The sequence below is a fragment of the Sphingomonas sp. genome (assembly GCF_042095875.1).
In the GTDB taxonomy this organism is placed as follows: domain Bacteria; phylum Pseudomonadota; class Alphaproteobacteria; order Sphingomonadales; family Sphingomonadaceae; genus Sphingomonas.
In genome coordinates, this window is the sequence record NZ_JBELMJ010000017.1 from 5,738 (window position 1) to 62,776 (window position 57,039).

The 57,039-nt window shown below is 70.0% G+C and carries 49 protein-coding genes and 1 pseudogene; 30 read left to right on the forward strand and 20 right to left on the reverse strand.

Annotated elements, in window-relative coordinates; translation table 11 throughout:
* The 12 genes and pseudogenes from ACFDS6_RS08005 to ACFDS6_RS08060 form a co-directional block, all read left to right on the forward strand.
* Positions 1-594: pseudogene (locus ACFDS6_RS08005) on the forward strand (amidase); the annotation flags it as partial.
* Positions 595-651: 57 nt separating this feature from the next.
* Complete coding sequence (locus ACFDS6_RS08010) at positions 652-855, forward strand: hypothetical protein (protein ID WP_375271616.1); 204 nt, start codon at positions 652-654, stop codon at positions 853-855.
* 68 nt (positions 856-923) lie between these two features.
* On the forward strand, positions 924-2,621 hold the full coding sequence (locus tag ACFDS6_RS08015) for a long-chain fatty acid--CoA ligase (protein WP_375271617.1): 1,698 nt from the start codon (positions 924-926) through the stop codon (positions 2,619-2,621).
* Between the two features lie 46 nt (positions 2,622-2,667).
* A complete protein-coding gene (locus ACFDS6_RS08020) occupies positions 2,668-2,907 on the forward strand; it encodes an exodeoxyribonuclease VII small subunit (RefSeq protein WP_375271618.1) in 240 nt (79 codons plus the stop codon).
* Positions 2,904-3,818: a polyprenyl synthetase family protein gene (locus ACFDS6_RS08025; RefSeq protein WP_375271620.1), complete on the forward strand. Its 915-nt coding sequence runs from the start codon at positions 2,904-2,906 to the stop codon at positions 3,816-3,818. Before ACFDS6_RS08020 ends, ACFDS6_RS08025 begins: the two co-directional genes overlap by 4 nt.
* 2 nt (positions 3,819-3,820) lie before the next feature.
* Positions 3,821-4,357: a pantetheine-phosphate adenylyltransferase gene (coaD, locus tag ACFDS6_RS08030; protein WP_375271621.1), complete on the forward strand. Its 537-nt coding sequence runs from the start codon at positions 3,821-3,823 to the stop codon at positions 4,355-4,357.
* Between the two features lie 105 nt (positions 4,358-4,462).
* Positions 4,463-5,167, forward strand: a complete 705-nt coding sequence (locus tag ACFDS6_RS08035; RefSeq protein ID WP_375271622.1) for a peptidylprolyl isomerase — start codon at positions 4,463-4,465, stop codon at positions 5,165-5,167.
* Positions 5,168-5,192: 25 nt separating this feature from the next.
* Entirely contained in the window at positions 5,193-6,230 is a 1,038-nt protein-coding gene (queA, locus tag ACFDS6_RS08040; RefSeq protein WP_375271623.1) for a tRNA preQ1(34) S-adenosylmethionine ribosyltransferase-isomerase QueA, read from the forward strand.
* Positions 6,227-6,757: an EF-hand domain-containing protein gene (locus ACFDS6_RS08045; RefSeq protein ID WP_375271624.1), complete on the forward strand. Its 531-nt coding sequence runs from the start codon at positions 6,227-6,229 to the stop codon at positions 6,755-6,757. Before queA ends, ACFDS6_RS08045 begins: the two co-directional genes overlap by 4 nt.
* Complete coding sequence (gene tgt, locus ACFDS6_RS08050) at positions 6,754-7,902, forward strand: tRNA guanosine(34) transglycosylase Tgt (protein ID WP_375271625.1); 1,149 nt, start codon at positions 6,754-6,756, stop codon at positions 7,900-7,902. Before ACFDS6_RS08045 ends, tgt begins: the two co-directional genes overlap by 4 nt.
* Before the next feature lie 3 nt (positions 7,903-7,905).
* Positions 7,906-8,094 carry a hypothetical protein gene (locus ACFDS6_RS08055; RefSeq protein ID WP_375271626.1) on the forward strand — a complete coding sequence of 63 codons (189 nt, stop codon included), beginning with the start codon at positions 7,906-7,908 and terminating at the stop codon, positions 8,092-8,094.
* A 121-nt stretch (positions 8,095-8,215) separates the two neighbouring features.
* On the forward strand, positions 8,216-9,319 hold the full coding sequence (locus tag ACFDS6_RS08060; RefSeq protein WP_375271627.1) for a cell wall hydrolase: 1,104 nt from the start codon (positions 8,216-8,218) through the stop codon (positions 9,317-9,319).
* A gap of 6 nt (positions 9,320-9,325) precedes the next feature.
* On the opposite strand, the gene ACFDS6_RS08065 is transcribed toward ACFDS6_RS08060, so the two are convergent.
* The 3 genes from ACFDS6_RS08065 to ACFDS6_RS08075 all read right to left on the reverse strand — a co-directional run bounded on the left by ACFDS6_RS08065 (position 9,326) and on the right by ACFDS6_RS08075 (position 12,644).
* The gene (locus ACFDS6_RS08065) at positions 9,326-9,733 is read right to left on the reverse strand and encodes a hypothetical protein (protein WP_375271628.1); all 408 of its coding nucleotides are present in this window, start codon (positions 9,731-9,733) and stop codon (positions 9,326-9,328) included.
* A gap of 97 nt (positions 9,734-9,830) precedes the next feature.
* Positions 9,831-12,113: an NADP-dependent malic enzyme gene (locus ACFDS6_RS08070; protein WP_375271630.1), complete on the reverse strand. Its 2,283-nt coding sequence runs from the start codon at positions 12,111-12,113 to the stop codon at positions 9,831-9,833.
* Positions 12,114-12,152: 39 nt separating this feature from the next.
* Positions 12,153-12,644, reverse strand: coding sequence for a methylated-DNA--[protein]-cysteine S-methyltransferase (locus ACFDS6_RS08075; protein ID WP_375271631.1), 492 nt, complete (start codon positions 12,642-12,644; stop codon positions 12,153-12,155).
* A gap of 124 nt (positions 12,645-12,768) precedes the next feature.
* Here ACFDS6_RS08075 and mutS point away from each other — a divergent pair, with 124 nt between their 5' ends.
* Both mutS and ACFDS6_RS08085 read left to right on the forward strand, forming a co-directional pair.
* Positions 12,769-15,342, forward strand: coding sequence for a DNA mismatch repair protein MutS (gene mutS, locus ACFDS6_RS08080; protein ID WP_375271663.1), 2,574 nt, complete (start codon positions 12,769-12,771; stop codon positions 15,340-15,342).
* Positions 15,343-15,399: 57 nt separating this feature from the next.
* Positions 15,400-18,147 (forward strand): [protein-PII] uridylyltransferase, encoded by a 2,748-nt coding sequence (locus tag ACFDS6_RS08085; protein WP_375271632.1) that lies wholly within the window; start codon positions 15,400-15,402, stop codon positions 18,145-18,147.
* Between the two features lie 62 nt (positions 18,148-18,209).
* Here ACFDS6_RS08085 and ACFDS6_RS08090 read toward each other — a convergent pair whose 3' ends face one another.
* The 4 genes from ACFDS6_RS08090 to thrS all read right to left on the reverse strand — a co-directional run bounded on the left by ACFDS6_RS08090 (position 18,210) and on the right by thrS (position 26,765).
* Positions 18,210-20,996 carry a TonB-dependent receptor gene (locus ACFDS6_RS08090; protein WP_375271633.1) on the reverse strand — a complete coding sequence of 929 codons (2,787 nt, stop codon included), beginning with the start codon at positions 20,994-20,996 and terminating at the stop codon, positions 18,210-18,212.
* Positions 20,997-21,231: 235 nt separating this feature from the next.
* Positions 21,232-21,765 (reverse strand): translation initiation factor IF-3, encoded by a 534-nt coding sequence (gene infC, locus ACFDS6_RS08095; RefSeq protein ID WP_174193308.1) that lies wholly within the window; start codon positions 21,763-21,765, stop codon positions 21,232-21,234.
* Positions 21,766-21,900: 135 nt separating this feature from the next.
* Complete coding sequence (locus ACFDS6_RS08100; protein ID WP_375271634.1) at positions 21,901-24,639, reverse strand: TonB-dependent receptor; 2,739 nt, start codon at positions 24,637-24,639, stop codon at positions 21,901-21,903.
* Positions 24,640-24,776: 137 nt separating this feature from the next.
* Positions 24,777-26,765, reverse strand: a complete 1,989-nt coding sequence (gene thrS, locus ACFDS6_RS08105; RefSeq protein ID WP_375271664.1) for a threonine--tRNA ligase — start codon at positions 26,763-26,765, stop codon at positions 24,777-24,779.
* Between the two features lie 256 nt (positions 26,766-27,021).
* On the opposite strand from thrS, the gene ACFDS6_RS08110 reads away from it, so the two are divergent.
* Positions 27,022-27,657: a TIGR02281 family clan AA aspartic protease gene (locus ACFDS6_RS08110; protein WP_375271636.1), complete on the forward strand. Its 636-nt coding sequence runs from the start codon at positions 27,022-27,024 to the stop codon at positions 27,655-27,657.
* A gap of 3 nt (positions 27,658-27,660) precedes the next feature.
* Here ACFDS6_RS08110 and ACFDS6_RS08115 read toward each other — a convergent pair whose 3' ends face one another.
* From ACFDS6_RS08115 to ACFDS6_RS08130, 4 genes are all read right to left on the reverse strand, one after another.
* A complete protein-coding gene (locus tag ACFDS6_RS08115) occupies positions 27,661-29,148 on the reverse strand; it encodes a PepSY-associated TM helix domain-containing protein (protein ID WP_375271637.1) in 1,488 nt (495 codons plus the stop codon).
* Positions 29,145-29,687 (reverse strand): hypothetical protein, encoded by a 543-nt coding sequence (locus tag ACFDS6_RS08120; protein WP_375271638.1) that lies wholly within the window; start codon positions 29,685-29,687, stop codon positions 29,145-29,147. The genes ACFDS6_RS08115 and ACFDS6_RS08120 overlap by 4 nt, the downstream gene beginning before the upstream one ends.
* 135 nt (positions 29,688-29,822) lie before the next feature.
* The gene (locus ACFDS6_RS08125) at positions 29,823-30,182 is read right to left on the reverse strand and encodes a hypothetical protein (RefSeq protein WP_375271639.1); all 360 of its coding nucleotides are present in this window, start codon (positions 30,180-30,182) and stop codon (positions 29,823-29,825) included.
* An 18-nt stretch (positions 30,183-30,200) separates the two neighbouring features.
* Complete coding sequence (locus ACFDS6_RS08130) at positions 30,201-30,977, reverse strand: exodeoxyribonuclease III (RefSeq protein ID WP_375271640.1); 777 nt, start codon at positions 30,975-30,977, stop codon at positions 30,201-30,203.
* Between the two features lie 125 nt (positions 30,978-31,102).
* Here ACFDS6_RS08130 and ACFDS6_RS08135 point away from each other — a divergent pair, with 125 nt between their 5' ends.
* On the forward strand, positions 31,103-31,912 hold the full coding sequence (locus ACFDS6_RS08135; protein WP_375271641.1) for a SirB1 family protein: 810 nt from the start codon (positions 31,103-31,105) through the stop codon (positions 31,910-31,912).
* A gap of 6 nt (positions 31,913-31,918) precedes the next feature.
* Here ACFDS6_RS08135 and ACFDS6_RS08140 read toward each other — a convergent pair whose 3' ends face one another.
* The 3 genes from ACFDS6_RS08140 to ACFDS6_RS08150 are packed head-to-tail and all read right to left on the reverse strand — an operon-like array spanning position 31,919 to position 35,544.
* Positions 31,919-32,359, reverse strand: coding sequence for a hypothetical protein (locus ACFDS6_RS08140; protein ID WP_375271642.1), 441 nt, complete (start codon positions 32,357-32,359; stop codon positions 31,919-31,921).
* 18 nt (positions 32,360-32,377) lie between these two features.
* Positions 32,378-34,876 (reverse strand): ABC transporter permease, encoded by a 2,499-nt coding sequence (locus ACFDS6_RS08145; RefSeq protein WP_375271643.1) that lies wholly within the window; start codon positions 34,874-34,876, stop codon positions 32,378-32,380.
* The gene (locus ACFDS6_RS08150; protein WP_375271644.1) at positions 34,873-35,544 is read right to left on the reverse strand and encodes an ABC transporter ATP-binding protein; all 672 of its coding nucleotides are present in this window, start codon (positions 35,542-35,544) and stop codon (positions 34,873-34,875) included. The genes ACFDS6_RS08145 and ACFDS6_RS08150 overlap by 4 nt, the downstream gene beginning before the upstream one ends.
* A gap of 15 nt (positions 35,545-35,559) precedes the next feature.
* Here ACFDS6_RS08150 and ACFDS6_RS08155 point away from each other — a divergent pair, with 15 nt between their 5' ends.
* Both ACFDS6_RS08155 and ACFDS6_RS08160 read left to right on the forward strand, forming a co-directional pair.
* Positions 35,560-36,282 carry an arylesterase gene (locus ACFDS6_RS08155; protein WP_375271645.1) on the forward strand — a complete coding sequence of 241 codons (723 nt, stop codon included), beginning with the start codon at positions 35,560-35,562 and terminating at the stop codon, positions 36,280-36,282.
* A gap of 60 nt (positions 36,283-36,342) precedes the next feature.
* Complete coding sequence (locus ACFDS6_RS08160; RefSeq protein WP_375271646.1) at positions 36,343-37,332, forward strand: LacI family DNA-binding transcriptional regulator; 990 nt, start codon at positions 36,343-36,345, stop codon at positions 37,330-37,332.
* On the opposite strand, the gene ACFDS6_RS08165 is transcribed toward ACFDS6_RS08160, so the two are convergent.
* Positions 37,329-38,345, reverse strand: a complete 1,017-nt coding sequence (locus ACFDS6_RS08165; RefSeq protein WP_375271665.1) for a YeiH family protein — start codon at positions 38,343-38,345, stop codon at positions 37,329-37,331. The two genes, ACFDS6_RS08160 and ACFDS6_RS08165, sit on opposite strands and share 4 nt — an antisense overlap.
* Positions 38,346-38,463: 118 nt before the next feature.
* Between ACFDS6_RS08165 and ACFDS6_RS08170 the strand changes: the two genes are divergently transcribed.
* Positions 38,464-39,732: an MFS transporter gene (locus tag ACFDS6_RS08170; protein ID WP_375271647.1), complete on the forward strand. Its 1,269-nt coding sequence runs from the start codon at positions 38,464-38,466 to the stop codon at positions 39,730-39,732.
* A 76-nt stretch (positions 39,733-39,808) separates the two neighbouring features.
* Here ACFDS6_RS08170 and ACFDS6_RS08175 read toward each other — a convergent pair whose 3' ends face one another.
* Both ACFDS6_RS08175 and ACFDS6_RS08180 read right to left on the reverse strand, forming a co-directional pair.
* Positions 39,809-42,172 carry a TonB-dependent receptor gene (locus ACFDS6_RS08175; protein WP_375271648.1) on the reverse strand — a complete coding sequence of 788 codons (2,364 nt, stop codon included), beginning with the start codon at positions 42,170-42,172 and terminating at the stop codon, positions 39,809-39,811.
* Positions 42,173-42,245: 73 nt separating this feature from the next.
* Positions 42,246-43,322 (reverse strand): Gfo/Idh/MocA family protein, encoded by a 1,077-nt coding sequence (locus ACFDS6_RS08180; protein WP_375271666.1) that lies wholly within the window; start codon positions 43,320-43,322, stop codon positions 42,246-42,248.
* 54 nt (positions 43,323-43,376) lie between these two features.
* On the opposite strand from ACFDS6_RS08180, the gene ACFDS6_RS08185 reads away from it, so the two are divergent.
* From ACFDS6_RS08185 to ACFDS6_RS08205, 5 genes are read left to right on the forward strand one after another with little or no spacing between them, the layout of a single operon-like run.
* Positions 43,377-44,285 (forward strand): aldo/keto reductase family oxidoreductase, encoded by a 909-nt coding sequence (locus ACFDS6_RS08185; protein WP_375271649.1) that lies wholly within the window; start codon positions 43,377-43,379, stop codon positions 44,283-44,285.
* Between the two features lie 35 nt (positions 44,286-44,320).
* On the forward strand, positions 44,321-45,391 hold the full coding sequence (locus tag ACFDS6_RS08190; RefSeq protein ID WP_375271650.1) for an LLM class flavin-dependent oxidoreductase: 1,071 nt from the start codon (positions 44,321-44,323) through the stop codon (positions 45,389-45,391).
* Positions 45,392-45,416: 25 nt separating this feature from the next.
* Positions 45,417-46,004: an NADPH-dependent FMN reductase gene (locus ACFDS6_RS08195; protein ID WP_375271651.1), complete on the forward strand. Its 588-nt coding sequence runs from the start codon at positions 45,417-45,419 to the stop codon at positions 46,002-46,004.
* Positions 45,985-47,202, forward strand: coding sequence for a molybdopterin-dependent oxidoreductase (locus ACFDS6_RS08200; protein ID WP_375271652.1), 1,218 nt, complete (start codon positions 45,985-45,987; stop codon positions 47,200-47,202). Before ACFDS6_RS08195 ends, ACFDS6_RS08200 begins: the two co-directional genes overlap by 20 nt.
* A complete protein-coding gene (locus tag ACFDS6_RS08205) occupies positions 47,199-47,540 on the forward strand; it encodes a cytochrome C nitrite reductase (protein ID WP_375271653.1) in 342 nt (113 codons plus the stop codon). The genes ACFDS6_RS08200 and ACFDS6_RS08205 overlap by 4 nt, the downstream gene beginning before the upstream one ends.
* A 4-nt stretch (positions 47,541-47,544) precedes the next feature.
* Here the strand turns inward: ACFDS6_RS08205 and ACFDS6_RS08210 are convergent, their stop codons facing one another.
* A complete protein-coding gene (locus tag ACFDS6_RS08210; RefSeq protein ID WP_375271654.1) occupies positions 47,545-48,897 on the reverse strand; it encodes a cation:proton antiporter in 1,353 nt (450 codons plus the stop codon).
* A 240-nt stretch (positions 48,898-49,137) separates the two neighbouring features.
* On the opposite strand from ACFDS6_RS08210, the gene ACFDS6_RS08215 reads away from it, so the two are divergent.
* From ACFDS6_RS08215 to phaR, 5 genes are all read left to right on the forward strand, one after another.
* The gene (locus tag ACFDS6_RS08215; protein ID WP_375271655.1) at positions 49,138-50,250 is read left to right on the forward strand and encodes a DUF47 family protein; all 1,113 of its coding nucleotides are present in this window, start codon (positions 49,138-49,140) and stop codon (positions 50,248-50,250) included.
* 10 nt (positions 50,251-50,260) lie between these two features.
* A complete protein-coding gene (locus ACFDS6_RS08220) occupies positions 50,261-51,274 on the forward strand; it encodes an anion permease (protein WP_375271656.1) in 1,014 nt (337 codons plus the stop codon).
* 57 nt (positions 51,275-51,331) lie between these two features.
* Positions 51,332-52,951 (forward strand): MFS transporter, encoded by a 1,620-nt coding sequence (locus tag ACFDS6_RS08225; RefSeq protein ID WP_375271657.1) that lies wholly within the window; start codon positions 51,332-51,334, stop codon positions 52,949-52,951.
* Positions 52,952-53,008: 57 nt separating this feature from the next.
* Positions 53,009-54,037 carry an alanine racemase gene (gene alr, locus ACFDS6_RS08230; protein WP_375271667.1) on the forward strand — a complete coding sequence of 343 codons (1,029 nt, stop codon included), beginning with the start codon at positions 53,009-53,011 and terminating at the stop codon, positions 54,035-54,037.
* 116 nt (positions 54,038-54,153) lie between these two features.
* On the forward strand, positions 54,154-54,708 hold the full coding sequence (gene phaR / locus ACFDS6_RS08235) for a polyhydroxyalkanoate synthesis repressor PhaR (protein ID WP_375271658.1): 555 nt from the start codon (positions 54,154-54,156) through the stop codon (positions 54,706-54,708).
* Between the two features lie 33 nt (positions 54,709-54,741).
* Here phaR and ACFDS6_RS08240 read toward each other — a convergent pair whose 3' ends face one another.
* Positions 54,742-55,533: a class I SAM-dependent methyltransferase gene (locus ACFDS6_RS08240; protein WP_375271659.1), complete on the reverse strand. Its 792-nt coding sequence runs from the start codon at positions 55,531-55,533 to the stop codon at positions 54,742-54,744.
* Positions 55,534-55,572: 39 nt separating this feature from the next.
* Here ACFDS6_RS08240 and ACFDS6_RS08245 point away from each other — a divergent pair, with 39 nt between their 5' ends.
* Positions 55,573-55,797: a hypothetical protein gene (locus ACFDS6_RS08245; RefSeq protein ID WP_375271660.1), complete on the forward strand. Its 225-nt coding sequence runs from the start codon at positions 55,573-55,575 to the stop codon at positions 55,795-55,797.
* On the opposite strand, the gene ACFDS6_RS08250 is transcribed toward ACFDS6_RS08245, so the two are convergent.
* A complete protein-coding gene (locus tag ACFDS6_RS08250) occupies positions 55,791-56,999 on the reverse strand; it encodes an aspartyl protease family protein (RefSeq protein WP_375271661.1) in 1,209 nt (402 codons plus the stop codon). The genes ACFDS6_RS08245 and ACFDS6_RS08250 overlap by 7 nt on opposite strands.
* Positions 57,000-57,039 lie beyond the last annotated feature (40 nt).

The following is a 57,039-nucleotide window of genomic DNA, read 5'->3' on the forward strand; positions in this document are numbered from 1 at the left end:
AAGCTCGACGGGCTGGGCGAGGCCGAGTTCCAGGTGCTGCTGACCGAGTTGAAGGTCGATCTCGACCGCTATCTCGCGACCACGCCGCCTACGGTCACGACCCGCACGCTCGATCAGGTGATCGCGTTCAACCGCGCGCACGCGGACGCCGAGATGCCGTTCTTTGCGCAGGAAACGTTCGAGAAGGCGGCCGCGACCAAGGGGCTGTCCGATCCCGCCTACAAGGCGGCACGCGCCAAGTCGCTGCGGCTGGCAGGGGCGGAGGGGATCGACGCGATGCTGCGCACCGCCGACGCGCAGATACTGGTCGAGCCGAGCTACGGCGCGGCGTGGCTGAGCGACACGGTCTACGGCGACCAGTACAACGGCCCGTCCGCCGCCAGCCTGCCCGCGATCGCGGGTTACCCGCACCTGACGGTGCCGATGGGGCAGGTGCGCGGCCTGCCGGTCGGGCTGTCGTTCATCGGCACGCGCGGCACCGATGGGCGCGTGCTGGGCGCGGGCTACGCCTATGAACAGGCGGCGCGCGCGCGTGTCGCGCCACGCTACGCGGCCACCGCCGACGCGGGGTCGGGGCTGGACGGTACGCGGTGACGCGCGACTTTCCGCGCGGGCGTTAATCATGTATGCGGTCGGGCAGGGGGAAGTTCGATGAAGCATCGCCGACGCGTCGCCATTGCCGCCACCGGAGCCCTGCTCGCGATGGTCGCGCTTCGTCATCCGACCGCCGACCTGCGCATCGTGACGCACGAGGCGCGCGACACCGCGCCGCATCGCGTCCAGGCGGCGATCGACCTGGGGCTGGTCGGCGTCTCGATCCTCTACACCTGGACCGCGCCGCGCATCACCGGCTGAGTTGACGGACACGTAAAGTCACGCTTCGTCAATTGAAGCGTGCCCCGGTCTTGCTTACACGCGTGTCAATGACCGACGAGCGCGCCTGGCAAACCCGATACCGCCACCCGACACCCTGGGCGGTCGACCTGCCGCCGATGTCGATGCCCGACATGTTCGAGCGCTCGGTCGCGCTCCACGCCGACAAGCCCGCGATCGACTTCCTCGGGCGGCGATATCGCTACGACGAGGTGGCGGACGGCGCGCGGCGCGTGGCGGCGGGGCTCGCCGCGCTGGGCTACGGCAAGGGCGACCGGATCGGGCTGTTCCTGCCCAACGTGCCGCATTACGTCGCGGCTTACTACGGCGCGCTCCTGCTCGGCGCGACCGTGGTCAACTTTTCCCCGCTCTACACGGTCGACGAACTCGTCCACCAGGTCGAGGATTCGGGCACGCGCGTGCTGTTCACCGTGTCGGCGAAGGCGTTGCTGCCGACCGCGCTCAAGGTGCTGGACAAGAGCCTGCTCGAACGGGTGATCGTCGGGTCGGTCGCGGGCGTGCTGCCGCCGGCCAAGTCGCTCCTCTACCGCCTGTTCAAGAGCAAGGAGGTGGCGAAGCGCCCCGACGACGCGCGCGTGACCGCATTCTCCGCGCTGATCGCCAACGACGGACAGTTCACGGCACCTCAGATCGACGCCGCCAGCGACGTCGCGCTGCTGCAATATACCGGCGGCACCACCGGCGCGCCGAAGGGCGCGATGCTGACCCACGCCAATCTGACCGCGAACGCGCGACAGGTGGTATCGCTCGACCCGCACCGCGATCAGGTCGACCGCATCGTCGGCGCGCTGCCGCTGTTCCACGTTTTCGCCAACACCTGCGTGCTCAACCGCACGGTGCTGAACGGCGGCGAGATGGTGCTGCTGCCGCGCTTCGAGGCGGGGCAGGTGCTCGACGCGATCTCGCGTACCAAGGCGACCGCGCTGCCGGGCGTGCCGACGATGTACCAGGCGCTGTTCGATCACGCCAAGTTCGCCGGAACCGATTTCTCGTCGCTGCGCGTCTGCATCTCGGGCGGGGCGCCGCTGCCCGCCGAGTTGCGCGACAAATGGGGCGCGGCGACCGGCGCGCGGCTGGTCGAGGGCTACGGCCTGTCGGAGAGTTCGGGCGTGCTGACGTGCAACCCGTACGAAGGCGAGCAGCACCCCGGCACGATCGGGCAGCCGTTGCCGGGCACGCGGCTGCGGCTGGTCAACAAGGAGGACCCGACCAAAACGGTGCCGCCGGGTGAGCCGGGCGAGATCGTAGCGCGGGGCGCGCAGATCATGGCGGGCTACTGGAACCGCCCCGAGGCGGCGGTGGACGCGTTCGTGGAACAGGACGGCGAGCGCTGGCTGCGTACCGGCGACGTCGGCGTGATCGACGAGCACGGCTTCGTCGCGGTGGTCGACCGGCTGAAGGACATGATCTCGGTCGGCGGGTTCAAGGTGTTCCCGAGCCAGATCGAGGAAATCCTCTACCACCACGGCGCGATCAAGGAGGCGTTGGTGGTCGGCGTGCCCGACGCGTACCGGGGCGAGGCGCCGCGCGCGTTCGTGACGCTCAACGACAACGCGCCGGCGACGGACAGCGCGGCGCTGATGATGTGGCTCAATCCCAAGCTCGGCAAGCACGAGCGCGTCGACGCGGTGGTGGTTCGCGACAGCCTGCCCAAGACGATGATCGGCAAGCTGAGCCGCAAGGACCTGCTCGCGGAGCTGCGCGCGAAGGCGGACGGCGCACGGTGATGCCGCTGCTTGACCAGCCGCGGCGCGCTGCCGCATAGCCGCAGGCATGGATCAATCGACCGAGAAGCTGTCGTTCGAGGACGCGATGCGCGAGCTGGAGGCCATCGTCGGCAAGCTCGAGTCGGGCGATACCCCGCTGGAGGACGCGATCCGGCTGTACGAGCGCGGCAGCTCGCTGCGCGCGCGCTGTGCCGAGCGGCTGGACGCCGCGCAGGCGCGGATCGAGGCCATCCGCGTCGGCGCCGACGGCAAGCCCGCGGGCGTGCAGCCGTTCAACGTCGGATGAGCTCCGCGCCGCTCCAGCCGACGTCGCTCGGGCTCGCCGACGCGCTCACGCAGGTGCAGGCGGAGATCGACCGGCGGTTCGACGCGCTGCTCGCGGTGCCCGACGACGCGCGCGCGCGACTCTACCAGGCGATGCGCCACGCCGCGATCGGCGGCGGCAAGAGGTTGCGCCCGCTGCTCGTCTTCGCGACCGCGCGATTGTTCGACGTCGACCGCGAGCACGCGGGGCGCGCGGGCGTCGCGCTGGAGGCGATCCACGCTTACTCGCTCGTCCACGACGACCTGCCCGCGATGGACGACGACGACCTGCGCCACGGCAAGCCGACCGTCCACAAGGCGTATGACGAGGCGACCGCGATCCTCGCGGGTGACTGCCTCCACGCGCTCGCGTTCGAGGTGCTGGCCGATCCGGCCACCCATCCCGATCCCGCTGTACGCGCCGAGCTGATCGCCGATCTCGCGCGCGCGTCCGGGCCCGCGGGCATGGCGGGCGGGCAGATGATGGACCTGGTGGCGGAGAACGAGGCGTTTGACCTCGGCACCGTGACGCGGTTGCAGCAGTTGAAGACCGGCGCGCTGATCTGCGCCGCGGTGGAGGCGGGCGCGATCCTGGGCCGCGTGCCGCCGGACGCGCGCACGTCGCTTCGCGGCTACGCGCACGATCTCGGCCTCGCCTTTCAGATCGTCGACGACCTGATGGACGTCGAGGGCGACGAGGCGCTGGCGGGCAAGAAGCTGCGCAAGGACGAGGCGGCGGGCAAGGAGACATTCGTGTCGCTGCTCGGCATCGAGCGCGCGCGGGAGCAGTCGCGGCTGCTAGTCGACCAGGCGATCGAGCACCTGCGACACTACGGCGACGAGGCCGACCTGCTGCGCGCCATCGCGCGCTTCGTCGTTGAGCGGGATCGTTGAGCATGAGCGCCGGTAACGACCGATCGCAGACGGGCACGCCGCGGATCGGCGTCTATCCCGGCACCTTCGATCCGATCACACTCGGTCACATGGACATCATCCGCCGCGGCGCGAAGCTGGTCGACCAGCTCGTCATTGGGGTCACCACAAACCCATCCAAGTCGCCGATGTTCTCGGTTGAAGAACGCATGACGATGGTCGAGCGCGAGGTCGCCAACCTGCCCGGCGACATTCGCGTCGTGCAGTTCGACTCGCTGCTGATGGACTTCGCCGAGCGCGAGCGCGCGAGCGTGATCGTGCGCGGGCTGCGCGCCGTGGCCGATTTCGAGTATGAATATCAGATGGCGGGGATGAACCAGAAGCTAAACGATCGGATCGAGACGGTCTTCCTGATGGCCGACGTCGGATTGCAGCCGATCGCGTCCAAGCTAGTCAAGGAGATCGCGATCTTCGGCGGCGATATCCGCAAGTTCGTGACGCCGACGATCTGCACCGAGGTCGTCCAACGCGTCGAGCAGGTCGGCCGCCGCGGCTCCTGACCGCGACGTGCCCGCGTAATCCGCGGCGCGGTTGCCGCCATTCACGTTGGCGCAATCGGCGATTTGCTTTAGGTGGGCGCATCCTGTCATCACCGTGAAGGTCCGATGCGCTACATTGCCGCTTTTCTATCGCTGATCCTGTCTTTCCTGGCGCTGCCCGCGCTCGCGCAGGAACCGCAGCCCGCGTCCGCCGGTGCGGCGCAGCCGCTGCCGACCACCGATCTCCAGAACGTGTGGCTGCTCGACCTCTCGACCGGCGGGCGGGTCGCCATCCTGCTGCGCCCCGATGTCGCGCCCAAGATGGTGGAGCGGATAAAGACTCTGACGCGGCAGCATTTCTACGATGGTTTGGTGTTCCACCGCGTGATCGACGGCTTCATGGCGCAGGGCGGCGACCCCAAGGGCGACGGCACCGGCGGCTCGCAGCTGCCCGACGTCGTGGCCGAGTTCAACTACCTGCCGCACGTGCGCGGCGCGGTCGCGGCGGCGCGTGCCGAGGCGGAGGACAGCGCCAACAGCCAGTTCTACATCGTCTTCCAACCGCGACTGCAGCTCGACAAGAAATACACCGTGTTCGGGCGCGTGATGACCGGCATGAACTACGTCGACGCGATCGAGCGCGGCGAGCCGCCGGCGAACCCGTCGCGGATCGTCCACGCTTATATCGCGGGCGACAATCCTCCGGCCTATCAGCCCGGTGCGGCCACGCCGGTGATCCCGGCGGCACTCGGTGACGTGACGCTGCCGGGTGCGAAGCCCTCGAAGGCCGCGCCATCCGCTCCCGCGAAGAAGCGCAGCCCGCGCCGCTGAGCCGCGCGCGCGAAGGCCGAGAAGCGTGAACGTCGACCTGTTCGATTTCGACTTGCCGGGTGAGCGGATCGCGCTGCGCCCGGCCGCGCCGCGCGATGCCGCGCGGATGCTGGTGGTGGATGCGGACGGCATGCGCGACCGCGTCGTGTCCGACCTGCCGGACGCGCTGCGCAGCGGCGACCTGCTCGTGTTCAACGACACGCGCGTCATCCCCGCGCGGCTGGAGGGGACGCGCGGGCAGGCGCGGATCGGCGCGACGCTGCACAAGCGTGAGGGACCGCGGCGCTGGCGCGCGTTCGTGCGCAACGCCAAACGGCTGCGCGAGGGCGACGTGATCGATTTCGGCGCCGGCGTGACCGCGGGCGTCGACGCGCGCGAGGAGGACGGCAGCCTCGCGCTCGACTTCCTCGGCGACGAGCCGGTCGAGCTGCTGCTGGAGCGCGCGGGGCAGATGCCGCTGCCGCCCTATATCGCGGGCAAGCGCGCGACCGACGCGCGCGACCGCGACGATTACCAGACGATGTTCGCGCGTGAGGCTGGCGCGGTCGCCGCACCCACCGCGGCGCTGCACTTCACCCCCGATCTGCTCGCGCGGCTGGAGGCGGCCGGGATCGCGCACGCGACGCTGACGCTCCACGTCGGCGCGGGCACCTTCCTGCCGGTCAAGGCCGAGGACACAGACGATCACCGCATGCACGCCGAGTGGGGCCGCATCGACGCCGCCACCGCCGATCGCCTGAACGCGATCCGCGCGCGCGGCGGCCGCGTGATCGCGGTCGGTACCACCTCGCTGCGCCTGATCGAGAGTGCGACCGGCGAGGACGATCTCGTCCGCCCATTCGAGGGCGACACGCGCATCTTCATTACGCCGGGCTACCGCTTTCGCGGCATCGACGGGCTGATGACCAACTTCCACCTGCCGCGCTCGACGCTGTTCATGCTGATCTCGGCGCTGATGGGGCTGGAGGGGATGCAGGCGGCCTACGCGCACGCGATCGAGCATGGCTACCGCTTCTACTCCTACGGTGATGCCTCGCTGCTGTTGCCCGGAGCGGCGCGGTGATCGGGTCGGTCATGCTCGCGCTCGCGTTGCAGGTGGCAGCGCAGGAGGGCGGCGATGTGGTGGTGCGCGCGCCGCTGCCGGGCACGCCGCAGACGCCCGCGACAATGGTGGTGGAGCCGGCCGCGATGCTGATTGCGACGTTCGATACGAACGGCGACGGTCTGGTCGACCGCACCGAGCTGATCGAGGGCGTGCGCCACACCTTCGAGGCGATCGACACCGCCAGGACGGGGCAGCTGCGCTACATCGCCTTCGCCGACTGGGCGGAGCGTTGGCTGGGTGACCGCAACGCCTTGCCGAGCCCGTTCGAGGTCGACCGCGACCAGGACGACCAGGTCTCACTTGACGAGTTGCAGGACCATTTCTCGCGACTGTTCGCGCGCTACGACCGGAACGGTGACCGGCAGATCAGCCGCGCCGAGCTGCTGACCTATCGTACCGCTCCGATCGACGCCAAGGGGCCGACCGCGGGGCGCCCGCCGGTCAAGCCGCCCGCGCCACCCGCGAAGAAGCGGAGGTCCAGGTGAGCCGGTTCGAGTTCACCATCGCCGCGACCGACGGGCGCGCGCGTACCGGCGCGATCCAGATGGAGCGCGGCACCATCCGCACGCCCGCGTTCATGCCGGTCGGCACCGCCGCGACGGTCAAGGCGATGAAGCCCGCCGACGTGCGCGCGGCGGGAGCGGACATCATCCTGGGCAACACCTATCACCTCATGCTGCGCCCGGGGGCGGAGCGGGTGGCGAGGCTCGGCGGACTGCACGCGTTCATGGGGTGGGATCGCCCCATCCTGACCGATTCGGGCGGCTATCAGGTGATGAGCCTGTCGGCGCTAACCAAGCGGTCGGAGGAGGGTGTCGCCTTCCGCTCGCACCTCGACGGCTCGCGCCACATGCTGTCGCCGGAGCGCTCGATCGAGATCCAGCGGCTGCTCGGCAGCAACATCACCATGGCGTTCGACGAACTGGTCCCGACCACCTCGACGCGCGAGGTGCAGGCCGCGGCGATGGAGCGGTCTATGCGCTGGGCCAAGCGCAGCCGCGACGCGTTTGACGGGCTGGACGGGCGCGGCGGCGAGCGCCACGCGTCGCACAACGCGATCTTCGGCATCCAGCAGGGTGCGCTTAACGAAGGGCTGCGCCGTGCCTCCGCCGACGCGCTGGTCGACATCGGCTTCGACGGTTACGCGATCGGTGGGCTCGCGGTGGGTGAGGGGCAGGAGGCGATGTTCGCCTGCCTCGACTACGCACCGGGTCAGCTGCCGGCCGACCGCCCGCGCTACCTGATGGGCGTCGGCAAGCCCGACGACATCGTCGGCGCGGTCGAGCGCGGCGTCGACATGTTCGACTGCGTGCTGCCGACGCGCTCGGGGCGGACCGGTCAGGCGTTCACGCGCGGCGGGCCGATCAACATCCGCAACGCGCGCTTCGGCGAGGATCAGGCGCCGCTCGATCCCGCCTGCGCCTGTTCGGTGTGCGGCACGTGGAGCCGCGCCTACCTGCATCATCTGGTGCGCGCGGGCGAGATGCTGGGCGCGATGCTGATGACCGAGCATAACATCTTCTTCTATCAGGCGCTGATGGCGGACCTGCGCGCCGCGGTCGCCGGCGGCACGCTGAACCTGTTCGCCAGCGATTTCCGATCGCGCTACGGCGCCGACAAGGGAGAGTGAATGATGAGCGACGAGCCGAACGAGATACTCGAAGCAGCCAAGGCGGCGAAGGCGCACCAGGACGCGGGCGCCGACAAGGCGAAGGCGAGCGACCGTGCCCGGCGCTGGCAGCTGGGCAAGTACGTCGGCGTCGGGATCGGTTCGGCCGCGGTCGCCGCGGCGCTGCTGTTCGCCAACGGCAAGAAGCGCTAAACCGCGTAAACGCCGCCCGCGGCCGTGCCGCGCCGGGACGGTGCGCAGATGCTAGCGGATCGACAAGGTTCGATCGGTTAAGGCGCGTGCTGACCCGCCTGACGCGGGCGCGTGACGGAGAATGACGATCGCCAGCGTGGCCGACCCGGTACAGCGACGAACCGCCCTAGTGCGCTTGCGCGAGGTGCGCGTGCTGCCGGTCGTGCTGGCCGCGCTCGCGATCCTGGCGGTGTCGGCGCTGGCGGCGCAGGTGCTGTTGCGCGTGATCGGGGTGGCGCCCGCCGTCAGTCGCCCGGTCCGCAGCGTCAGCGTGCCCGCACCTGCGCGCGCGCGCCCCCCGGCTGCCGCGCCGATCTATGCGTCGCCGGCGGCGGGCACGACGGGAACGATCGCGCTGCCGCCGGTGCCGCTCGCCTTCGATCGGATCATGCCCGGCGACGGGTCGGTCGTCGCCGCGCAACCGTTCTCGACCGCGCTGGCGAGTGCCGCCGATCGCGGCCGCGCGCTGGAGTGCCTGACCGCCGCGATCTACTATGAGGCAGCGTCCGAGCCCGACGACGGACAGCGCGCGGTGGCGCAGGTAATCCTCAACCGCGCGCGTCACCCCGCCTTTCCAGCAACCGTCTGCGGCGTGGTCTATCAGGGGTCGGAGCGCAGCGTCTGCCAGTTCAGCTTCGCGTGCGACGGCGCGTTGGCGCGGGTGCCGTCGCGCGGCGGCTGGGCGCGCGCGGCGCGCGTCGCGGCGGCGGCGCTCGGCGGCTACGTCTTCGCGCCTGTCGGACTCGCGACTCATTACCACACGTACGCGGTCACGCCGGCGTGGAACCGCACGCTGGTGATGACCGACGCGATCGGCGCGCACTTCTTTCATCGCTGGAAGGGCTATTGGGGCACCGCGGGCGCGTTCGTGCAGCGCTATCGCGGGGGCGAGCCGGTGCCGGGACCGCATCGACCGGCCGACCCGTTGCTGACGCCGGTGCTGCCGGTGCCCGTGATCGCGGACAGCCAGACGATCGTCTCGACGCCGCTGGTCGGCGCAGCCAACGCAGCCGTGCCTGTTGCCACGGCGACGCCGCGGGCGATCACACCCGACACACAGTTGCAACCGCGTCACGCGCAGAGCGGAGAAGCGCGGACGCCGGCACCATCGCCGACAGCGCCGCCGCCCGTGCCCGAGTCCCAGATACTGGATCGCTGGAAGGACTCGGGCAAACCGCTCAGATAGGCTGGCTCAGCGGCAGCGGACGTTGTTCCTGTCGACCGACTTGCCGAGTGCGGCGCCGCCCGCACCGCCCAGCAGCGCACCGAGCAGTCCCGAGCCGCCGGGCTGGAGCGCGGTGCCGAGCACGCCGCCCGCGAGGCCGCCGACGATCAGGCCGGTGGTACCGTCGTTGCGGCGGCAGTAGTAACGCCCGTCGCGGCCGGCATAGACGCGGTCGCGGCTGTTCAGGCGGCGCTCACGGTAGCGCGCGTCGTCGCGATAGTAGCGATCGGCGTAATAGCCGCCCTGACCGGGATCGGGCCGGTTGTAGTCGTAGGCGCCGTACCCGTTGTAGCTGTTGCCACCCAGGCCGCCGCCCAGCCCGTTGCATCCCGACACCAACATCGCCGCGCTCAACGCCGCCACTACCATCTTCATTATCCGCCTCCTGTTACGTGGATATGAGAGGCAATGATCGACGCGACCGATCGGTTGCGAACCGGTCCAATCTATTGTTCGGGACGGGTCGCTTTATTCAGCGCGCGATGCCGCCCGCCGCCAGCACCGCCAGCGTCACCAGCTCGCTGGCGGTCGAGGTCATCGGCGCGATCTGCACCGGCTTCTCCATGCCGATCAGCATTGGGCCGATCATGTCGTCGCCGCCCAGCTCGCGCAGCAGCTTGGCCGAGATGTTGGCCGATTGCAGCCCCGGCATGACCAGGATGTTCGCCGGGCCCGACAGGCGCGCGAACGGGTAGTTCGCCTGCTGCTTGGGGTTGAGCGCGACGTCGGGCGACATCTCGCCCTCATATTCGAAGCTCACCTGCCGCCCGTCGAGCACGGTGACCGCCTGGCGGATGTTGTCGAGGAACGAACCCTCGGGCGTGCCGAAGGTCGAGTAGCTGAGGAACGCGACGCGCGGCTCGTGGCCCATGCGGCGCGCCACGGCGGCGGTCTGCTCGGCGATGTCGGCCAGTTCCTCCGCGCTCGGGCGCTCGTTGACGGTCGTGTCGGCGATGAAGATCGTGTGGCTCTGCCCGACGAGCACGTGGATGCCGAACGGCGTGCGCTCGGGCTTGGGATCGATCACACGGCGCACTTCGCGGTAGCTCTGCGCGAAGGTGCGCGTGATGCCGGTGATCATCGCGTCGGCCTCGCCGAGCTGGAGCAGCACCGCGCCGAAGGTGTTGCGGTCCTGGTTGATCATCCGCTCGCAATCGCGGCGCAGGTAGCCGCGGCGCTGCAGCCGGCCGTAGAGGAAGTCGACCATCCGCGGCACCAGCGGCGACTTGCGGCTGTTGTGGACCTCGTACTCCTCGGGGTTGGCAATACCGAGTGCGCCCAATCGGTCGTGCACGTCGTCGCGCCCGACCAGCACCGGCGTGCCGTAGCCACCTTCCTTGAACGCGATCGCCGCGCGCAGCACGACCTCCTCCTCGCCTTCCGCGAAGATGATGCGCTTGGGATGCGCGCGCGCGCCCTCGTAGGCGAGGCTCAGGACCGAGGTGGTCGGGTTGAGCCGCGCGCGCAGCGTCTGGCGGTACGCGTCGATGTCGAGGATCGGCTTGGTCGCGACGCCCGAGTCCATCGCCGCCTTCGCGACCGCGACCGACACCAGCTCCATCAGCCGCGGATCGAACGGCGCGGGGATGATATACTCGGGGCCGAAGCTGTGCTGCACGCCGTAGGCGGCGGCGACTTCCTCCGGCACGCGCTGCCGCGCCAGTTCGGCGATCGCGTTGGCGGCGGCGATCTTCATCTCGTCGTTGATCGCCGACGCGCGCACGTCCAGCGCGCCGCGGAAGATGAACGGGAAGCCGAGCACGTTGTTGACCTGGTTCGGATAATCCGAGCGCCCGGTCGCGATGATCGCGTCGGGGCGCGCGGTCTTGGCGGCCTCGGGCCGGATCTCGGGCTCGGGGTTCGCCATTGCGAAGATGATCGGCGCCTTCGCCATGTCCTTGACCATCTCGGGCTTGAGCGCGCCCGCCGCCGACAGCCCTAGGAACACGTCGGCACCCGCCAGCGCCTCCGTGAGGGTGCGACGATCGGTCGCGACCGCGTGCGCCGACTGCCACTGGTTCACGTCGTCGCGGCCCTGGTAGATCACGCCGGTACGGTCGCAGATGATGACGTTCTGCTGGCGCACGCCCATCGCCTTGATCAGGTCGGTGCAAGCGAGCGCGGCCGCCCCCGCGCCGTTCACCACGACCTTCACGTCGGCGAGGCGACGCCCGGTCAGCAGGCAGGCGTTGATCAGCCCGGCGGCGCAGATGATCGCGGTGCCGTGCTGATCGTCGTGGAAGACCGGAATGTTCATCCGCTCGCGCAGGGACTGCTCGATGATGAAGCACTCGGGCGCCTTGATGTCCTCCAGGTTGATGCCGCCAAAGCTGGGTTCGAGCAGCGCCACCGCGTTGACGAAGGCGTCGACGTCCTCCGTCGCCAGTTCGAGATCGATCGAGTCGACGTCGGCGAAGCGCTTGAACAGCACCGCCTTGCCCTCCATCACCGGCTTAGAGGCGAGCGCGCCCAGGTTGCCGAGCCCCAGGATTGCGGTTCCGTTGGAGATTACCGCGACGAGATTGCCCTTGGCGGTGTAGTCGTAGGCGAGCGCGGGATCGTCGGCGATCGCGCGCACCGGCACCGCGACGCCCGGCGAGTAGGCGAGCGCCAGGTCGCGCTGCGTCGCCATCGGCTTGGAGGCGATGATTTCGATCTTGCCCGGCCGTCCCTCCGAGTGGAACAGCAGCGCCTCCCGCTCCGAGAACTGGACGTTGGTCACTTCTTCGGCGGCGCCGTTGCGGGAGTCGGTCATGCGCGTGCCCTTACGTAAAGCGGCGGGGGATGTGAACCGCTACCATGCGCCGGAGATGCGACGTTCGTGATCCAGCAGGAAGCGTTTCGCCGCCAGCCCGCCCGCGAAGCCGGTCAGCGCGCCGTTCGCACCGACGACGCGGTGGCACGGCGCCACGATCGATAGCGGATTGCGCCCGTTCGCCGCGCCGACTGCGCGCGTGGCCGCGGGGCGTCCGATCGCGCGCGCGATCTCGGCGTAGCTGCGCGTTTCGCCGAACGGAATGTCGGCGAGCGCGAGCCACACGTCGCGCTGGAACGGCGTGCCCTGCGGTGCGAGCGGCAACGCGAAGCGCGTGCGCGTGCCGGCGAAATACGCGCTCAACTGCTCGGCCGCGGCAGCGAGCACGGGATGGTCGTCGCGCTCGGCGGCATCCGCCAGCCGCACCCGGCCGGGCGCGTCGTCGGGCCACAGGATGGCGACCAGCCCGTCATCGCACGCGACCAGCGTCAGCGATCCGATCGGGGAGGGCAGGAGTGTGCGGTAGAGCATGGCGGGCGTCTCGTGGCGGCGTGCGCTCTGCCTAGCGTACCTACGAGCACCCGGACACGTCTTTCGCGCGCGCGCCCGCTTCTGTATCGCGCCCGCGATGGCGAGCGTTTCCACCCCGACCCCGATGATGGCGCAATATCTGGCGCTGAAGGCGGAGGCGGCGGACTGCCTGTTGTTCTACCGCATGGGCGATTTCTTCGAACTTTTCTTCGACGACGCGCGCGTCGCGGCGCAGGTGCTCGACATCGCACTGACCGCGCGCGGCGAGCACGAGGGCGAGAAGATCCCGATGTGCGGCGTGCCGATCCACGCCGCGACCGGCTATCTGCAACGCCTGATCAAGGCCGGGCACCGCGTCGCCATCGCCGAGCAGACCGAGACACCCGAGGCGGCGCGCAAGGCGCGGGGATCGAAGGCGCTGGTCGGGCGGGCGATCGTCCGCTTCGTCACCGCGGGCACGCTGACCGAGGAAGCGCTGCTCGACGCGCGCGCGGCGAACTGGTGCGCGGCGATCGGCGAGGTGAACGGCGCTGTCGCGATCGCGGCGGCGGACGTGTCGACCGGACGCTTCGTGGTGATCGAGACAGACTCCGGCGACATGGGCGCCGAACTCGCGCGGCTGGGTGCGGCCGAAGTGGTCGCGTGCGAGGGCGCGGATCACCCCGCCAGCGTGTGGCGCCCGCGCGCCGATTTCGACAGCGCGGGCGGCGAGGCGCGGTTGAAGCGGCTGTACGGCGTCGCCACGCTCGACGGCTTCGGCCAGTTCTCGCGCGCCGCGCTGTCGGCGGCGGGCGCGCTCGTCGCCTATCTGGAGCATAACGCCAAAGGCGCGCTGCCTTTCCTGCGGCCGCCGACGCTGGCGGCCGCCGCCGAGACGATGGCGATCGACGCCGCGACGCGCGAGAGCCTGGAGCTGACCTGCACCGTGTCGGGGCAGCGCAAGGGAAGCCTGCTCGACGCGGTCGACCGCACGGTGACGGGCGCGGGCGCGCGCCTGCTGGCCGAGGACATTGCCGCGCCGCTGATGGATCTGCCCGCGATCGAGGCGCGGCAGGCGCTGGTCGCGCTATTCCACGACGACGATGTCTTGCGCGAGCGGTTGCGCGCGAGCTTGCGCGCCTTGCCCGATATCGGCCGCGCGCTGGGGCGATTGGCGGCGGGGCGGGGCGGACCGCGCGATCTCGGGCAGTTGCGCGACGGGCTCGACGGCGCGTGGCACCTCGCCGAACTGCTCGGCCGGATCGCGCCCGCACCCGCGCTGCTCGCCGAGACGCTGCCGCGGCTGCGCGGACACGGCGCGCTGATCGACCTGCTCAAGCGCGCTTTGGTGCCCGCTCCGCCAATCGAGGCGAGCGACGGCGGCTATATCGCCGCGGGCTATGACGCAGCACTCGACGACCTGCGTGACGCAGGGATGGGCGGGCGGCGCGCGATCGCGGCGCTTGAGGCGAGATACCGCGCCGACACGGGCGTCAGTGCGCTCAAGATCAAGCACAACGGCGTCCTCGGCTACCATATCGAGGTGCCCGCGCGCGCCGCCGACCCGCTGATGCGCGCCGACTCCGGCTTCACGCACCGGCAGACGATGGCGGGCGCGATCCGCTTCAACGCGCCCGAGCTGCACGAGGTGGCGAGCCGCGTCACGCAGGCAGGCGCGCACGCGCTGACCGCGGAGGCCGCGCACCTGGAGGAATTGACGCAGACCGCGCTCGCCGCGCGCGAGGGGGTGGCCGCGACCGCCGACGCGCTCGCCCGCCTCGACGTCGCGGCCGGGCTCGCCGAGCGCGCGGCGGAGGGGCACTGGACGAGGCCGCGGCTGGTCGAGCAGGCGTGTTTCGAGGTGACCGGCGGACGCCATCCGGTGGTGGAGAGCGCGCTGGCGAAATCGGGCGACCGCTTCGTCGCAAACGACTGCCGCCTGTCGGAGGCCAACCGGCTGTGGCTCGTCACCGGCCCCAACATGGGTGGCAAGTCGACCTTCCTGCGGCAGAACGCGCTGATCGCGGTGCTGGCGCAGGCGGGCAGCTACGTGCCCGCGATGACCGCGACGATCGGGCTGGTCGACCGGCTGTTCAGCCGCGTCGGCGCGTCGGACAATCTCGCGCGCGGGCGCTCGACCTTCATGGTCGAGATGGTGGAGACCGCCGCGATCCTGGCGCAGGCTTCCCCGCGCAGTTTCGTGATCCTCGACGAGGTCGGGCGCGGCACCTCGACCTACGACGGACTCGCGATCGCCTGGGCGGTGGTGGAGGCGATCCACGAGGAGAACCGCTGCCGCTGCCTGTTCGCGACCCATTATCACGAGCTGACGCGGCTCGCGGAGCGCTGCGACGCGCTGTCGCTCCACCACGTCCGCGCGCGCGAGTGGAAGGGTGATCTGGTGCTGCTGCACGAGGTGGCGGAAGGCCCGGCGGACCGCAGCTACGGGCTGGCGGTCGCGCGGCTCGCCGGCATGTCGCCCGGCACGGTGTCGCGCGCCAAGTCGGTGCTCGCCAAGCTGGAGGCGGGGCGCGCCAGGACCGGCGGGCTCGCCGCCGGGCTCGACGACCTGCCGCTGTTCGCCGCCGCCGCGCAGGCCGAGGAGGAGAAGTGCGACGCGATCCGCGCCGAGGTCGAGGCGATCGATGTCGACGCGCTCACCCCGCGCGAGGCGCTCGACACGCTCTACCGATTGAAGGCGCTCGCGCGCGAAGGATGATTGTCGGGACCGACGCGGGGCTCCCCATCGGCGCGGCGCGCGCTTATGTCGGGAGCCATGCGCCGATCCTTCGAGCAACTGCCCAACCGCCGCGCTATCGTCGACCGCCGCGCGCTCGTCGACGCGCTCGCAGCACTGCCGGGGAAAGGCGACGCGCAGCTCCGCCGCGGCGCCACCGCGATCCTCAAGCGCGCGCTCGATGCTGGGCGCGCCGAGATCGCGCGGCGGCTGGCCGAGCATCCCTCGCGCGGGCTGGAGGCGGCGAACGCGCAGGCGTATCTGGTCGACCAGGTCATCGTCGCGCTCGCCGACTTCACGACGTCGCGGCTCTACCCATTGAGCAACCCGACCGCGTCGGAGCGGCTGCTGCTGATCGCGGTCGGCGGCTACGGGCGCGGCGAGATGGCGCCGTTCAGCGACGTCGACATCGGCTTCGTGACCCCGTGGAAGCAGACGCCCTGGGCCGAGCAGGCGATCGAATCGATGCTCTACGCTCTGTGGGACCTGGGGCTGAAGGTCGGTCATTCGAGCCGCTCGCTCGACGACATGGTGCGCCAGGCCAAGGCCGACGTGACGGTGCGTACCGCGCTGCTCGAAGCGCGCTACCTGTGGGGCGACGAGGGGCTGTACGAGGAAGCCGCGGAGCGGTTCGACAAGGAGGTGCGGAGCGGCACCGAGCGGCAGTTCGTCGCCGACAAGCTCGCCGAGCGCAACGCGCGCCACGTGCGAATGGGCGACACTCGCTACGTGGTGGAGCCCAACATCAAGGAAGGGAAGGGCGGCCTGCGCGACCTGCACGCGCTCTTCTGGATCGGCAAATACGCCTACAAGGTGCAGCGCGCGGCGGAACTGGTCGGCAACGGCTTGTTCACGCGCGCCGAATACCGGCTGTTCCACCGCGCCGACAACTTCCTCTGGGCGGTACGCTGCCACCTCCACCTGATCGCGGGGCGCGCGGAGGACCGGCTGACTTTCGATTACCAGCGCGAGATCGCGGCGCGGATGAACTACGCCGACCGCCCCGGGAAATCGGCGGTGGAACGCTTCATGCAATTCTACTTCCTGCAGGCGAAGACGGTCGGTTCGCTGACCGGCCTGTTCCTCGCCCACCTGGAGGAGCGCTACAACCGCCGCCACAGCGGCGAGCGGATCAAGCGACTGCTGCGCTCCCCGCGCAAGCTGAACGGCTTCACCATGGACCGCGGACGGCTGGCGATCCCCGGCGACGATTTCTTCGCCGCCGACCCGGTCCGGTTGGTCGAGGTGTTCGCGCTCGCCGCGCAGACGCAGATGGAGATTCACCCGCTCGCGCTGCGTTGCGCGACCCGCGACGCGAAGCTCGCCGCCTCGGTCAGGCGTGAACCGCGCGCGAACGCCTTGTTCCTCGACGTGCTGACCAGCCGCAACGATCCCGAACTGGTGCTGCGCTGGATGAACGAGACGGGCGTGCTGGGGCGCTTCCTGCCCGATTTCGCGCGCGTCGTGGCGCAGATGCAGTTCGACATGTACCACCATTACACGGTCGACGAGCACACGATCCGCGCGGTCGGGCTGCTCGCGCGGATCGAAAAGGGCGAGCTGAAGGACGATCATCCGCTCGCCAGCGCGGTGATGGAGCAGGTCGTGTCCCGCCGCGTGCTCTACGTCGCGGTGCTGCTCCACGACATCGCCAAGGGGCGCGGCGGCGACCATTCGGTGCTGGGCGCAGAGGTCGCGCTGCGCGTCTGCCCGCGGCTCGGCCTGACGCGCGCGGAGACGGAGACGGTGTCGTGGCTGGTGCGCCACCACCTGCTGATGTCGGCGACCGCGTTCAAGCGCGACCTGTCGGACTTCAAGACGATCCTCGATTTCACCGCCACCGTGCAGAGCGTTGAGCGGCTGCGCCTGCTGCTGGTGCTGACCACGGTCGACATACGCGCGGTGGGACCCGGCACGTGGAACGGGTGGAAGGGGCAACTGCTCGCCGATTTGTACGACGGCGCGGAGGAGGTTCTGAGGCTCGGCCACAAGCAGAAGGGTCGGGCCGAGCGGATCGCCGCCAAGCAGGACGGCTTGCGCGCGGCGATGGGGTGGGACGCGGACGCACTCGCCGCCTACGTCCGCCGGCTGCCCGAGCCGTACTGGATCGCCGAGCCCGCCGACGTGCTCGCTGCCAACGCCGCGGTTGTGCGCGACGCGGGCGACGCGCCGCTGTCGATCGCGGCGCAGGTCTATCCGGAGCGCGGCGCGACGCTCATCACCGTCTACGCGACCGATCACCCGGGATTGTTCTTCCGCATCGCAGGCGCGATCAACGTCGCGGGTGGCAACATCATCGACGCGCGCATCCACACGACGCGCGACGGCATGGCGCTCGACAATTTTCTCGTCCAGGACCCGCTCGGCCGCCCGTTCGACGAGGCCGAGCAGTTGCAGCGCATCCGCGTGACGATCGAGGACGCGCTCGCCGGACGCGTTCGCCTGACCGACCGGCTGAAGGCCAAGCCGCTGCCGCGGCTGCGCGCCGACGCGTTCGCGATTGCGCCGGACGTGCTGGTCGACAACAAGGCGTCGAACCGCTTCACCGTGGTGGAAGTCGCCGCGCGCGATCGCCCGGCGCTGCTCAACCAGCTCGCGCACGCGCTGTTCCAGTCGAAGGTGACGATCCACTCCGCGCACGTCTCGACCTACGGCGAGCGGGCGGTGGATACCTTCTACCTGACCGACCTGACCGGCGACAAGATCGCGCTCCCCTCCAGGGTCAGGAGCATCGAGCGGCGGTTGCTGGCGGCCGCGGCGGGCAAGGCGCTGGAGGAGGCCGCCTAGGGCCGATAGAAAAGGCCGGCTCGCGGATGCGAACCGGCCTTTCCCTATAACTGCTCAGCCGATCAGAAGCGCGTGCGCAGCGTCACGCCGTAGGTCCGCGGCTCGGCGAGGTAGGAGGTGAACACCTGGTTCGCGGTGGCGAAGCCGCCGGTCGCGCCGAATGCCTGTACCTGCGCCTGGCTGCCCGCACCCTGGAACGGCGCGTTGAAGGCGACCTGCTGGTAGTTCTTGTTGAGTAGGTTCTGCGCGAACACCTCGATCGCCCACAGGTCGTCGCGCCCGTGCAGGCCGACGCGCGCGTTCACGACCGTGAAGCCGTCCTGCACCTTCTCCGGAAAGTTGTCCGATCCGGTGTTGTAATCCGACGAGGTGCGCTGATCGATGTAGAACAGCGCCGACAGCCCGTTCGAGCCGATGTCGGGCGTCCATGACGCCGAGGTCGTGATGACGTTGCGCGGTGCCAGCGGCATCTGCGCGCCCGGCAGCAGGAACAGCGCCGGGTCGAGCGGCTCGCCCGAGGCGGAGCCGACGATGTTGCGGCGCACCTTGGTGTCGGCGAAGGTGTAGCCCATCGTGATCGCGACCTGGCGCGCGGGGTAGAAGCCGGCCTCGACCTCGACGCCCTGGCTGCGCACGCCGGTGCCGACGTCGCTCGTGCAGCGTCCGGTCGCGGCATTGTTGTCGACGTCGCCGCCGTTCAGGCTGTCGTCGCAGCTGCCCAGATTCTGCACGATGAAGTTCGTGCCGTTGAACGTGTTGAGCTGGAAGTTGGTGAAGTCGGAGCGGAAGCCCGCCAGGTTGAAGGTGAACCGGCGCGACGAGTATTTCAGGCCGACTTCGTACGCGTTGACCGTCTCGGGGTCGAAGCGCAGCGCGGCCGCGTTCGGCGCCAGCGTCGTCTGCGGCAGATAGGCGAGGCCCAGGTCAGAGCGGTCGAGGTTGTAGCCGCCCGCCTTGAACCCGCGCGAGTAGCTCGCGTAGGTCATCAGCCGGTCGACCGGCTTCCACGACAGCACCGCGGTGCCGGTGAACTCGTCGTTGTCGAAGCTGTCGCTGATCGACTTGCCGCTGATCGTCGAGCTGGAATTGCCGGTGCAGCTGAGCGTCAGGATGCCGGCGACGGTCGAGGCGAGCTGCGGATTGGCGAGCAGCGGCGCCAGGCTGCCGAGCTGCTGCGCGCAGACGGTGTTGTCGTTGGTGAAGCTGGCGTTCAGGTCCTTCATCTCCTTCGTCCAGCGCAGGCCGCCGGTCAGCGACAGCCGATCGGTGATCTTCAGGACGTTGTGGGTGAAGAAGGCGTAGCTCTCGCTCTTCTGGTCGTAGATGTCGCGCAGCGCGCCGCGGTCGCTGATCGTCGACAGGCGGTCGATGCCGGCGAGGATGGTGCCGGTGGCGGCGCCGAACGCCGGCTGCGTGCCGGGTACGACACCCGACAGCACCGCGCGACCGGCCGCGCTCAAGCAGCCCGGCTGGCGCGGCGCGCGCAGTGCGGCGGCCGGATTGGCGCTGGCGATCACGCGACAGGCGGCGAACGCGCCGTAATCGGTGCCGAAGCGCAGGTTGTCCGACACGCGCAGCTTTTCGTTGCTGTAGAAGCCGCCGATCAGCCAGTTGAGCCGGTCACCGAACGCCTCGCCGTTCAGGCGCAATTCCTGCGTAAAGGTACGGAAGCGGCGGAACGCGTTGCCGTCGTCGGCGCGGTAGACGAGGTCGAGGTTGCCGTAGTCGAAATCGCCCGCGCCGAACGACTTGTACTCGCGGTACGCGGTGATCGAGGTCAGCGCGGCACCGCCGAAGTTCCAGTCGATCTGCGCCGAGCCGCCGTAATCCTTGGTGATGTTCGAGTAAGCGCGGCCGCGCGTCTGCGCGATGCGACGGTTGTATGGATCGCCCGCGCTCGGGAACACCGCGCCGAGCGAGGTCATCACGTCGACGATGCGGTTGGCCGGCGCGATCGCGAAGTCGCCCGCGACGCCCGGCGTCGGATCGGTCTTCTCGCGCAGGTCGACGTAGACCGCGCCGCAGCACTTCTCGTCGCGGCGGGTATAGTCGCCGATCAGGCGGACGGAGAAGTCGCTCGACGGCTCCAGCAGCAACTGGCCGCGCACGAAGAAGCGGTCGCGGTCGTTGTAATCGGTGTCGTTGATGACATCGCGGTAGAAGCCGTCACGCTTGGCGTAGACGCCGTCGACACGGAAGGCGAGCAGGTCCTTGACGATCGGCCCGGTCAGCGCGCCGGCGACGCGGACGGCGTCGTAATTGCCGTAGGTCGCCTCGCCGTAGCCGCCGAAGTCGAACGACGGCGCCTTGGTGTAGATGTTGATCGCGCCCGCCGACGAGTTGCGGCCCGACAGCGTGCCCTGCGGCCCGCGCAGCACCTCGACGCGCTCGATCTCGCCGATGTCGTTCAGGCCGGAGCCGGTGCGGCTGCGATACACGCCGTCGATGAAGGTGACGACCGAGCTTTCCAGGCCGGGGTTGTCGCCGACGGTGCCGATGCCGCGGATGCGCGCCGACGCGTTCGCTTCCGATCCGGTCGACGACACGCTGAGCGACGGCGCGAGCTGCGCCACGCCGCGGATATCGGTCGCGCCCGAATTCTGCAGGCTCTCCTGGCTCACCGCGTTGATCGAGATCGGCACGTCGGCCAGCCGCTCGGCGCGGCGGGTGGCGGTCACGACGATGTCGCCCGCGCCCAGCTCGCCCGTCGGGCTCGTCTGCGCGGCGGCGGTGTTGGACTGGCCGTCAACGGCGGCGTTGGTGGTGACGGGGCTGGTCTGCTCCTGCGCCAGCGCGGGGCAGGCCGCCAGACAGGCGACGGTGGACAGCAGGGTCGCGGTAATGCGCATGGAAACGGCCTCTCCCAGATTTTGAATATTGGGTTTGGCGGCGTTCTATGCGGCTGCGTTTACGCGTCTAGTAAAACTTACGTGTCACGTAACGGAAAGCCGAGGGGGTGTAGCGCCGGCGCAACACCTGCGTGGAAAACGTCGGCGTCGCGCGTGCGGGGTGCCGCTACGGAAACCAGCACATCCGGCCGCGGGTACGGCGCGCCGGCGGCCGACCCGCCGACGCGCAAGCTAATTATTTGGGCGACAGCACCATCAGCATCTGTCGACCTTCCATCCGCGGATAGGCCTCCACCTTGGCGATCTCGTTCGTCGCCTCGGCCACGCGCTGGAGCACCGCCATGCCGAGCGAGCCGTGGCTCAGCTCGCGGCCACGGAAGCGCATGGTGACCTTCACCTTGTCGCCTTCCTCGATGAACTCGACCACCTTCTTCATCTTGGTGTCGTAATCGTGGTCGTCGATGTTCGGACGCATCTTGATCTCCTTGATCTCCTGCGTCTTCTGGCTCTTGCGCGCGGCGTTGGCCTTCTTCTGCGCCTCGTACTTGAACTTGCCGACGTCGAGGAACTTGGCCACGGGCGGGTCCGCGTTGGGCGACACCTCGACTAGGTCGAGCCCGACTTCCTTGGCCTGCGCCATCGCTTCGCGCGTGTACATCACGCCGAGATTCTCGCCCTCGTGATCGATCACGCGGACCTTCTGGCTCTGGATCCACTCGTTGAAGCGAGGGCCGTTCATCGGCGGCGCCTGCATGGGGCGGCGCATCATGGGCGGACGGATAGATACTTCTCCTGTTGATTCACTAGGCCCGATATAAGCTTTCGGTTGACGAATCGGAAGACGCCCGACGCATCGCGCTTCACGAAGAACGGGTGCGCCGGTGCTTTGTTCGCGAACTGTGTCTCAAAACCGACCGCGCAGCGTCACGCCGTAGGTGCGCGGCTCGCCCGGAAAGGCGATGAACAGCTGGTTGGCGGTACCGGAGAAGCCGCTCGACGCCGCTGCCTGCACGGCGCGGAACGTGCCCGATCCTTGAGCCGGTATGTCGGAGGCGAGCTGGAAATAACGCTGATCGAGCAGGTTCTGCGCCCACAGCTCGACGCCCCAGCTCTTGTCCGCGCCGTAGAGGCCCAGCCGCCCGTTCACCACCGCGAACGCGTCCTGCACCTTTTCCAGGTCGAGGTCGGAGCCCGTGTTGGTGTCGCTCTGCGCCCTGACGTCGAAGTAGACGAGCCCGCTCAAGCCCCGAGTGCCGATCGCGGGCGTCCAGCCGATCCCGGCGGTGGTGACCAGCTCGGGCGCGTTGGACAAATTCTGGTCGGGCAATTGGAACAATACCGGCGACAGCGGTCGCCCGCCGGTGCCGACCAGATCGCGGCGATAGCGCGTGTGCGCGTAGGTCAGCCCGAGATTGACCGCGACGTCGCGCGCCGGGCGGATCATGCTCTCCAGCTCCACGCCGGTCGACAGCACGCCGGGGCGCAGGCGGTCGGGCGCGCACGCCCCCGTCGTCGCCGACGCGTCGGTATCGGCGCGGTTCAGCGAGTCGCGGCACGACTGGATATTCGCGACCTCGAAGCTGGTGCCGTTGTAGGTATTGAGCTGATACCCGCTGAACACCTGGTGGAAGGCGGCGACGTTGACGTCGATGCCGCGACCGTTCCACTTCGCGCCCAGCTCGTACGCCGTCACCTTCTCGCTCGCGTAAGCGAGATCGGCGACCTCGGCGCGGCCGTTGCCCGGCGTGTTCGCGGGCCGTGCGAGCAAGGTGGCGCACGCCGCCGCTTGCGCCGGCGTTCCCGCGCCCGCGAAGCACGGCCGGTCAAGCCCGGAGAAGTCGAGGTTGAACCCGCCCGCCTTGTACCCGCGCGACGCGGAGGCGTAGAGGAGCACGCGCTCGACCGGCTTGAACCCGAGCACCGCGGTGCCGGTCCACTGCCCGTCGTCGAAGGTCGAGCCGGGCGTGCCCTGCGGAATGTCGATGCCCGCGCCGTTGACCACGCAGGCGAGTCCGGCGAGCGACTGGAGCGAGGAGTTGAGCAGCGCCGGGCAGAGCGTGTTGGTGGCACGGTAATCGGCGCGCACCCGCTTGTGCTCGTCGGTGTAGCGCACGCCGACCGTCGCGAAGACGCGGTCGGGGACGATCGCCAGCGTGTTGTGCGTGAACAGCGCCCAGTTGCGGCTCACCTGCGTGAAATTGCCGTCGTTCGCGCCGGTACCCACCAGCGGCGCCGCGCCCAGCTGCCGTGCGACCGCGTCGTAGCCCGCGAACACGCTCGCCGGCGCGGTCGAGCAGGTCGGGGAGGCGAGGCTCACCTGACCCGCGCCTGACGCGGCGAACGAGGTCGCGATGATGCAATTGGCTAAGCGGGTGTAGTCCTGGCCGTAGCGCTGGTCGTCGTCGACCCTCAGCTTCTCGTTGCCGTAATAGCCGCCGACCAGCCAGTCGAGCCGATCGTCGAACGCGCGCCCCGCAAGCCGCACTTCCTGCGAGAAATTACGGAAGCGCCGGTCGAGGTCCTGCCGGTCGAGCAGGTCGAGCCGGTTGAAGTCATTGTCCTGCCCCATCCGGTTCTTGTAATCGCGCCACGCGGTGATCGAGGTCAGCGTCGCAGCGCGGAACCGCCAGTTCACCTCGCCCGACACCCCCCAGTCGCGCACGTCCGACCGGTACGGCACGCCCGCGCTGGTCGAGGTGGTGAACCCGAAGCGCTCGCCCTCGGGCGGTAGCTGGTAGTTCGCGCCGAGCGCCTGGAGCAGCGGCAGCAAGGTGTTGGGGCCGACCGCGACCGACCCGCCAGCCGGGTCGGTGCGCGTCAGGTTGCGCACCGGGCCGAGCAACGTACCGTTGCAGCAATTCTCGTGACGCTCGGCATAGTCGCCGATGATGCGCAGCGACAGCGCGTCGCTCGGCGCCCAGGCGAGCTGTGAGCGCGTCAGCCAGCGGTCGCGGTCCTGGATATCGGGCTCGCCGGGGGTGAGTTGGCGGATGAAGCCGTCGCGCTGCTGCCACACGCCGTCAACGCGCAGCGCGGCGGTCTGGCCGACCGGCAGGTTCACCGCGCCGTCAACGCGCATGTAATCGTAATTGCCGTAGGAGACTGAGCCGTGCGCGTCTGCGCGGCCGAGCTCGGGCGCGCGCGTGACGATACTGATCGTGCCCGCGGTCGAGTTGCGCCCGAACAATGTCCCTTGCGGCCCGCGCAGCACCTCGACGCGGTCGACCTCGCCCAGTTCGGTCAGCCCGACGCCGCTGCGCGCACGGTAGACGCCGTCGACGAACAGCCCGACCGAGCTCTCCAGCCCCGGGTTCTCGCCGACCGTGCCGATGCCGCGGATGCGCGCGGTGAAGTTCGCCTCGCTGGTCGCGCCCGAGACGAGCAGCGAGGGCGCGACCTGGCCTATTCCGCGCAGGTCGACCGCGCCCGTCGCCGCGAGCGTCTCGCCCGAGATCGCGGTGATCGCGATCGGCACGTCCGCCAACCGCTCCGTGCGCCGGGTCGCGGTGACGACGACGTCGCCCGGCTCGATCGCCGCGGGCTGATCGCCGTTCTGTCCGACCGGCGATTGCTGCGCCGTGGCGGGGAGGGCGAGCAGCAGCGCGGAGGAGAGCAGGCTGGCCGCGAAGGCGGGTCGGTACATGGATGCGTTCCCTGGTCGCGGCATCTGTGCGCCGCTGGAGGGCGCGGCGGTTAGCGGTCGCGCAGGGAAAGTCACGCGCTTTGTTGCTTCAACGCGACGAGCGGATCGGCGGCGGTGCCGCCGTCCCGCTCGATCGATCAGCGCGTCAGGTCGGGCGCGCGCGCCTCCTCGGTCAAGTGCCGGGTAATGTCGCCAAGCGCGACGACCTCCTGCCCCTGGCTGCCGAGGCGACGTACCGCGACGGTCCCTTCGTCGGCCTCGCGCTTGCCGACGACCAGCAGCACCGGCACCTTCGCGACCGAGTGCTCGCGCACCTTGTAGTTGATCTTCTCGTTGCGCAGGTCGGTCTCGACGCGCAGCCCGGCGGCGCGCAGTTCGGCCGCGACGCGGTGCGCGTAATCGTCGGCGTCGCTGACGATCGTCGCCACCACCACCTGCACCGGCGCGAGCCACAGCGGGAAGCGCCCTGCGTGATGCTCGATCAGGATGCCGATGAAGCGCTCGAACGTGCCGAGGATCGCGCGGTGGAGCATGACGGGGCGGTGGCGGTTGCCGTCCTCGCCGATGTACGCCGCATCCAGCCGCTCGGGCAGCACGCGGTCGGACTGGATCGTGCCGACCTGCCACGTCCGCCCGATCGCGTCGGTCAGGTGGAATTCGAGCTTCGGCGCGTAGAAGGCGCCTTCGCCCGGCAGCTCCTCGAACTTCGCCTTGATCGCGTCGGACAGGCTGGAGGCCTGCACCGCCTCGCGCAGCTCGGCCTCGGCCTTGTCCCACATCTCGTCCGAGCCGAAGCGCTTCTCGGGGCGCAGCGCGAGCTTCACCGCGTAATCCTCGAACCCCAGGTCGCGGTAGACGCTGTCGAGCAGCTCGCAGAACTTGCGCACCTCCTCGACCAACTGGTCCTCGCGCACGAAGATATGCGCGTCGTCCTGCGTGAACTGGCGCACGCGCATGATGCCGTGCAGCGCGCCGTGCGGCTCGTTGCGGTGGCAGCAGCCGAACTCGGCCATGCGGATCGGCAGGTCGCGGTAGCTTTTGATCCCCTGCTTGAAGATCAGCACGTGCGCCGGGCAGTTCATCGGCTTCAACGCCATTAAATCGGCATCGCCCGACAGCACCGCACCCTCGTCCTCGGTGTTGGGGATCTCATCGGGCACCACGAACATGTTCTCGCGGTACTTGCCCCAGTGGCCCGACTGCTCCCACTGCCGCGCGTCCATCAGCTGCGGCGTCTTCACCTCGGCATAGTCGGCCGCGTCCAGGCGGCGGCGCATGTACGCCTCCATCTGCCGCCACAGCACGAAACCCTTAGGGTGCCAGAACACCGAGCCCTGCGCCTCCGACTGGAGGTGGAACAGGTCCATCTCCTGCCCGATCTTGCGATGATCGCGCTTGGCGGCCTCCTCCAGCATGAACAGGTGCTGGTCGAGCTGCTTCTTGTTGAGCCACCCGGTGCCGTAGATGCGGCTCAGCATCGCGTTCTTCTGGTCGCCGCGCCAGTACGCGCCCGACACGCGCGTCAGCTTGAACGCTTGCGGGTCGAGCTTGCCGGTCGAGGCCATATGCGGCCCGCGGCACATGTCGAGCCACGCGCCCTGACGGTAGATCGTCAGTTCCTCGTTGTCGGGCAGCTCGGCCGCCCACTCGGCCTTGAACGTCTCGCCTTGACGGTTCCAGGTCTCGATCAACTGCTCGCGCGTCCAGACTTCGCGCGTGAACGCCTCGTTCTTCGCGATGATGCGGCGCATTTCGGCCTCGATCGCGGGCAGGTCGTCGTCGGTGAAGGGCCGGTCCTTCGGCGCGAAATCGTAGTAGAAGCCGTCGTCGGTTGCCGGGCCGAAGGTGATCTGCGTGGCCGGAAACAGATGCTGCACCGCCTCCGCCATCACGTGCGCGAGGTCGTGGCGCGCGAGTTCCAGCGCGTCGGCCTCGTCCTTCTGCGTGACGAGCGCGAGTTGCGCGTCCTGCGTCAGCGGGCGGGTGATATCGCGCAACTCGCCGTCGACGCGCGCGGCGATCGCCGCCTTGGCGAGGCCGGGGCCGATCGCCGCGGCGATGTCGGCGGGCGTGGTGCCGGGTGCGACCTCGCGAACCGAACCGTCGGGCAGCGTGATCGAGAGCATGTTCATGGGGCAGTCCTGAGGATTGGTCGTTTACCGCTTATGGCGACGGCGCGCCGGCGGGAAGGGGCGGCGCGTCGTGGAGCGACCCGGCGCCGGTCAGGCGCGCGCGTCGCCGGACCCCGGGTTCGCCGGGGCGGTGCTAGTTCGCATGATAGGATGCGGCGTCATCGCGTGCCGACATAGCGTGGGCAACCGCACTCCGCCAGCCTGCCGGACCATTGGGTGAGGTGGTGCGGCTTCCTATATCCCGGTCACGATGACGACCGACTTCGCGGGCAACACCCACTTCTACATTCTGATCGGCGTACTGCTGGTCGCCTCGGTGATCGCGCGGCGTGTGCCAGTGCTGCGCACATTGGTGTCCCTCGCGGTCTGGGCGGGGCTGGCGACGCTGCTCTACATGGTGGTCGCGCAGCGCGAGCGGTTCGATCCGTGGATGGGGCGCGTCGCGGCGGCGCTCAACATCGAGAGCCAGCAGGTCGCGGGCGAGGAAACGCGCATCCGCATGTCGCCCGACGGTCACTTCTACGTGCGGGCGCGGATCGGCGGCGTGGAGAAAAGGCTGCTCGTCGACAGCGGCGCGACGATCACCGCGCTCTCCCCAAATACGGCCGCCGCCGCCGGGGTCGAGGTGAAGCCCGCGCTGTTCCCGGTCGTACTGCAGACCGCCAACGGCGCGATCCGCGCCGACACGGGGGAAGTGAAGGAACTGCGCTTCGGCAACGTCGTCGCCCGTGACCTCGCCGTGGTCGTGTCGCCCGCGTTCGGCAACATCGACGTGCTCGGCATGAACTTCCTGTCGCGGCTGAAAAGCTGGCGGGTCGAGGGCCGCACGCTGATCCTGACGCCGCACCATCCCCAGGATCAGCGCGAGAACGCGGCCGAGGCGTAAGGATCAGGCGGGCGTCGGGTCGGCGTTGAGGCCGGCGCGTTCCCGACCGCCACGCGCGCGCACGCTCCACAGCAGCAGCGGCACCGACAGCCCGATCGCGATCAGGTCGATCACGACTGGCTCGGCGATCGCCGGCCGCACGAGCGCGAGGTGTCCGATCGCGGTCAACAGGATCGAGCCCGCGCAGACCCGCCGCAGCGCCGTCGCATCCGCCACGCGCGGGTAGAGGACGGCAACCAGAACCGCGGCGGCGAAGGCACTCAAGAAACCGAGCGCGAGCGGCGCCTCCGTGCCCAGCAGCGCGCGCGCCCAGATCGCCCAGACCATCAGCGTCGCCGTTCCCCAAACCGTCATGTTCCAGCCTGCGCGCAGCCGCTCGCCACCCAAGCCGCGTCGACGACGCTTTTCGAGCCACAGGCTGTTGCCGGTGGCGGTGATCGCGCAGAGCGCCAGCCCCATCAGCATGTAGGCGATCTCGACCGGCAGGCCGGCGAAATTGCCGAAGTGCAGATTGTACGACGAGGCCGCGACCTGCTGGCCGATCGCGCCGTCCGATAGACCGGCCTTGGAATGGAACGCTCCAGTACGGTCGAAGAAGTAGCTCTCGCCGTAGATCAGCCGGCGCGGATGCGCGACCAGGATCTGGACGTGCTGCCCCGCAGTCAGCGGCTCGTGGACGATGACGTAGGTGGGCGCGGCACCCGGCACGCGCGCCTCAAGCGTTCGCATCGCTGCGGCCGCGTCGGCGATTGGCGCGCGGGCGGGGTTGGACGGCGGCTCGTGGCCGAAGATGTTGGCGTATACCTTGAGCAGGTCGCCGCCGGTGTACGCCTTTGCGAGCATCGTCGTGCCGACGCTGCCCAGCCCGATGAACGCGCCGGTCAGCGCGACCGCGAGCACGAACGGCAGCGTCCACACGCCCAGCCGGTTGTGCCAGTCGGCGCGCGCGAGCTGCGGGTCGTGGCGGGTGCGCAGCGAGAAGGCGTCGCGCACGATGCGCGGGTGCGCCAGCACGCCCGTTGTCACCAGTGCGCACAGCATCACGCCGAGCGCGCCGACCAGGATCATGCCCCAGGTCATCGGCAGGTGCAGATACTCGTGCATCGCCACCATGAAGTCGGTCCAGCCATGCGCCTCGCGCGCCGCGATCCGCCCGCTCGCGTCGACGTACCAGCCGCCCGAGTCGGTGGTGACGGTGGCGCGCGGCATCTCGGCGCTCGGCAACCGGACGTAGAGGTGCGTGGTTGCAGGCTTCCCCGCCTCGCGCGCCAGCGCCGCGGAGATCGCGGTCTGCACCGCGGCGGGCGACAGCGCGGTCATTTCCGGCACGTCGGGCTGTTCCCAGCGCTGCCAGCGGTCGTGGATCACGATCAGCGTGCCGCTCAGGCAGATGATGTAGATCAGCGCGCTGGCGAGCAGCCCGATCGCGGCGTGGCCGCCCAGCGCGCGCTTGACCAATGTATCGCGCGCCGAGACGGGCGGTGCGCTCACGCCGCGCCCCACAGCATCGTGCCCGCGACCGCGGCGATCAGCGGCGCCGCCATCATCTGCGACGGCTGCGCGCGGGTGAGCTGCACCGTCAGCAGCGCGGTCCAGATCACCGGTTGCAGGAACAAGGTCAGTACCACCGCGTCTCCGTCGAGCGCTGCGCCGCCGCGCACCGCCGCCTGCACGCCGAAGGCGAGCCACTGCGCGGCGGCGAAGGCGACCGGCACCGACAGCGCGAACACCGCGAGGCGGCGCATCAGGTCGCGGCGGTGATGCGGGATCGAGATCGCGGGCGCCTCGCGCGGCGCGCGTGCGCGGCGGACCGGCGAGGTCCAGCCGGCGTGCAGCACGAAGCCGAGCGCCACCGCCATCCCGGCCACGATCCCGACCGACAATCCCCAGGCGCCGTCCCGAACGACGAGCGCGATCAGCGCAGCCGTGCCCAGCGCCCAGCCGAGCGGGGCGACGCCGCGCGGTCCCTGCCAGCCGATCCGGACCAGCAGCATCGCCGCGGCGACGGCGAGGAGCGCGAGGGCGGTCACCGCGCTGTTCCGGCGATCGGCATGGGTGTCCGCGTCATCTGTTCGCTCCGTCACGCGCCCTCGGCGCACCGTTCCCGGCCGCCATAGCGGGCGCGCTATTGCAAATCAATCGCAATGTTGCGGCGTGATGCGCGGCTAATGCCCGCCCTCGACCCAGCCGATCCCGGCGGCGCGGAACGCCGCGGCGAGCGCTTCCTCCAGCTCGATCGACTCCCATCGCTCCATCGGGTTCAGGTGCGCCGTCACGTCGGGCAACAGCTGCACGCCGAAACGCTTCACCGCGCCGCTCGCCTTGTACCCCGCCTTGTGCTGGTCGAAGCGCCAGTCGGGATCGCGCGCGGTCTGTCCGACGTAGAGGCCCCACTGCAGGCGCCGCGCCGGATTGTGCAGCAGGATGACGTACACCGAGTAGCCCGCGCGCGCGCTGCCCCGCGACCCCGCGCGGAACGCGGCGGCGGTGCGGGTGGCGAGGGCGACGACTTCGCGGTCGGACATCGGCACGGGCATCAGAAATCAGGCGTCCGCCAGGTCGATCCACACCGGCGCGTGGTCGCTCGCTCTGTCCCACCCGCGCACCTCGCGGTCGACGCCCGTGTCGCTCAGCCGCGCCGCCAAGGCAGGGCTGAGCAGCAGGTGGTCGATCCGCAACCCGGCATCGCGCGTCCAGGCGTGGCGCAGGTAGTCCCAGAAGGTGTACGGCGCATTCTCCGGGTACAGGTGCCGGAGCGCGTCGGTCCACCCCTGCGCCAACAGCCGCGCGAAGGCGGCGCGGACCTCGGGCGCGAACAGCGCGTCATTCGTCCATCGCCGCGCGTCGTACACGTCGTGCTCGGTCGGGATCACGTTGAAGTCACCCGCGAGCACGACAGGTGCGCCACTCTCCATCAGCATCGCCGCGCGCGCGATCAACGCCTCGAACCACGCGAGCTTGTAGTCGAACCTGGCGCCGGGGCGCGGATTGCCGTTCGGCAGGTACAGGCCCGCGACGATCACGCCGCCGACCGCCGCCTCGATGTAGCGGCTCTGCGTCGGGTCGGGATCGTCGGGTAGCCCCCGCTGCGTCTCGTGGATCTCGCCGACCCGGCTGAGGATGGCGACGCCGTTCCAGCGCGGCTGGCCGAGCCACGCCGCCTGGTACCCGGCCTCGCGCAGCGCTGTCGCCGGGAACTTGCCGGGCGGCGCCTTCAACTCCTGCAGGCACACCACGTCGGGCGCGGCCTCAGCCAGCCAGCGCAGCAGCACCGGTAATCGGCCGTTGACGCCGTTGACGTTGAAGGTGGTGATCTTCACGCTGGTGCTTCCATGGGACACGCACGCTTGCAGCTTGCCCGCCGCCTCAGACGCGCGGAGTTGCCATTCTGTTCCGGCGAGGACCACGGGCGGGAACCATCGCGCGCCGTGGCCGTCGTTCGCGGATGGACGCTGCCATCGTACAAATGGGATTGGTCGAGGACGATACGATCCAGCTCGACGCTGCCGCGCTGGAGCTCGCCGCGCTCGACCATCCGGCGGTTGATCTCGAGCCTTACGTCGCGCTGTTGACCACGATCACCGAGCACGTCGCCGCGCTCGCCGACGAGGCCCCGACCGCGAGCGCGCAGGCGGCGGTGCTCTCGGCCGTGCTCACGCGGGAGTTCGGCTTCTCCGGCGACCGCGACCATTACGACGATCCCGACAACGCCGACCTGATCCGCGTCATCGACCGACGGCGTGGGATGCCGATCAGCCTGGCGATCCTCTACGTCGCGGCCGCGCGGCGCGTCGGGTGGAGCGCGGAGGTGCTCAACACGCCTGGCCACGTGCTGGCGCAGATCGGGGCGCCGACCAGCCCGGTGCTGATCGATCCGTTCAACGACGGGCAGGAGATGAGCCAGGCGGGGCTGTCGGCGCTGCTCGCGGGCATGCTGGGCGCGGGCACGGTGCCGCGCGCCGATCACGTCGCCGCGATGGCGAACCGCGACGTGCTGGTCCGCCTGCTGATCAACCAGGCGACCCGCGCCGAGCGCGCCGGAAATGCCGCCCGCGCGCTGGTGCTGTTCGCGCGCATGACCACGATCGCGCCGTCCAACCCGCACGTCTGGTGGGAACACGCGCGGCTGTCGCTGATGAACGGCGACGTGGCCGCCGCGCGCGCCAGCCTGGGCGCGATGCTGGAGACGACGCGCGACACCGCGACGCGCGTGCGGATCGCCGCTGCGCTCGATTCGCTCGCCGGTACGAGCTGACGCGGCTCAATCCGCCAGCGCGGCGGCGACCTCGTCCTCGCTGATCTTGAACGCGTGCGCGAGCGCGGCCGGCGACGCGCCGCGGCGATGGAGCAGGCGCAGGCGATCGAGGTCGAGCTCGGTCGCGTAATGGCGCGTGTCGCGCTCCTCGGTCGCGTGGCCGGTGCGCGCGAGCGAGCCGGTGCTGCTCCGCCGCTTGGGCCGGGCGTCGCGCGCGTCGGCGGCGGCAGCGCGGCGCTGTTCCTCCTCAGCGCGCCTGGAAGCACGCATTCGCTCGCGCTCGTGCGACTGCGCGTCGCGCGCGGCGGCGCGCGCCTCGGTCCGCGCCTCCGCGGCGGCGATCCGCTCGGCGGCGCGGCGCTCGCGCGCCTCGGTGCGCTGCTGCTCGCGCTCGTCGCGCGTGCCGCTCGGCGTCGCGCGCGCGCCGGCACCCCAGGAACTATCCATCGCTCACCACTCGCCCAATCAGATCGCGCGCAGTGCCTGCGCCGGCCGCACGTGCATGATCGGCCACGCCCCCGCGATGCCGATCACGATCGTGCTGCCGAGCCCCGCGACCAGCGTCAGCGCGACCGCGAGCGGGTCGGGTGCCCAGGGGAAGTCGAACATCTGCGTCACCACGTACCACGCGCCTGACAGTCCCAGCAGCAGCGCCAGTCCCGCGACCACCACGCCCAGCAGCGTGTATTCGATCAACTGCGCCGCGATCAACTGCGCCCGCGTCGCGCCCAGCGTCCGCAGGATCACCGCGTCGTAGGTGCGCGCCTCGCGCGCGGCGGCGATCGCGCCGACCAGAACCGCTATGCCCGCCGCCACCGCGACGCCTGCCGCCGCCGCGATCGCGAGCGCGACCTGACCGACCAGGTCGCGCACCTGCGACAGGACGCCGCGCACTTCGACCGCCGAGGCGGACGGGAAGGGCGCGAGCAACGCCGCGGTGATCGCGCCCTCGCGCCCTGCCGGTGCCTCGATCGTCGCCGCGAGATTGTGCGGCGCGTCGCTCAGCGTGCCGGGTGAGAACACCAGCACGAAATTGAACCCCAGCGTGTCCCACTGAATGCGCCGGAACGAGGCAACGCGTGCGGTGCGCTCGACCCCCAGCAGGCTGACCGTCAGCGGATCGCCGATCTTGAGGTCGAGCGCCTTCGCCAGCCGCTCGTCGACCGACACCAGCGGCGGTCCGGCATAATCGCGCGGCCACCACCGCCCCGCGACCAGCGTGCTCCCCTCCGGCAGCGTGTCGGCGTAGGTCAGCCCGCGCTCGCCGCGCAGCGCCCAGGCGCCTTCGGGCAACTGCTTCAGGTCGGCGACGCGGGTGCTGCCGTAGGCGGTGATCGTGCCGCGCAGCAGCGGCACGGTGCGGACCTGCGCGGTGGGCGCGACCGATGCGACGACGCGGCGGAACTCGGCCGCGCGGTCGCGCGGCACGTCGAGCACGAACAGGGCCGGCGCGCGCGCGGGGATCGTCGTCGTGATCGCGGCGTCGATGCTGGTGCGGATCGCGGTCAGCAGCACGAACAAGGTGAGCCCGAGCCCGAGCGCCACCACCAGCGCCTCGGTCCGCGCACCCGGCCGGTGCAGCGCGGTGAGCGCCAGGCGCGGCAGGGGACGGCGCGGCGCGGGCAGGCGGCGCGCGGCGACGCGCACCAGCCGCCCGAGACCTGCGAGCAGCAGCAGCGCGGCCGCGAGCGAACCCAGGAACGCCGCCGCCAGCCCCGGCTGCGCCGAACTCAGGATCGCGAGCGCCACCGCCGCGCCACCCGCCGCCAACGCAATGGCGCGCGCGCGCCACGATGCCGCGCGCAGCGGGGCCAGCGCGCCGCGCAGTAGCCCCGCCGCGGGCGTCGCGCTGGCCGCCGCGATCGGTGGCGCGGCGAAGGCGACCGCAATGAGCGCGCCGTACGCCGCGGCGCGCCCGAACGGCCACGGCGACACCGCCAGCCCGACCGCGATCGGCAGCACGCGCCCGAGCAGTTCCGCGAGCAGCGGGATCGCGACCGCGCCCACCGCCAACCCCGCGCCGATGCCGATCGCGGTGGCGACGCCGATCTCGACCGCGTAGATCCGCGCGATATCGCCGCCGGTCGCGCCCAGCGCCTTCAGCGTCGCGATGCTGCCGCGCCGCGCGGCCAGGAACGACGACACGCCGTTGCCGACGCCGATGCCCGCGATCGCCAGCGCCGCGAGCCCCACCAGCGTCAGGAACTCGCCCATGCGATCGACGAAGCGCGACGCGCCGGGCGAGGCACGGTCGCGCGTCTTCGCCTCCCACCCGCCGGCGGGAAAGGCGCGCTGGAACCGCTCGGTCACGCGCGCCGGGCTCGTACCGGCGGGCAGGCGCACGCGGTAGCGCGTGTCGTACAGGCTGCCGGGCTGGACCAGCCCCGTCCGCGCCAGCGTGTCGCCCGACACGAGCACGACGGGGCCGAGCGTGAAGCCTTCGCCCAGCCGGTCGGGCTCGTCGGCGATGATGCCGTCGACGCGCACGCGGGCGTCGCCCAGCCGCAGCGCCGCCCCGCGCGCGAGGCCGAGCCGCGCGGCGAGCGCCGGCGCGATCCACGCCGCGCCCGCGGGCGGGTGCGTCGCGCGGCGGCCATTGGACAGGCGCACGACACCGTACAGCGGGTAGGCGTCGTCCACCGCCTTCAACTGGATCGGCGCGCCGCGGCGCGCGGTCACCGCATTTGCCTGCATCCGGATCGTCTCCGACACGCGGCCCGCGGCGTCCAACATCGCGCGCTCGGCCGCGGTCGCGCGGCGCTGCGACACCGACAGCTCGACGTCCCCGCCCAGGATCGTCGCCCCGCGCGCCGCCAGCTCGTCGCCGACCGCGCTCGCCAGCCCACCGATCGCGGCCAGCGCCGCGACGCCCAGGAACAGGCAGGCGACCAGGATGCGCAGCCCACGGAATCGCCAGTCGAGCTCGCGCAGCGCGACCGCCCAGGCGAAGCGCGAGCCGGTCATCGCACCTGCCCGTCGGCGAGCGTCACCGTCCGGTCGCAGCGCGCGGCGAGCGCGTGGTCGTGCGTGATGACGATCAGGGTGGTGCCCAGCGCCCCTTGCCGCGCGAACAACAGGTCCATCACGCGCTCGCCGGTCGCGGTGTCGAGATTGCCGGTCGGCTCGTCGGCGAAGACGATCGGAGGACGCGAGGCCAGCGCGCGCGCGATCGCCACGCGCTGCTGCTCGCCGCCCGACATCTGCGACGGATAATGATCCATCCGGTGCGCGAGGCCGACCGCGGCGAGTTCCTCGCCCGCGCGCGACCAGGCGTCCGTCACGCCGGCGAGTTCGAGCGGCACCGCGACATTCTCGCGCGCGGTCATCGTTGGCAGCAGGTGGAACGCCTGCAGCACGATGCCGATCCGCCCGCGCCGCGCCCGCGCCAGCGCGTCCTCGCCCAACGTCGTGAAATCGAGTCCGTCGACGATCACGCGCCCGCCGCTCGCGCGCTCCAGCCCGGTCAGCACCGCCATCAGCGACGACTTGCCCGATCCCGAACTGCCCAGCAGCGCGACGCTCTCGCCGCGCGCGACGCTCAAGGAGATGCCGCGCAGCACGGGCGTGTCGCCCAGCGTCAAGGTGACATCGCGCGCGTCGATCACCATTTGGGGCAGGCCAGTGTCGGTCATGATGAGGAAACGCCTTTGCTTACCCGAATAGGACTGACGCGCAGCATCGCGGGCGTGCTGCTGCCCGCCATGCTGGTCGTCGGCTGCAGCCGTCAAGACGCCGCGCCGGTGCCCGCGACCGACAATATGGCGACGCCCGCGCCGATTGCCGAGGTCGCGCGTCCGCGCGGACCCGAGCGCGTGGTGCTCGCGTTCGGCGACAGCCTGTACGCGGGCTACGGGCTCGACCGCGGGCAGAGCCTGCCCGACGCGGTCCAGGCGCGGCTGCGCCGGGCGGGCGTCAACGCGACGCTCGTCAACGCGGGCGTATCGGGCGACACCACCGCGGCGGGGCGGCAGCGGCTCGCCTTCGTGCTCGACCAGATGAAGCGCCAGCCCGACCTCGTGATGCTGGGGCTCGGCGGCAACGACGTGCTGCGGCAGATTTCCCCCGCGGAGACGCGCGCCAACCTGACCGCGATGGTGGAGGAGCTGCGCAGCCGCGATCTGCCCGTGCTGCTGACCGGCATGCGCGCGCCGGCCAATCTCGGGCGCGACTACGTGAACGCCTTCGACGCGATCTGGCCCGACCTGGCGAAGCGCTACGACGAGACGCTCTACCCCTTCATCCTCGACGGCGTGATCGGCAATCCCGCGCTGATGCAAGGGGACCGCGTCCACCCCAACGCGCGCGGGGTGGATCGGATCGCCGATTGCCTCGCGCCGCAGGTCGAGCAGGCGCTGCCGCCCACGGAGTAACGCGGCGGTTGTCGCGCCGCCGCCACTTGTGCACTAGGGCAAGTGCGGGGAGGGACACAGTTGCGCTCGACGATCAAGGATGTGTCGGAACGCGCGGGCGTGTCGATCAAGACGGTCAGCCGCGTGCTCAACAACGAACGCTACGTCGGGGCCGCCACGCGCGAGAAGGTCGAGGAGGCGGTACGCGCGCTCAACTTTCGGCCCAGCCTCGCCGCGCGCTCGCTCGCGGGGCGGCGCAGTTTCCAGATCGGGCTGATCTGCGACAATCCCAGTCCCGCCTACGTCTACGCGATGCAGACCGGTATCCGCGACCGCTGCGAGGCCGATGGCGTGCGCATGATCGCGCAACCCTACGACCGCAACTCGGGTAGGCTGCTCGAGGAGGTCGAGGCGCTCGTCGCGACCAGCCACCTCGACGGCCTGATCCTGACCCCGCCGGTCAGCGACCACGACGACGTGCTCGATTATCTGAAACAGCGCGGCGTGCGCGTCGTCCGCGTCTCGCCCGGACGCCGGCCGGAGGCGAGCGCGGCGGTGTTCATCGACAACCGCGCCGCCGCGGCCGAGGTGACGCGCCACCTGCTCGCACGCGGGCACCGCCGTATTGGCCACATCGTCGGTCAGCGCGACTTCGCGACCAGCGCGCACCGGCGCGAGGGCTATCTGAGTGCGCTGGCGGAAGCCGGGATCGCGCCAGAGCCCGAACTGATCGAGCAGGGCGACTACGACTTCGCCAGCGGCGCGCACGCGGCGGAGGCGATGCTGTCGCTTGCCCATCCACCGAGCGCGATCTTCGCGGCGTCGGACGACATGGCCGCGGGGGCGCTCGCGGCGGCGCATCGGCGCGGGGTCAGGGTGCCGGCTGAGGTCGCGATCGCGGGATTCGGCGACGATCCGCTGGCGAGCTACGTCTGGCCGCCGCTCACCACTATGCGCCAGCCGGTGCGCGACCTCGCCTGGAACGCCGCCGACCTGCTGCTCGCACCCGAGGAGACGTTCGAGCAGCGTGAACTGCCGCACGCGCTGATGGTGCGCGATTCTACCGGTTAGCCGATCAGGAACACCGCTGCGGCGAGTGCGAGCAGGAACGCGCACAGGGTCGAGGCGGCGATCACCAGCATCGGCCGCGGGCCTGCCTCCAGCAATTGCGACAAGGGCGAGCGGATCGCGGTTGCGGTCACCGCGGCGGCGAGCAGTGCGGCGGCGACGCGCTCGGCGGTGCCGGTGACGATCGCGGGGATGAACCCGGTCGAATTGACGCCGGCGAGCACGAAGAAGCCGACGACGAACCACGGCAGACCCTGCCGCTTGCCCGATGTTTCACCGCGCGGCAGGAACATCGCGACGATCGCGAGCACGGGGGCTAGCAGCGCGACGCGCGTCAGCTTCACGATCGCGGCGATCTGCCCGGCGGCATCCGAGTAGGAATAGCCCGCGCCCAGCGCCTGCGCGACGTCGTGGATCGACGCGCCGAGCAGGAAGCCGGCCTTCAGGTCGCTCATGTGCAGCCAGTGCGCGACGAACGGGTAGGTGACCATCGCCAGCGCGCTGAGCGCCGAGATGCCGACCAGCACCAATGTCAGCTGCGCCTGGCTCGCGCGCCGCTCGCCCAATGTCGTCGCCAGCGCCATCGCCGCGCTCGCGCCGCAGATCGCCACCGCGCCGCCCGCCAGCGTCCCGAACGCTGCGTCGAAGCCGAGCCGCCGCCCGACCAGCACGCCGCAACCGATCGTCAGCGCGACGATCGCCAATACGGCGAGCAGCGCGACCGGACCCAGCGCCACGATCTGCCCGAAGGTGACGCGAAGCCCGACCAGCACGATGCCCCAGCGCAGCAGCGAGCGCGACGCGAACCCCAGGCCCGGGGTCAACCGCCCGTCGGCGGACAGGAAGTTGAGCGCCAGCCCGATCAGCAGCGACATCAGCGTCAGCGGTGCGCCGTAATGGTCGGAAATGAACCCCGCCGCCAGCGTTCCCGCCGCGACGATGACGAGGCCGGGCACGTGATCGCGCCACGTCGCCTTGGGACTGGGTTCGAGATCGCCGTACAGGTCTGCCGCCATCGGCAGGGTAGCAGAACGTGCAGCGGCCATCGTCGATCCCAGTGTTAGAATGCACACGGGACTAGCCTAAGCGGGCGCACTCTGACAACGTTGTCGTCAAGCAAATCGGGAGAGGGACATGGCGGTGGACGGCGGTGCCGGCGGAACGGCAGGTGGGGAGGGCAATCGCGCGCGGTGGATCATCGTGGCGATGGTGTTCGTCGCCATCATGCTCAACTACGTCGACCGGCAGATCCTGGCATTGCTCAAGCCGACGCTGGAGGCGGAGTTCCGCTGGTCGGATCAGGATTACGCCAACATGGGCACCGCGTTCCAGGTCGCGACCGCGTTCGCATTCCTCGGCACCGGTTGGTTCATCGACCGCGTGGGGTTGAGGCGCGGGTTCGGGATCGGCGTCGGCGTGTGGAGCCTCGCTGGTATGGCGCACGCCGTCGCGACCACGGTGACGGGCTTTCTCGGCGCGCGCGTCGTGCTGGGCGTTGCCGAATCGATCGGCACGCCCGCCGCGGTCAAGTCGGCCGCGACCTATTTCAACCACCGCGACCGGCAGATCGCGCTCGGCATCGGCAACACCGCCCCCAACGTCGGCGCGGTGCTGACCCCAGCGCTGATCCCCCCACTCGCGGTCGCCTACGGCTGGCAGGCGGCCTTCCTGCTCGCGGGCGGGCTGGGGCTCGTCTGGGTCGCGGTCTGGTTCGCGCTGCGCGTCAAGCCGGTCGCGCTCGACGCGGTGGCGGCGGCGCCGATCCGCTGGGGCGACATATTGCGCAGCCGCCGCACGCTCGCGATCGCGATCGCCAAGGTGCTGTCGGATCAGGTGTGGTTCTTCATGCTGCTGTGGCTGCCCGACCTGTTCCACCGGCTGTTCGGGTTGCAGCAGGGTACGCTCGGATGGCCGATCGCGCTCACCTACGGCCTCGCCGCGATGGGCGCGATCAGCGGCGGCGTGCTGCCCGCGCGGTTGATGGCGCGCGGGTGGAGCGTGAATGCCGCGCGCAAGTCGGCGCTGCTGCTCTACGCGCTGCTAGTCACGCCGGTGCCGCTCGTCATGTCGGTCGACAGCCCGTGGTCGGCGGCGCTGCTGCTCGGGCTCGGCTTGTTCGCGCACCAGGGGTTTTCGACCAACATCTTCGGCCTCGCGACCGACGTGACGCCCGCGCGCGCGGTCGGCTCGACGATCGGCATCGCGGCGTTCTGCGGCAACCTCGGCTCGATCGGGATGATCCAGTTCCAGGCCTGGGCGCTGGCGAACGGGCTCGGCTACACGCCCGCGCTGGTGATCTGCGCGACCTCGTACCTGCTGGCGCTCGGCTTCGTCCAGCTGCTGATCCCGCGCATCGAGGCGGTAGAGCAGGACGGCGACGCGCCCGCGATCGTCGCGCACTGAAGGTCCGACAAAGTTACGGGGACACGAAAAAGCCGGCGAGGGGATGACCTCGCCGGCTTCTCCTTGGGCGCGACGCTTAGAAGTTCACACGGGCATTGACGCCGTAGTAGCGATCCGCCTCGCGCGGAATGATGTAGCGGTAGCTGCCGCCCGGCCCGCCCGAGGTGATCGCCGCGGCGAAGCTCTGGTCGAACAGGTTCTTGACCTGGAAGTTCACGCGGAAGCGGTCGTTCGCCTCGACGATCCCTGCCTGCACGTCGACCAGCCCGTAACCCTTGATCGTGGTCCGATCGCGCACGGTTTCACTAGCGTCGAGCTGCGAGAGCTGCTTCGACTGATACGACCCCTGCGCCCCGAGCGCGAAATCGACCGCGCCGCCGGTGCGCAGGCGATAGTCGGCGCCGAGCGAACCCTTCCACTTGGGCGCGTAGCCGAGCGTCGTGCCATTGGGGATGACCGCCGGAATGACTCCGGGCGGGGCCGGGGGCACGCGGAACTGGTCGATATGCGCGTCGGTGTAGGCGAGGCCGCCCGAGAACGACAGGTCGCGCACCGGCTGAAACAACAGGTCGAGCTCGCCGCCGCGCGTCGAGATCGTGCCGGCGTTGGTGAAGCGCGTGACCAGCACGCCCGCGACGACGTCGGGGTTGTTCGCCTGAAAATTGTCGTACTTGGCGTAATAGGCCGCGAGGTTGACGACCAGCTTGCCGCCGAACAGCGTGTTCTTCAGCCCTACTTCGTAGCTGTCGGCCGTCTCGGGCTCGATCGCGTTGGTGCCGGTGCCGGTCAGGTTGAAGAAGACGTTGAACGCCGGTCCCTTGTACCCGCGCGAGTAGGTCGCGTAGGCGGTCGACTGCCGCACGATGTCGAACTGCAGCCCGGCCTTGCCCGACCAATTGTCGTTGGTGGTCTTGCCGTTGAACGGACCGAAGCTGCCGTTGATGCCGGGTCCGGCGAGCGTGGTGACGCGGCTGTGGAACACGTCGAGCTGGTCGGTGGTGTAGCGCAGGCCCGCGATGCCGCGGAGCCGATCGGTGAAGTTGAGCGTGCTCTGCCCGAAGAAGGCTAGGTTCTTGAACACCGATCCGAACACCGCGGTGCCGGTCGGGCGGGTGACGGTCAGGCCAGGGGTCGAGCACGGCACCGGCACGGCCGGGGCAGGGGTGCAGACCACGTCGTTGCGCGTGAACGTCCGCGTCGTCTCCGCGCGCGAGTAGAACGCGCCCAGCACGTAGGAGAAGAACTGGTCCGACGGGCTCGTCAGCCGCAACTCCTGCGTGATCGTGTTCGACGTCTGCGGGCCGAAATCGTGCAACTGGTTGAACGTCGTATAGGCGCGCGGCAACCAGTCGCCGTCGCGGATCTCGGTGTTGTCGTACTCGCGGTACGAACCGATGTACGTGATCGTCTGGTTGCCCAGCGTCCAGTCGGCCTGGCCCGACACGCCCCAGCTCTTCTCGTCGGTGTGCGTGATCAGGTCCTGGTTCGCCCGGCGAGTCTTGTCGCCGCGCGGCGTCGGCAGCACGCCCGCGTTGATGAAGCCGTTGACCTGCGCGACGGTGGTCGCGTTGGTCGAGGTCGGACCGGTGCCGATCACCTCTGCGCAGCAATCGTCGTCCGACTCGCGGTAATCGCCGATGATCGTGATCGTCAGGTTCGGCGTCGGGTCGGCGACGATCATGCCGCGCACGCCCCAGTGATCGTAGCCGTTCACCCGCTTGCCATTGTACGCGTCGTTGCGGATGTTGCCGTCGTAATTGCCGTAGAAGCCGGTCACGCGCGCGGCGATGCCGTCGCTCAGCGGCAGGTCGAGCGCGCCGCGCACGCGGTACTCGTTGCCGTTGCCGAAATAATAGCCGCCGTCGATGAAGCCGCCGAAGTCCTTGCCCGGGCGCTTGGTGACGATGTTGATGACGCCCGCCGAGGTGTTCTTGCCGAACAGCGTCCCCTGCGGCCCGCGCAGCACCTCCAGCCGGTCGATGTCGATCAGGTCGCTGAACGCCTCGCCCGCGCGGCTGTAGACGACGCCGTCGACGACCGTGGAGATCGACGGCTCGCCCGCGATCGAGAAGGTCGAGGTGCCGACGCCGCGCAGGAACAGCGACTGGTTGATCGCGGTGCCCGACTTGCGGAAGTTGAGTGTGGGGACGAGGTACTGCGCGCCTTCCAGGTTGACAGCGCCCTTCGCCGCGATCGCGTCGCCCGACAGCACCGAGACGGCGATCGGCACGTCCTGCAACCGCTCCGAACGCTTCTGCGCGGTGACGATGATGTCGCCGGGCTCGGTGGCGGCGGTACCCGCGGCGGTGTCGCTGCCGATATCGGCGGCGGTGGTGGCGCTGCCGGTGCCGGTCGTCGTCTCCGGCGGCGTCGTCTGCGCCGCGGCCGGCACGGCCATCAGCGCGAGCCAGGCGGTGCTCACGGTCAACATCGTCTTCATGTTCGTCCCTCCCTTTGCACCCATTCTCTCGCTGGAGAATTAGGTCGTTGTCATCGAAGATCGCTTTGCGTGTTCAGAACCCGAGCTCGCTCATCGCGACGACGCGGTGCTCGCGCGCGCTGATCTCGGCCGCGGTGCCGATCGCGACCGCCATCAACCCGTCGCGCGCGGTGACCTCGACCGCGCCTTCGCCCCGCATCGCCGCGTTGAAGCGCTGATGCTCGTAGAAGGTCGAGCCGTGGTGGCTGCCCGCGTTCAGCGCGGTCTCGTCGACGTGCACCGTCGTGCGTTCGACCTGCTTGGGGTTCATGAACCCGACGCGCGGCGAGTAGACGATCTCGCCGTCGGGGATCAGCACGTCTAGCCGCGCCTCGTCACCGACCGCCGTGATCTCCTCCTGGTTGGTCGCGCCGTCGGCGAACATCGACAGGTCCAGCATCGCGCGCACGCCGTTGGCGAAATCGACCGTGGTATAGCTGTTGTCGATGATATCGGGCGTGCGCCCATCGTACGATTCGTCGAGGTGGTTCACGTCCATCGCGCCCGAGCAGTAGACGCGCACCGCCTCCGACTGCGTGATGAGGCGCATGAGGTCGAAGAAGTGGCAGCATTTCTCCACCATCGTGCCGCCCGTGTTGGCGCTGAACCGATTCCAGTCGGCGACCTTCTCGAGGAACGGAAAGCGGTGCTCGCGGATCGACAGCATCTTGAGCGCGCCGACACGCCCGCCGTGTACCTGCCGGATGAACTCGGCCGCGGGCGGCATGTAGCGATATTCCATCGCGGTCCAGAATGGCCGCGCGCTCGCCTCCGCCTGCTCGACCACCCAGCGTGCGTCCTCGATCGTCGTCGCCAGCGGCTTCTCGCACAGGATCGCCAGACCCTCGCCGAACAGCGGGGTCAGCACGTCGCGGTGGGTGTAGTTCGGGCTGGCGACGATCACCGCGTCGACCAGCCCGCTCTTGGCGAGCTCGGCGGAGGAGGCGAACGCCTGCACGCCCTCGACCCGGGTCCCCAGCGCCTTCTTCGCCCATTCGAGCGAACGCTCGGTCGGGTCGGCGATCGCGGTCACCACCGCGCCCGGCGTGATCGCCAGATTGTTGAGATGCTCGACCCCCATCATGCCGGTGCCGACCAGGCCGTAACGCACTTCCCCTGCCAAAGCCCTTGCTCCTCTCCACTCGTCGCCGTACTTATGACAACGATGTCTGAAATCACTCTATCGCCCGAACCACGTCCCCTCGGCAAGAGCGGATTGTCTGTCAGCCCGATCGCCTGGGGGATGTGGCGCTTCGCCGGCGTCTCCGCGGCAGAAGGGCGCGCGCTGATCGAGGCGGCGTTCGACGCCGGCGTCACGCTGTTCGACACCGCCGACATCTACGGCTTCGACGGTAGCAGCGGCTTCGGCGACGCCGAGTCGCTGCTGGGTGAGGTGTTCGCCGAGTCGCCGGGCTTACGCGACCGCATGGTGCTCGCCACCAAGGGCGGGATCACCCCGCCGGTGCCCTACGACTCGAGCACCGCCTATCTGATCAAGGCGCTCGATGATTCGCTGCGCCGCATGAAGGTCGACTCGGTCGATCTCTACCAGGTCCACCGCCCCGACATCCTCGCGCACCCGCAGGAGGTCGCCCGCGCGCTCGACGACATGGTGTCCTCGGGCAAGGTCCGCGCGGTCGGCGTGTCGAACTACACGCCTGACCAGACGCGCGCGCTCGCCTCGTTCCTGTCGGTGCCGCTCGCCTCGCAGCAGCCCGAATTCTCGCCGCTGTTCCTCGATCCGCTGACCAACGGGCTGATCGACCAGGCGATGGAGATGGAACTGGCGGTGCTCGCCTGGTCGCCGCTCGGCGGCGGGCGGATCGGCACGCCGAGCAACCCGCGCGAGCAGGCGGTGGCCGACGTGCTCGATACGGTTGCGACGCGCTTCGGCGTCAGCCGCGCGGCCGCGACCTACAGCTGGATCATGGCGCACCCGGCGCGGATCATCCCGATCGTCGGCACGCAGAACATCGGGCGCATCGCCGAGCTGGCCGACGCCTTCAAGGTCAGCTGGACGCGCCAGGACTGGTACGACGTGCTGGTCGCCGCACGCGGCGAGCGGCTGCCGTAACCGACACACGACAACGAACGAGAGGGGAGAGGATTGTGAGCGATTCCACGCGTGGACCGTGCGAGATTTCGTGGTTCTCGGCTTTGTGCGACGATGACTACGAGTTCCTGGGCGTGCCCGACCCGAAGCTGAAATCGTCGTGGGAGCATTGCCGCGACATCGTGCAGCAGGCGGAGACCGGCGGGTTCGACAACATCCTGCTTCCCTCGGGCTACGCGCTCGGCATCGACACCACCGCCTTCGCCGCCGCGGTCGCGACGCTCACCCGCAACATCCACCTGCTGATGGCGGTGCGCGTCGGGGAGAGCTGGCCGCCGCAGCTCGCGCGGCAGATCGCGACGATCGACCAGATCGCGCGTGGCCGGCTCAAGATCAACATCATCTCCTCCGACCTGCCAGGCGAGAAGCTCGCCTCCGCGCCGCGCTACCAGCGCACCGTCGAGGCGATGCAGATCCTCAAGACGCTGCTGACCGGCGAGCACCTGAGCCATCAGGGCGAGTTCTGGAACCTCGACCTCGATCCTGCGGGCGTGAAGACCTTTTCAGGGAAAGCGCCGCCGCTCTACTTCGGCGGCCTGTCGCCCGACGCGCGCGACGCCGCCGCGCGCGCCTGTGACGTCTACCTGATGTGGCCCGACACCAAGGACAAGGTGGCGGAGATCATCGCCGACATGACCGACCGCGCCGCCAAGTACGGCCGCACGCTCCGGTTCGGTTACCGCGCGCACGTGATCGTCCGCGAAACGGAGAGCGAGGCGCGCGCCTACGCCGACCGCCTGCTCTCGAAACTCGACGCGGCGGAGGGCGCGCAGATCCGCGCCAAGTCGCTCGACGCGACCTCGATGGGCGTCGCCGCGCAGGCGGCGCTGCGCGAAGGCGCGTCGGACGACGGTTACGCCGAGGAGAATCTGTGGACCGGCGTCGGCCGCGCGCGCTCGGGCTGCGGTGCCGCGATCGTCGGCGATCCCGACCAGGTGCTCGCCAAGCTGCAGACGTACCGCGACATGGGCATCGACGCTTTCATCCTGTCGGGCTATCCGCACGCGGCGGAGGCGGACCTGTTCGCACGGCACGTGCTGCCGCGGATCGACCACGCGCCGCTGTGAGGCGGCGCTGAGGAGGGACGGCAGCATGGACAAGCCACTGGTGGTCGGGATCGGCGGCACGATCGGCGGGCTGTCCTCGACCGAGCGCGCCTTGCGCATCGCGCTGGAGGCGGCGGGCGCGCAGGGGTTCTGCACCCAGCTGTTCGGCGGCGACGCGCTCGCGCGGCTGCCGCTCTACGATCCCAAGGCGACCAGCCGGACGCCCGAGGAACAGGCGTTCGTCGCCGCGGTGCGTCAGGCGTCCGCCATCATCATCGCGAGCCCTGGCTATCACGGCAGCATCTCGGGCGTGGTGAAGAACGCGCTCGACCTGCTGGAGGAGACCGCGCGCGACGCCGAGCGGCCGTATCTCGCCGACGTGCCCGTCGGGCTGATCGCCACGGCCTACGGCTGGCAGGCGACCGGCTCGACGATCGCGGCGCTGCGCTCGATCGTCCACGCACTGCGTGGCTGGCCGACGCCGTTCGCCGCCGCGATCAACAGCCAGGTTACCAAGTTCGACGACGAGGGCGGCGCGAGCGACGCCGCGGTGGTCGAGCAGCTCCGCCTGGTGGGGCGGCAGGTCGCGCGCTTCGCCCCGTTAGTAGTGCACGATGCCGCCGCGCTTGCCTGATCCCAAGCTCGGGCGGCGCGAGGCGCTCGCGCTGCTGGGGCTAGGCGGGGCGGGATTGGCGTCCGGCGCAGTGGCGCAGCAGGTCGACCTCGGCTTCGCGGGCGGCACGCGTCAGCTCTCGGGCGACTGGCCGCAGAAGGGCAGCATGATCGTGCTGCGCGAGCGCGCGCCGCTGCTCGAGACGCCGCTCTCCGCGATGGACGGCGCGGTCTTCACCCCCAACGACCGCTTCTTCGTCCGCTGGCATTATCAGGACATCCCGACCGCGGTTGATCCCGCCACCTTCCGCCTGCGCGTCGGCGGCGCGGTCCGCCGTTCGGTCGCGCTATCGCTCGCCGACCTCCTGAAGCTGCCGCGCGTCGAGATCGCGGCGGTGAACCAATGCTCGGGCAATTCGCGCGCCTTGTTCAGCCCCCGCGTGCCCGGCGCGCAATGGGGCGACGGCGCGATCGGCAATGCGTTGTGGAGCGGCGTGCGCCTGCGCGACGTGCTCGACCTCGCCGGCGTCGCACCCGGCGCCGCCAACGTCCGCGTCTCCGGGCTCGATCGCCCGCCGCCCGGCGCACCGTGGTTCGCCAAGTCGCTTAAGCTCGACCACGCCCGCGACGGCGAGGTGATGATCGCGCTGGCGATGAACGGCGCGCCATTGCCGATGCTCAACGGTTATCCGATCCGGCTGATCGTGCCCGGCTGGTACTCGACCTACTGGATCAAGGCGCTCGATCGGATCGAGGTGCTGACCGGCGCGGACGACAATTACTGGATGGCGAAGGCGTACAAGATCCCGGCGACGCCGAACGCGGGCGTACAGCCGGGCGTGAAGGACTTCCCGACCGTGCCCATCAACAGCATGACCCCGCGCGCCTTCTTCACCAACGTCGACCGCGCGATCAAGTTGGTGGCGGATGACCCCTTCTACGTCCGCGGGCTCGCGATGGGCGGCGCGAGCGCGGTCGCGCGTGTCGATCTGTCGATGGATGCGGGTAAGAGCTGGCACGCCGCGCGACTCGGCCCCGATCAGGGGAAATACGGCTTCCGCCTGTGGGAAGCGACGATCGGCGGGCTTCGCCCCGGCGGCTACCGCCTCTGGGCGCGCTGCACCAACACGGCCGGACAGGCGCAATCGATGGACGCGATCTGGAACCCCGGCGGCTACATGCGCAGCCAGATCGCCTCGGTCGCGGTGACGGCGGCGTGAGGACCGTGCTGATCGCGACCCTGGCGCTGCTCGCCGCCTGCTCGTCGGAGCCCGACCCCGCGCCCAAGCCGAGCGGCGCGCTCCAGCCGGTCAGCATCACGCTGCCGGCGGAAACCGCGGCGCTGCCCGACACGCCGGCGGGCACCGTGCTGTCGCAGCATTGCACCGCCTGCCACTCGCCCGATTTCCTCACCCGCCAGCCGGTGATGACTGCCGAGAAATGGCAGGCCACCGTCACCAAGATGCGCGAAGCCTATCACGCGCCGATCACTCCGGCCGACGAGCCCGCAATCGTCGCCGCGCTCGTCACCTTGCAGGGCGCGCCGCCCGCGCGCTGACGCATTACCGCGCGGGCAAGCCGCTCAGCGCACCACTCGCGCGCCCGTGCCGGCCGTAGACCCACTCGAACAACGGACTCGCCATCATCGTGGTGACGATCGCCATCAGCACCAGCATAGCGAACAGCGTCGGCCCGATGATCCCCTTCTGCAGCCCGATGTTGATGATGATCAGTTCCATCAGCCCGCGCGCGTTCATCAGCGCCCCGATGCCGAGCGCGGTACGGTTGTCCTCGCCCGCCAGTCGCGCCGCGAGGTAGCACGCACCGCCCTTCGCCAGCACCGACGCCGTCAGGATCACTGCTGCTACCAGCAGCAGCGCGGGCGAGCTGACCGCGTCCAACCGCGTGTTGAGCCCCGAGTAGGTGAAGAACATCGGCAGCAGCAGCACGACCGTCAGCGGCTCGATCTTGCGGCGGATTTCCTCGGTCAGCGTGCCCCGCGGCATCACCACGCCCATGATGAACCCGCCGAAGATCGCGTGAATGCCGACCGCGTCCATTAAGAAGGCGGACGCGCAGAACGCGATCAGCACCACCGCCAACAGCGGCGGCGTCAACTCTCCGCTGCGCTCCACTGCGCGCGCCAGCGGTGCAAGCAACCGCGGCCCGGCGAGCAGCACCAGCGCCGCCCACGCGATTCCGCCACCGATCGCCAGGATCGCGACGCCCGCGCCGCCTCCGAACGTCGCCAGCACGATCGCCAGCACGCACCACGAACACGCATCGTCGAACGCACCAGCCGTTAGCGACAAGGTGCCGAGCGCCGAGTCCGCCAGCCCGCGCTCGTTGATGATCCGCGCCAGCATTGGAAATGCGGTCAGCGCGATGCACGCACCCAGGAACAGCGTCGCGTTGAACGGGCTGATCCCGGCCGCGAACAGTCCCGGCACGCTTAGCAGCCACGGCGTCAGCAGAATCGCGACCCCGAACGGCGCGGCGATCCCGGCGAGCGATACTACCGACGCGCTGCGTGCCTTGGATCGGAAATGATCGAGCCTCAGCGTGGTCCCGACCAGGAACATGTAGAGTCCGACACCCAGCTGCGCGCCGGCGTAGAGAACGTTCTTCGTTTCCTTGGGGAAGATCGCCCCCTGCAACTCGGGCGCGAGCAAACCCAGCAGCGAAGGGCCGAGGACGACGCCCGCGATCATCTCGCCCACCACCTGCGGCTGGCCGAGCGCGACGCGCCCGATCCAGCCCACGACGCGGCAGGCGAGCAGGATCACCGCGAGCTGGAGAAAGAAGTGGATCGAGAAATCGCCCGGCGCGTAGCTCGCCGCGCCGTTCACCACCGCCCCGTGCGCGCCCAGCATCCCGCCCGCCGTGTGCCGGAAACTGTTCCACCAATCTTGCATCGTCGCCCGCCCCTCGTCCGCGTGAGACGACAAAGGCGCGCGCGTGGCAAGGGGTCAGGTCGTTGCCACGCGCCGGCAACATCAGCGAGGCGGGCAAACGCTAGCCGCGGGCGCCCGCCGGGCCGGGGTATACGGCCGCGGGGCAGCACGGTAAGTGGGGCTGCTCGTCGGCGACCATGTTCCGGTCGCCCCGGCGATGCGCCAGAACCGGGGAGCGTTCCTATCAAGCAGATCGCCGCCTTGCCGTACCGCATCGATGCCGCCGCGGGCGGGGAGGGCGTGTGCGTGCTGCTCGTCACCTCGCGCGGGACCGGGCGCTGGGTGATTCCCAAGGGAAACATCGGCCCCGGCAGCAGCTTGCCCGCCGCCGCTGCGCAGGAGGCGGAGGAGGAAGCGGGGGTGAGCGGCGCGCTCTGCCCGGTGCCGCTCGGCGCCTATCGCTACCGCAAGCGGCGCGGCAGCGGCGCGTCGCTGATGGTCGACGTCGACGTGTTCCCGCTCGCGGTGACGCAGGAACTGCCCTCGTGGAAGGAGCAGGGCGAGCGCGAGCGGCGCTGGTTCTCGCTCGCGGAAGCGGCCGAGCGCGTCGACGAACCCGACCTGCGCGAACTGATCCGCTCCTTCGCTCCGTCGCAGTTCCGCGTTGCAGTGCAACAATCCGATGCTAGGGCGACCGCGAATCGGGCTTCAAACCAAAAGTGGGGTACAATGTTCGCGTGGTTTCAACGGCTGCTGCCGAAGACCGGTAATTTCTTCGAGATGTTCGAGGCGCATGCCGCGACCGTGCTCGCCGGGGCGGAAGCGACCGCGCGCCTGCTGGAGGGTGGCCCCGCCGCCAAGGAGCATATCCGCGAGATCATCGAGCGCGAGCACGACGCCGACGCGATCACGCGCGACGTGCTGAAGACGGTGCGCGCGACCTTCCTGACGCCGTTCGACCGCGGTGCGATCTCCGCGCTGATCGGCGCGCTCGACGATACGATCGACGAGATGCAGGCCTTCGCCGCCGCGGTCGACCTGTACGACGTCGACATGTTCGAGCCGGAGATGCGCGACATGGCCGCGATCATCGTCGACGCCGCGCGCGTCACCGCGGAGGCGATCCCGCTGCTGCGCGACGTCGCACGCAACGGCGACCGCCTGCACGAGCTGACCGAGCGCGTGATCCGGATCGAGGGCCATGCCGACGAGATCCATGCCGCCGGCCTCAAGCGATCGTTGCAGAAATTCGGCGCGCAGGACACGCTCCGCTTCGTCGTCGAGCGCGAACTCTACAAGCATCTGGAGCGCATCGTCGACGCGTTCGAGGATGTCGCCGACGAGGTCGACGGCATCGTGATCGATCACGCCTGAGGGCGGGACCATGCACGAACTCGCTTTTCCGCTGCTCGTCGGCCTGATCGCCGTCGCGCTCGCCTTCGATTACCTCAACGGGCTGCACGACGCCGCCAATTCGATCGCCACCGTAGTCGCGACCCGGCTGCTGTCGCCGGTCAAGGCCGTGCTGTTCGCGGCGGTGTTCAACTTCGCCGCCTATTTCCTGACCATCGCCTTTCCCAGCTTGCACGCCGTCGCTGAAACGATCGGCAAGGGGTTGATCGACAAGGATGTTGTGACGCCCGCCGTCATCTTCGGCGCGCTGGGTGGGGCGATGTTCTGGAACGTCGTCACTTGGCTGCGCGGCATTCCTTCGTCGAGCAGCCACGCGCTGGTCGGCGGGCTGATCGGCGCGGGCGTCGCGCACGCGGGGATCGGCGGCATCCAATGGGGAGGGCTCAACAAGACCGTGCTCGCGATCGTGCTGTCGCCCCTGCTCGGCATGATGCTCGCCATGCTCGTCATGCTGATCTCCAGCTGGGCGTTCCGACGCTCGACCTCGGTCCAGGCGGAGCGGAGCTTTCGCGCGCTCCACCTGCTCTCCTCGGCTGCCTACTCGCTCAGCCATGGGTTGAACGACGCGCAGAAGACGATGGGGATCATCACCGTGCTGCTCTACTCGACCGGGCGCCTGTCGGGACCGTTCGAGGTGCCTCACTGGGTCGCGATCAGCTGCTACGTCGCGATCGCGCTCGGCACGATGACGGGAGGGTGGAAGATCATCGAGACGATGGGCTCGCGCATCACCAAGCTGTCGCAGCACCAGGGTTTCTCCTCCTCGCTCGCGGGCTCGATGGTGCTGTTCACCGCTTCCGCGCTCGGCATCCCGGTGTCGACCACGCACACGATCACCGGCGCGATCATCGGCGCGGGTACCGCGCGGCGCGCGTCGGCGGTCCGCTGGGGTGTCGCGCAGAGCGTGGTGATCGCGTGGATCATCACCATTCCGGCGTCGGCCGCGGTCGGCGCGTTGTTCTACGGGCTGACGCGGCTGTTCTGATCCGCTTGCCCTGCTCGCCGTCACGCGACATGACGGCGGGCAGGGGAGGATGCGCGGATGGCGGCAGCGGCAACGATCGACGACCAAGAGGCACCGTCGCACGGCGACGTCCGGCTCGTCATCTCGGCCTCCGCGCTCGGTACCGTGTTCGAGTGGTACGATTTCTTCATCTACGGCACGCTCGCCGCATCGGGCATCATCGGCCGCGCCTTCTTCCCGGCCGGCAACGAGACGGTGCAGACGCTGCTCGCCTGGGCGGGGTTCGCGGTCGGCTTCGGCTTCCGCCCGCTCGGCGCCGCGCTGTTCGGCTATCTGGGTGACCGGCTCGGGCGCAAATACACCTTTCTCGTCACCATCACGCTGATGGGCGTCGCGACCGCCGGGGTGGGCCTGACGCCGTCCGCCGCGTCGATCGGCTACGCCGCGCCCGCGATCGTGCTGCTGCTCCGCATCGCGCAGGGGCTGGCGCTCGGCGGCGAGTACGGTGGTGCCGCGATCTACGTCGCCGAACACTCGCCGCCCGGTCGCTCGGGCTTCTACACCAGCTTCATCCAGGCGGGCGTCGCCGGTGGCTTCATCCTCAGCCTCGCCGTCATCCTGTTGTTCAAGGCGCTGGTGCCCGGGCCCGCGTGGGAGGCGTGGGGCTGGCGGCTGCCGTTCCTGTTCTCGCTGCTGCTGCTCGCGGTTTCGCTGTGGATGCGGCTCAAGCTGTCGGAGAGCCCGGTGTTCCAGCGCATGCGCGCCGCTGGCGAGCGCGCGATCAATCCGCTGAAGGAGAGCTTCACCTATCCCGGCAACGTTCGCCGCATGGTCGTCGCGCTGTTCGGCATCGCCGCCGGGCTGACCGTGATCTGGTACACCGCGATGTTCACCGTGCTGTCGTTCCTGCAGACGACGATGCGCGTCGAGGAGACCACCGCGCAGCTCATCACCGGCGTCGGCGTGCTGATGGGCACCGGCTGGTTCCTGCTGTTCGGCCACGTCAGCGACAAGGTCGGGCGCAAGAAGCCGATCGTCGTCGGCTATTTGCTGACGCTCGTGCTGCTGTTCCCGATCTTCTGGACGATCGGCGCCGCGGCCAACCCCGGCCTCGCTCGCGCGGCCGCGGCGAACCCGGTCGTCGTCGCGGGTGCCGACTGCCGCTACAGCCCGTTCGACAAGGAGCAGGCGACCGCCTGCGGCAAGCTGCTCGACGCGCTGTCGAAGAAGGGCGTGCCTTATACAACGCAGGTCGCCGCACAGACCCGCGTCACGATCGGCGAGGCGGTGGTCACGGATACCTCGCCTGCCGGACTGGACGCGGCACTCGCGCGCGGCGGCTATGATCTCGCGAAGGTGACGCCGTCCGCCGCCAACATCGCGCTGATCCTCGTCGCGATCCTCGCCATGTCGATGCTGTCGGGGATCACCTACGGCCCGGTCGCCGCGCTGCTGGCTGAGATGTTCCCGCCCGCGATCCGCTACTCCTCGCTGTCGATCCCCTATCACCTCGGCACCGGCTATTTCGGCGGCTTCCTGCCGTTCATCAGCCAGTATATCGTCGCGAAGACGGGCGATCCGTATTCCGGGCTGTGGTACACCTGGGGCGTCACCCTGCTGGCGCTGGTGGTCACGGTCATCGGGCTCAAGGATACTCGACCCTCTGCTCATCCGGGCGCGCCCGACGCGGTGGCGTGATCGCACGGGAGCGGGTAGGGGCGCGCGGATGATCCTTCCGTGCCGCCCCGTCCGTCCATGAACGCGCCGCACCGCCTCAAGCTCGACGGCGCCGCGCTGGCGGCGAACTGGCGGGCGCTCGCGCGCATGAGCGGCACCGCCGCGTGCGGCGCGGCGGTCAAGGCCGACGGCTACGGCCTCGGCGCGCGCGCGGTGGTCGCGCGCCTGCTCGCGGCCGGGTGCCGCGATTTCTTCGTGTCGTCGTGGAACGAGGCGGCGGCGCTGGCGGACAGCGGCGCGCGCGTATCGGTGCTCCACGGCGTGCGCGACGAGGACGTAGCGGTCGCGCGCGCGCTCGATGCTCGCCCGGTGCTCAACACCCGCGCGCAGGTGCGCCGCTGGCGCGACGCGGGCGGGGGGCCATGCGACGTGATGGTCGACACCGGCATGAACCGGCTCGGCATCGCGCCCGACGACGTCGCGGACGGTCTGCTCGACGGCCTCGTCATCGACACGCTGATGAGCCATCTTGCCCGTGCCGAAGAGGATAGCGCGATGAACGAGCACCAGCGCGCGCGCTTCGCCAGCCTCGCCGGACGAACCGGTGCGACGCGGATGAGCCTCGCCAACTCGGCCGGGATCGCGCTGGGTGCCGACTACCACTTCGACCTGACCCGCCCCGGCCTCGCGCTCTACGGCGGCCTGCCGGTGAAGACCCTGGGCGAAGCGATCCGCCCGGTCGTGCAGATCGAGGCTGAGGTGCTGCAACGCCGCACCGTCGCCGCGGGCGAGAGCGTCGGCTACAACGCCACCTGGGTCGCCCCGACCGAGACGGATGCGGCGATCGTCAATCTCGGCTACGCCGACGGTTACTGGCGCGGCTTCTCTGACACCGGCGTCGCCTTCGCCGGGCGCGCGGTGTTGCCGGTGATCGGGCGCGTGTCGATGGACCTGCTCGCGCTCGACGTCACCGACGCAGACGTGGCGGAGGGCGACTGGATCGCGTTCGACCCCGACCTGCCGCGCGCCGCCTGCGCCTCGGGGATGAGCCAGTACGAGCTCGTCACTGGGCTCGGCCAGCGCTTCGATCGCGTCTGGTTCGACTGATCCGCGCGTCCATGCTGCGCAGCATCAACTGTCCCGCGCTGCAACGCCGCGGGCGTGTTGCAGCGCGGCAGCGGGTGCTATAGCCTCGCGGGAGAAGCTGAAAAGGCGAGGCGAGGATGAAGAAGCAGCGTACCGACGGCACCGTTATCATCAAGAAATACGCCAATCGCCGGCTCTACAATACCGAGGGTTCGTCCTACATCACGCTCGATCACCTCGCCGCGATGACGCGCGCGGGCCGCGATTTCAAGGTGCTCGACGCCAAGACCGACGAGGACATCACCCACAATGTCCTGACCCAGATCATCATGGAAGAAGAGAGCCGCGGCCAGACGATGCTGCCGGTCAGCTTCCTGCGTCAGCTCATCTCGCTCTACGGCGATTCGGTGCAGAAACTGGTACCCGGCTATCTCGAAGCGTCGATGGACAGCTTTCACCGCAACCAGGCCGAGTTCAAGACCGCGGTCGAGGGCGCCTTCGCCGGCTCGCCGTTCGCCGAGATCGCGAAGCGCAACATGGAAATGTTCGAGGCCGCGGCGAACGCCTTCACGCCGCAGGCATCCGCCGGCCACGCGACCGCGGCCTCGGGTGCCAGCAAGGACAATGAGATCGCGGCGTTGAAGGCCGAACTCGCCGCGCTGCAGGACAAGGTCGACAAACTGGTGCGGTGAGCGGCGCGCGATCCGCCGCTCACCCCCGGCGGATCAGCGCGGCTTGACGAAACGCAGCGTCATCCGGTCGCTCTCGCCGATCGCGGCGTATTTGGCGCGATCGGTGTCGCCCAGCGCGAAGGTCGGGGCCAGCGTCCACACGCCCTTGGGATGATCGGCCGTGTCCTTCGGATTGGCGTTGACCTCCGACGTCGCCACCAGCTTGAACCCCGCATCCTCGGCGAGCCGGCGCACGGTCGCGACCTTGAGGTACCCGCTCTCGCGCTCGCGCGCGGCGTCCGCGCGCTCGGGCAGGCGATGCTCGACGATGCCCAGCGTACCGCCCGGCTTGAGCATGGCGAACCACGCCTTGAACACCGTCGCCGCCGAGGTGCCGCCCGCCATGGTCAGATTGTGCACGTTGCGGAACGTGAGCACCACGTCCTGGCTGTTCGCGGGTACGCTCGACGCGCCGGTCGCCGGGTCGATCGTCGCGACCGTGCCGGTCAGGCCCTTGGCCGCCAGCATCGCGCGCGCGCCGTCCGCGCCCTTGGCCGAGGTAACCAGCGCGGTGTAGCTGCCGCCGCCGGCGGGCACGCGCGCGAGGATCTGGCTGTACCAGCCGCCGCCCGGATTATACTCGGCGACCTTCTTCGCCGGGGTCACGCCGAAGAAGGCGAGCGTCTCGGCCGGGTGGCGGTAGCGGTCGCGCGCCCGATCGGCCTCGCTGCGCGCCGGATTCGCAATCGCGCGCGCGACCGCGGGATCGGCCTTGGGCGCGGCGGCGTGAACGCCCACGGCGAGCGCGAGCGTGAGGGGCAGGGCGGCTAGGGTGAGGTGACGCATGAGAACTCCTTGGATCGTGGTGCGCAGGCTGGACGAGCAATGAACGCCGCACAAGTGCTCAGCGACCCGAGCGGGACGCGATTGTTCGGCGCGGCCTTGTCGGCGGCGTGCCTGATGCTGGCGCTATTCGCGGCGTGGCGCGAGCGGCGACGCGCGCGGCGGCACGATCCCGACGCGGTCGGCTGGGTCGACTGGCGCGGGGTGCAGATGCTGACGCTGATCGCGCTGGCGGTCGGCGTGCTGCTGGTCTGGAAGGGTCAGTAGAAGCTGGCGAGCGTCAGCGGTCGCTCGCGGCCGTCGCACGTCGTCAGCGCGACGACGCGCCCGGGCGTACCCGCACTCCACCCGGCGAGTGCGCTGTTCGCGTAACCGGCGGTGATCGCCTGTCCGTCGACGCGGCAGATCAGCTCGCCCGCCTGCCAGCCGGCCTGCTCCGCCGGGCTGCCGCGCATGACGTGGAGCACCTTCAGCCGATCCTCGGCGATTCCGAGCAGCAGCCCGCTGGTCGATCGCAGCGGCGGCTTGTCCGCGCCCGCGTTCGCGCTGAGCAGCATCTGCCCGGCGGTGGGATCGAGCAGGACGCGGTAGTTCTGCAGGAAACCCGACCCGATCCGTCCCGCGACGCCGATCGCGTCGGAGAAGCCGCCGCTCGCCTCCACCCGCACCTCGACGTTGCGCGCGACCGTGCGCCCGACGACCAGCTGCGGCACGATCGCGACCTCGCTGACGACGGCGCCGGCGAGCCCGAACGACACGGTGGTGGTGGTCGCGCGGCTCGGCATCTGCGCGGCCGTCCAGCCTGCGGTGCCGAGCGTGATCGCCGAGCCGTCGCCCGTGTCGACCACCATCGGCTTGAGCGCCGCGCCGCCCAGCACCACCGAGCTGACGTACACCAGCCGATCGGGCGCGATCGTCAGCGGCGACGACGTGCCCGCGAACGGCATTCGCCCCGAGCGCAGAAAGCGGAAGCGTCGCGCGGCATAGTCGATATCGAGCGCGTAGCCCGCGGTCAGGTCGCGCCCGACGAGCAGGTCAACCGCGGTCGCGCTTCCGGTCGCGGCGGCGGGCAGGTCGGCGACGGCGAGCCCGCCGCCCTCGCGCCGCAGTCCGCCGATCGCGAGCATCCGCGTCGCGACCCAGCCGACCGCCACCGATCCGCCGATCACGTCCGCCTTCGCCTGCCCGCGCACGCGCAGCCGGTTCGCCTCGGCGTAGCGCCGCGCGAGCACCGAGTAGCTGACCCCGGTATCGAGGATCGCGCTGACCGGTCGCCCTTCCAGCGACATGACGAAGCTGATCTGGTTGCCCGGCGTGAAGGTGAACGGGATCCAGCGCTCCTCGTGATCCGCCGACAACACCTGCGTGCCAGTGGGCGGGGCCGGGGCAGGCGCCGCGGCGACGGCGAGGAGCAGGGCGAGGATCAGCGGCACGCCGACGCTGTAGCGCGACGAAGTGTGGAGCGACACGGCTGTTTCGCTCGTCACGTACGCGATCGCCTCCGATCGG

What these genes read in the sequence shown, in the direction of transcription:
- ACFDS6_RS08170 (WP_375271647.1), top strand. Translation starts at nt 38,464, where the DNA reads ATGGCGGTGGACGGCGGTGCCGGCGGAACGGCAGGTGGGGAGGGCAAT.
- ACFDS6_RS08035 (WP_375271622.1), top strand. Translation starts at nt 4,463, where the DNA reads ATGCGCTACATTGCCGCTTTTCTATCGCTGATCCTGTCTTTCCTGGCG.
- alr (WP_375271667.1), top strand. Translation starts at nt 53,009, where the DNA reads ATGAACGCGCCGCACCGCCTCAAGCTCGACGGCGCCGCGCTGGCGGCG.
- ACFDS6_RS08070 (WP_375271630.1), bottom strand. Translation starts at nt 12,113, where the DNA reads ATGACCGACTCCCGCAACGGCGCCGCCGAAGAAGTGACCAACGTCCAG.
- mutS (WP_375271663.1), top strand. Translation starts at nt 12,769, where the DNA reads ATGATGGCGCAATATCTGGCGCTGAAGGCGGAGGCGGCGGACTGCCTG.
- ACFDS6_RS08200 (WP_375271652.1), top strand. Translation starts at nt 45,985, where the DNA reads ATGCCGCCGCGCTTGCCTGATCCCAAGCTCGGGCGGCGCGAGGCGCTC.
- ACFDS6_RS08240 (WP_375271659.1), bottom strand. Translation starts at nt 55,533, where the DNA reads ATGCGTCACCTCACCCTAGCCGCCCTGCCCCTCACGCTCGCGCTCGCC.
- ACFDS6_RS08015 (WP_375271617.1), top strand. Translation starts at nt 924, where the DNA reads ATGACCGACGAGCGCGCCTGGCAAACCCGATACCGCCACCCGACACCC.
- ACFDS6_RS08225 (WP_375271657.1), top strand. Translation starts at nt 51,332, where the DNA reads ATGGCGGCAGCGGCAACGATCGACGACCAAGAGGCACCGTCGCACGGC.
- ACFDS6_RS08125 (WP_375271639.1), bottom strand. Translation starts at nt 30,182, where the DNA reads ATGTCCGACCGCGAAGTCGTCGCCCTCGCCACCCGCACCGCCGCCGCG.
- ACFDS6_RS08220 (WP_375271656.1), top strand. Translation starts at nt 50,261, where the DNA reads ATGCACGAACTCGCTTTTCCGCTGCTCGTCGGCCTGATCGCCGTCGCG.
- ACFDS6_RS08145 (WP_375271643.1), bottom strand. Translation starts at nt 34,876, where the DNA reads ATGACCGGCTCGCGCTTCGCCTGGGCGGTCGCGCTGCGCGAGCTCGAC.
- ACFDS6_RS08185 (WP_375271649.1), top strand. Translation starts at nt 43,377, where the DNA reads ATGTCTGAAATCACTCTATCGCCCGAACCACGTCCCCTCGGCAAGAGC.
- ACFDS6_RS08055 (WP_375271626.1), top strand. Translation starts at nt 7,906, where the DNA reads ATGAGCGACGAGCCGAACGAGATACTCGAAGCAGCCAAGGCGGCGAAG.
- thrS (WP_375271664.1), bottom strand. Translation starts at nt 26,765, where the DNA reads ATGCTCTCGATCACGCTGCCCGACGGTTCGGTTCGCGAGGTCGCACCC.
- ACFDS6_RS08065 (WP_375271628.1), bottom strand. Translation starts at nt 9,733, where the DNA reads ATGAAGATGGTAGTGGCGGCGTTGAGCGCGGCGATGTTGGTGTCGGGA.
- ACFDS6_RS08020 (WP_375271618.1), top strand. Translation starts at nt 2,668, where the DNA reads ATGGATCAATCGACCGAGAAGCTGTCGTTCGAGGACGCGATGCGCGAG.
- ACFDS6_RS08150 (WP_375271644.1), bottom strand. Translation starts at nt 35,544, where the DNA reads ATGACCGACACTGGCCTGCCCCAAATGGTGATCGACGCGCGCGATGTC.
- ACFDS6_RS08140 (WP_375271642.1), bottom strand. Translation starts at nt 32,359, where the DNA reads ATGGATAGTTCCTGGGGTGCCGGCGCGCGCGCGACGCCGAGCGGCACG.
- coaD (WP_375271621.1), top strand. Translation starts at nt 3,821, where the DNA reads ATGAGCGCCGGTAACGACCGATCGCAGACGGGCACGCCGCGGATCGGC.
- ACFDS6_RS08100 (WP_375271634.1), bottom strand. Translation starts at nt 24,639, where the DNA reads ATGTACCGACCCGCCTTCGCGGCCAGCCTGCTCTCCTCCGCGCTGCTG.
- ACFDS6_RS08025 (WP_375271620.1), top strand. Translation starts at nt 2,904, where the DNA reads ATGAGCTCCGCGCCGCTCCAGCCGACGTCGCTCGGGCTCGCCGACGCG.
- infC (WP_174193308.1), bottom strand. Translation starts at nt 21,765, where the DNA reads ATGATGCGCCGCCCCATGCAGGCGCCGCCGATGAACGGCCCTCGCTTC.
- ACFDS6_RS08175 (WP_375271648.1), bottom strand. Translation starts at nt 42,172, where the DNA reads ATGAAGACGATGTTGACCGTGAGCACCGCCTGGCTCGCGCTGATGGCC.
- ACFDS6_RS08245 (WP_375271660.1), top strand. Translation starts at nt 55,573, where the DNA reads ATGAACGCCGCACAAGTGCTCAGCGACCCGAGCGGGACGCGATTGTTC.
- ACFDS6_RS08060 (WP_375271627.1), top strand. Translation starts at nt 8,216, where the DNA reads ATGACGATCGCCAGCGTGGCCGACCCGGTACAGCGACGAACCGCCCTA.
- ACFDS6_RS08165 (WP_375271665.1), bottom strand. Translation starts at nt 38,345, where the DNA reads ATGGCGGCAGACCTGTACGGCGATCTCGAACCCAGTCCCAAGGCGACG.
- ACFDS6_RS08210 (WP_375271654.1), bottom strand. Translation starts at nt 48,897, where the DNA reads ATGCAAGATTGGTGGAACAGTTTCCGGCACACGGCGGGCGGGATGCTG.
- ACFDS6_RS08085 (WP_375271632.1), top strand. Translation starts at nt 15,400, where the DNA reads ATGCGCCGATCCTTCGAGCAACTGCCCAACCGCCGCGCTATCGTCGAC.
- ACFDS6_RS08195 (WP_375271651.1), top strand. Translation starts at nt 45,417, where the DNA reads ATGGACAAGCCACTGGTGGTCGGGATCGGCGGCACGATCGGCGGGCTG.
- ACFDS6_RS08010 (WP_375271616.1), top strand. Translation starts at nt 652, where the DNA reads ATGAAGCATCGCCGACGCGTCGCCATTGCCGCCACCGGAGCCCTGCTC.
- phaR (WP_375271658.1), top strand. Translation starts at nt 54,154, where the DNA reads ATGAAGAAGCAGCGTACCGACGGCACCGTTATCATCAAGAAATACGCC.
- ACFDS6_RS08135 (WP_375271641.1), top strand. Translation starts at nt 31,103, where the DNA reads ATGGACGCTGCCATCGTACAAATGGGATTGGTCGAGGACGATACGATC.
- ACFDS6_RS08090 (WP_375271633.1), bottom strand. Translation starts at nt 20,996, where the DNA reads ATGCGCATTACCGCGACCCTGCTGTCCACCGTCGCCTGTCTGGCGGCC.
- ACFDS6_RS08110 (WP_375271636.1), top strand. Translation starts at nt 27,022, where the DNA reads ATGACGACCGACTTCGCGGGCAACACCCACTTCTACATTCTGATCGGC.
- ACFDS6_RS08075 (WP_375271631.1), bottom strand. Translation starts at nt 12,644, where the DNA reads ATGCTCTACCGCACACTCCTGCCCTCCCCGATCGGATCGCTGACGCTG.